Annotated in this window: 45 protein-coding genes (1 of these 45 running past the window's edge); 16 read left to right on the top strand and 29 right to left on the bottom strand. The window is 62.4% G+C overall.

Annotated features, from left to right (window positions below):
• Positions 1 to 794 carry the final stretch of a TonB-dependent receptor gene (locus PspCFBP13509_RS26590; RefSeq protein WP_137212905.1) on the top strand. It extends 1,333 nt beyond the left edge of the window, so 794 of the gene's 2,127 nt are visible here — the last part of the coding sequence; its start codon lies beyond the left edge, outside the window; it ends in the stop codon at positions 792 to 794.
• Between the two features lie 83 nt (positions 795 to 877).
• Here the strand turns inward: PspCFBP13509_RS26590 and PspCFBP13509_RS26585 are convergent, their stop codons facing one another.
• Complete coding sequence (locus PspCFBP13509_RS26585; protein ID WP_065927978.1) at positions 878 to 1,894, bottom strand: ABC transporter substrate-binding protein; 1,017 nt, start codon at positions 1,892 to 1,894, stop codon at positions 878 to 880.
• Between the two features lie 133 nt (positions 1,895 to 2,027).
• Entirely contained in the window at positions 2,028 to 2,477 is a 450-nt protein-coding gene (locus PspCFBP13509_RS26580) for a hypothetical protein (protein ID WP_051429370.1), read from the bottom strand.
• Between the two features lie 414 nt (positions 2,478 to 2,891).
• Between PspCFBP13509_RS26580 and PspCFBP13509_RS26575 the strand changes: the two genes are divergently transcribed.
• From PspCFBP13509_RS26575 to PspCFBP13509_RS26565, 3 genes are all read left to right on the top strand, one after another.
• The gene (locus tag PspCFBP13509_RS26575; RefSeq protein ID WP_074846368.1) at positions 2,892 to 3,158 is read left to right on the top strand and encodes a hypothetical protein; all 267 of its coding nucleotides are present in this window, start codon (positions 2,892 to 2,894) and stop codon (positions 3,156 to 3,158) included.
• A 115-nt stretch (positions 3,159 to 3,273) separates the two neighbouring features.
• On the top strand, positions 3,274 to 3,504 hold the full coding sequence (locus PspCFBP13509_RS26570) for a hypothetical protein (RefSeq protein ID WP_065927941.1): 231 nt from the start codon (positions 3,274 to 3,276) through the stop codon (positions 3,502 to 3,504).
• A gap of 72 nt (positions 3,505 to 3,576) precedes the next feature.
• Positions 3,577 to 3,813 (top strand): DUF2789 domain-containing protein, encoded by a 237-nt coding sequence (locus PspCFBP13509_RS26565; RefSeq protein ID WP_065927942.1) that lies wholly within the window; start codon positions 3,577 to 3,579, stop codon positions 3,811 to 3,813.
• Positions 3,814 to 3,894: 81 nt separating this feature from the next.
• Here PspCFBP13509_RS26565 and PspCFBP13509_RS26560 read toward each other — a convergent pair whose 3' ends face one another.
• The 13 genes from PspCFBP13509_RS26560 to PspCFBP13509_RS26505 all read right to left on the bottom strand — a co-directional run bounded on the left by PspCFBP13509_RS26560 (position 3,895) and on the right by PspCFBP13509_RS26505 (position 19,191).
• Positions 3,895 to 5,127, bottom strand: coding sequence for a methyl-accepting chemotaxis protein (locus PspCFBP13509_RS26560; RefSeq protein ID WP_413038076.1), 1,233 nt, complete (start codon positions 5,125 to 5,127; stop codon positions 3,895 to 3,897).
• A gap of 546 nt (positions 5,128 to 5,673) precedes the next feature.
• Entirely contained in the window at positions 5,674 to 6,078 is a 405-nt protein-coding gene (locus PspCFBP13509_RS26555; RefSeq protein WP_003191666.1) for a TraR/DksA family transcriptional regulator, read from the bottom strand.
• Between the two features lie 325 nt (positions 6,079 to 6,403).
• Positions 6,404 to 7,426, bottom strand: a complete 1,023-nt coding sequence (locus PspCFBP13509_RS26550; RefSeq protein ID WP_024076018.1) for an ABC transporter permease — start codon at positions 7,424 to 7,426, stop codon at positions 6,404 to 6,406.
• Between the two features lie 58 nt (positions 7,427 to 7,484).
• Positions 7,485 to 9,038: a sugar ABC transporter ATP-binding protein gene (locus PspCFBP13509_RS26545; RefSeq protein ID WP_065927944.1), complete on the bottom strand. Its 1,554-nt coding sequence runs from the start codon at positions 9,036 to 9,038 to the stop codon at positions 7,485 to 7,487.
• A 65-nt stretch (positions 9,039 to 9,103) separates the two neighbouring features.
• On the bottom strand, positions 9,104 to 10,039 hold the full coding sequence (locus tag PspCFBP13509_RS26540) for a sugar ABC transporter substrate-binding protein (RefSeq protein ID WP_065927945.1): 936 nt from the start codon (positions 10,037 to 10,039) through the stop codon (positions 9,104 to 9,106).
• Positions 10,040 to 10,087: 48 nt separating this feature from the next.
• Positions 10,088 to 10,264, bottom strand: coding sequence for a hypothetical protein (locus PspCFBP13509_RS31545; protein WP_162844258.1), 177 nt, complete (start codon positions 10,262 to 10,264; stop codon positions 10,088 to 10,090).
• Between the two features lie 127 nt (positions 10,265 to 10,391).
• On the bottom strand, positions 10,392 to 11,420 hold the full coding sequence (locus PspCFBP13509_RS26535) for a Gfo/Idh/MocA family protein (protein ID WP_074846360.1): 1,029 nt from the start codon (positions 11,418 to 11,420) through the stop codon (positions 10,392 to 10,394).
• 239 nt (positions 11,421 to 11,659) lie between these two features.
• A complete protein-coding gene (locus PspCFBP13509_RS26530) occupies positions 11,660 to 12,670 on the bottom strand; it encodes a Gfo/Idh/MocA family protein (RefSeq protein ID WP_065947723.1) in 1,011 nt (336 codons plus the stop codon).
• 19 nt (positions 12,671 to 12,689) lie between these two features.
• On the bottom strand, positions 12,690 to 14,621 hold the full coding sequence (iolD, locus tag PspCFBP13509_RS26525) for a 3D-(3,5/4)-trihydroxycyclohexane-1,2-dione acylhydrolase (decyclizing) (RefSeq protein WP_065927948.1): 1,932 nt from the start codon (positions 14,619 to 14,621) through the stop codon (positions 12,690 to 12,692).
• Positions 14,622 to 14,631: 10 nt separating this feature from the next.
• Positions 14,632 to 15,447 carry a TIM barrel protein gene (locus PspCFBP13509_RS26520; protein ID WP_065927949.1) on the bottom strand — a complete coding sequence of 272 codons (816 nt, stop codon included), beginning with the start codon at positions 15,445 to 15,447 and terminating at the stop codon, positions 14,632 to 14,634.
• Between the two features lie 26 nt (positions 15,448 to 15,473).
• Positions 15,474 to 16,262, bottom strand: a complete 789-nt coding sequence (iolB, locus tag PspCFBP13509_RS26515; protein WP_065927950.1) for a 5-deoxy-glucuronate isomerase — start codon at positions 16,260 to 16,262, stop codon at positions 15,474 to 15,476.
• Positions 16,259 to 17,152 carry a myo-inosose-2 dehydratase gene (gene iolE, locus PspCFBP13509_RS26510; protein ID WP_065927951.1) on the bottom strand — a complete coding sequence of 298 codons (894 nt, stop codon included), beginning with the start codon at positions 17,150 to 17,152 and terminating at the stop codon, positions 16,259 to 16,261. The genes iolB and iolE overlap by 4 nt, the downstream gene beginning before the upstream one ends.
• Positions 17,153 to 17,253: 101 nt before the next feature.
• On the bottom strand, positions 17,254 to 19,191 hold the full coding sequence (locus PspCFBP13509_RS26505; RefSeq protein ID WP_065947721.1) for a bifunctional 5-dehydro-2-deoxygluconokinase/5-dehydro-2-deoxyphosphogluconate aldolase: 1,938 nt from the start codon (positions 19,189 to 19,191) through the stop codon (positions 17,254 to 17,256).
• Between the two features lie 284 nt (positions 19,192 to 19,475).
• On the opposite strand from PspCFBP13509_RS26505, the gene PspCFBP13509_RS26500 reads away from it, so the two are divergent.
• On the top strand, positions 19,476 to 20,384 hold the full coding sequence (locus tag PspCFBP13509_RS26500) for a MurR/RpiR family transcriptional regulator (RefSeq protein WP_010211026.1): 909 nt from the start codon (positions 19,476 to 19,478) through the stop codon (positions 20,382 to 20,384).
• Between the two features lie 224 nt (positions 20,385 to 20,608).
• Here the strand turns inward: PspCFBP13509_RS26500 and PspCFBP13509_RS26495 are convergent, their stop codons facing one another.
• Positions 20,609 to 21,514 carry a hypothetical protein gene (locus PspCFBP13509_RS26495; protein WP_115486280.1) on the bottom strand — a complete coding sequence of 302 codons (906 nt, stop codon included), beginning with the start codon at positions 21,512 to 21,514 and terminating at the stop codon, positions 20,609 to 20,611.
• A 324-nt stretch (positions 21,515 to 21,838) separates the two neighbouring features.
• Between PspCFBP13509_RS26495 and PspCFBP13509_RS26490 the strand changes: the two genes are divergently transcribed.
• Both PspCFBP13509_RS26490 and PspCFBP13509_RS26485 read left to right on the top strand, forming a co-directional pair.
• Positions 21,839 to 22,522: a response regulator transcription factor gene (locus PspCFBP13509_RS26490; protein ID WP_027606536.1), complete on the top strand. Its 684-nt coding sequence runs from the start codon at positions 21,839 to 21,841 to the stop codon at positions 22,520 to 22,522.
• Positions 22,500 to 23,894 carry a sensor histidine kinase gene (locus PspCFBP13509_RS26485; protein WP_065927954.1) on the top strand — a complete coding sequence of 465 codons (1,395 nt, stop codon included), beginning with the start codon at positions 22,500 to 22,502 and terminating at the stop codon, positions 23,892 to 23,894. The genes PspCFBP13509_RS26490 and PspCFBP13509_RS26485 overlap by 23 nt, the downstream gene beginning before the upstream one ends.
• 307 nt (positions 23,895 to 24,201) lie before the next feature.
• Here PspCFBP13509_RS26485 and PspCFBP13509_RS26480 read toward each other — a convergent pair whose 3' ends face one another.
• The 4 genes from PspCFBP13509_RS26480 to PspCFBP13509_RS26465 are packed head-to-tail and all read right to left on the bottom strand — an operon-like array spanning position 24,202 to position 28,437.
• On the bottom strand, positions 24,202 to 24,618 hold the full coding sequence (locus PspCFBP13509_RS26480; protein WP_137212904.1) for an SRPBCC family protein: 417 nt from the start codon (positions 24,616 to 24,618) through the stop codon (positions 24,202 to 24,204).
• A 57-nt stretch (positions 24,619 to 24,675) separates the two neighbouring features.
• Positions 24,676 to 25,971 (bottom strand): NAD(P)/FAD-dependent oxidoreductase, encoded by a 1,296-nt coding sequence (locus PspCFBP13509_RS26475; protein ID WP_137212903.1) that lies wholly within the window; start codon positions 25,969 to 25,971, stop codon positions 24,676 to 24,678.
• Positions 25,968 to 27,056 (bottom strand): polyamine ABC transporter substrate-binding protein, encoded by a 1,089-nt coding sequence (locus PspCFBP13509_RS26470; protein ID WP_065927957.1) that lies wholly within the window; start codon positions 27,054 to 27,056, stop codon positions 25,968 to 25,970. The genes PspCFBP13509_RS26475 and PspCFBP13509_RS26470 overlap by 4 nt, the downstream gene beginning before the upstream one ends.
• A gap of 22 nt (positions 27,057 to 27,078) precedes the next feature.
• Positions 27,079 to 28,437: a glutamine synthetase family protein gene (locus PspCFBP13509_RS26465; RefSeq protein WP_065927979.1), complete on the bottom strand. Its 1,359-nt coding sequence runs from the start codon at positions 28,435 to 28,437 to the stop codon at positions 27,079 to 27,081.
• A 138-nt stretch (positions 28,438 to 28,575) separates the two neighbouring features.
• Here PspCFBP13509_RS26465 and PspCFBP13509_RS26460 point away from each other — a divergent pair, with 138 nt between their 5' ends.
• Positions 28,576 to 29,463: a helix-turn-helix domain-containing protein gene (locus PspCFBP13509_RS26460; RefSeq protein ID WP_137212902.1), complete on the top strand. Its 888-nt coding sequence runs from the start codon at positions 28,576 to 28,578 to the stop codon at positions 29,461 to 29,463.
• Between the two features lie 115 nt (positions 29,464 to 29,578).
• Here the strand turns inward: PspCFBP13509_RS26460 and PspCFBP13509_RS26455 are convergent, their stop codons facing one another.
• From PspCFBP13509_RS26455 to PspCFBP13509_RS26445, 3 genes are read right to left on the bottom strand one after another with little or no spacing between them, the layout of a single operon-like run.
• Entirely contained in the window at positions 29,579 to 30,682 is a 1,104-nt protein-coding gene (locus PspCFBP13509_RS26455) for an acetoin dehydrogenase dihydrolipoyllysine-residue acetyltransferase subunit (RefSeq protein WP_137212901.1), read from the bottom strand.
• Entirely contained in the window at positions 30,679 to 31,698 is a 1,020-nt protein-coding gene (locus PspCFBP13509_RS26450; protein WP_027606544.1) for an alpha-ketoacid dehydrogenase subunit beta, read from the bottom strand. The genes PspCFBP13509_RS26455 and PspCFBP13509_RS26450 overlap by 4 nt, the downstream gene beginning before the upstream one ends.
• Before the next feature lie 26 nt (positions 31,699 to 31,724).
• The gene (locus tag PspCFBP13509_RS26445) at positions 31,725 to 32,702 is read right to left on the bottom strand and encodes a thiamine pyrophosphate-dependent dehydrogenase E1 component subunit alpha (protein ID WP_065927960.1); all 978 of its coding nucleotides are present in this window, start codon (positions 32,700 to 32,702) and stop codon (positions 31,725 to 31,727) included.
• Positions 32,703 to 33,011: 309 nt separating this feature from the next.
• On the opposite strand from PspCFBP13509_RS26445, the gene PspCFBP13509_RS26440 reads away from it, so the two are divergent.
• Entirely contained in the window at positions 33,012 to 34,871 is a 1,860-nt protein-coding gene (locus PspCFBP13509_RS26440; protein ID WP_137212900.1) for a sigma-54-dependent Fis family transcriptional regulator, read from the top strand.
• A 69-nt stretch (positions 34,872 to 34,940) separates the two neighbouring features.
• On the opposite strand, the gene PspCFBP13509_RS26435 is transcribed toward PspCFBP13509_RS26440, so the two are convergent.
• Positions 34,941 to 35,720: an acetoin reductase gene (locus PspCFBP13509_RS26435; protein ID WP_065927962.1), complete on the bottom strand. Its 780-nt coding sequence runs from the start codon at positions 35,718 to 35,720 to the stop codon at positions 34,941 to 34,943.
• Positions 35,721 to 35,890: 170 nt separating this feature from the next.
• On the opposite strand from PspCFBP13509_RS26435, the gene PspCFBP13509_RS26430 reads away from it, so the two are divergent.
• Complete coding sequence (locus tag PspCFBP13509_RS26430) at positions 35,891 to 38,038, top strand: TonB-dependent siderophore receptor (RefSeq protein WP_065927963.1); 2,148 nt, start codon at positions 35,891 to 35,893, stop codon at positions 38,036 to 38,038.
• A gap of 181 nt (positions 38,039 to 38,219) precedes the next feature.
• Here PspCFBP13509_RS26430 and PspCFBP13509_RS26425 read toward each other — a convergent pair whose 3' ends face one another.
• Both PspCFBP13509_RS26425 and PspCFBP13509_RS26420 read right to left on the bottom strand, forming a co-directional pair.
• Positions 38,220 to 38,657: a carboxymuconolactone decarboxylase family protein gene (locus tag PspCFBP13509_RS26425; protein WP_137212899.1), complete on the bottom strand. Its 438-nt coding sequence runs from the start codon at positions 38,655 to 38,657 to the stop codon at positions 38,220 to 38,222.
• A 107-nt stretch (positions 38,658 to 38,764) separates the two neighbouring features.
• A complete protein-coding gene (locus PspCFBP13509_RS26420) occupies positions 38,765 to 39,235 on the bottom strand; it encodes an Lrp/AsnC family transcriptional regulator (RefSeq protein ID WP_065947715.1) in 471 nt (156 codons plus the stop codon).
• Between the two features lie 123 nt (positions 39,236 to 39,358).
• On the opposite strand from PspCFBP13509_RS26420, the gene PspCFBP13509_RS26415 reads away from it, so the two are divergent.
• Complete coding sequence (locus tag PspCFBP13509_RS26415; RefSeq protein WP_242001106.1) at positions 39,359 to 40,642, top strand: methionine gamma-lyase; 1,284 nt, start codon at positions 39,359 to 39,361, stop codon at positions 40,640 to 40,642.
• On the opposite strand, the gene pvdP is transcribed toward PspCFBP13509_RS26415, so the two are convergent.
• A complete protein-coding gene (pvdP, locus tag PspCFBP13509_RS26410; protein ID WP_137212898.1) occupies positions 40,578 to 42,209 on the bottom strand; it encodes a pyoverdine maturation tyrosinase PvdP in 1,632 nt (543 codons plus the stop codon). The two genes, PspCFBP13509_RS26415 and pvdP, sit on opposite strands and share 65 nt — an antisense overlap.
• 142 nt (positions 42,210 to 42,351) lie before the next feature.
• Here pvdP and pvdM point away from each other — a divergent pair, with 142 nt between their 5' ends.
• The 3 genes from pvdM to pvdO are packed head-to-tail and all read left to right on the top strand — an operon-like array spanning position 42,352 to position 45,896.
• A complete protein-coding gene (pvdM, locus tag PspCFBP13509_RS26405; protein WP_137212897.1) occupies positions 42,352 to 43,701 on the top strand; it encodes a pyoverdine-tailoring dipeptidase-like protein PvdM in 1,350 nt (449 codons plus the stop codon).
• Between the two features lie 18 nt (positions 43,702 to 43,719).
• Positions 43,720 to 44,991, top strand: a complete 1,272-nt coding sequence (pvdN, locus tag PspCFBP13509_RS26400; RefSeq protein WP_137212896.1) for a pyoverdine-tailoring periplasmic protein PvdN — start codon at positions 43,720 to 43,722, stop codon at positions 44,989 to 44,991.
• 32 nt (positions 44,992 to 45,023) lie between these two features.
• On the top strand, positions 45,024 to 45,896 hold the full coding sequence (pvdO, locus tag PspCFBP13509_RS26395; RefSeq protein ID WP_137212895.1) for a dihydropyoverdine dehydrogenase: 873 nt from the start codon (positions 45,024 to 45,026) through the stop codon (positions 45,894 to 45,896).
• A gap of 122 nt (positions 45,897 to 46,018) precedes the next feature.
• Here pvdO and PspCFBP13509_RS26390 read toward each other — a convergent pair whose 3' ends face one another.
• Positions 46,019 to 46,849 carry a N(5)-hydroxyornithine transformylase PvdF gene (locus PspCFBP13509_RS26390; RefSeq protein ID WP_065927969.1) on the bottom strand — a complete coding sequence of 277 codons (831 nt, stop codon included), beginning with the start codon at positions 46,847 to 46,849 and terminating at the stop codon, positions 46,019 to 46,021.
• Positions 46,850 to 47,049: 200 nt separating this feature from the next.
• Between PspCFBP13509_RS26390 and PspCFBP13509_RS26385 the strand changes: the two genes are divergently transcribed.
• Entirely contained in the window at positions 47,050 to 48,702 is a 1,653-nt protein-coding gene (locus PspCFBP13509_RS26385; RefSeq protein ID WP_137212894.1) for a cyclic peptide export ABC transporter, read from the top strand.
• 101 nt (positions 48,703 to 48,803) lie between these two features.
• Positions 48,804 to 51,239 (top strand): TonB-dependent siderophore receptor, encoded by a 2,436-nt coding sequence (locus tag PspCFBP13509_RS26380; RefSeq protein ID WP_137212893.1) that lies wholly within the window; start codon positions 48,804 to 48,806, stop codon positions 51,237 to 51,239.
• Between the two features lie 505 nt (positions 51,240 to 51,744).
• On the opposite strand, the gene PspCFBP13509_RS26370 is transcribed toward PspCFBP13509_RS26380, so the two are convergent.
• A partial coding sequence (locus tag PspCFBP13509_RS26370) for a non-ribosomal peptide synthetase (protein WP_137212891.1) occupies positions 51,745 to 57,671 on the bottom strand: 5,927 nt, incomplete at its 5' end.

The following is a 57,671-nucleotide window of genomic DNA, read 5'->3' as shown; positions in this document are numbered from 1 at the left end:
ACGCCATCGACCTGGATGTGACCAACCACCGCGGGGTCACGGCCACCAACCCACGGCACTTCAAGCGCCGTTGGGAACCGGTGACCGGTCGCGTCGGCCTGACTTACCAGTTCATCCCATCGGCCAATGTCTACGTGCAATACAGCACCGCCGCCGAGCAACCGAGTACGACCACCCAGGTGTTCGATGTGTCGACCGGCAAACAATGGGAGGTGGGCAGCAAGTTCGACTACCTGGACGGCCGTGGCTCGGCCACCGTTGCTGTCTATAAGATCGAACGCAAGGACTTTGCCGTAACCGACCCGCAGGACCCGACCACGAGCATCCCGGTCGGCGCGCAGTCATCGAAGGGCATCGAGCTGGCCAGTTCATTGCGCATCACGCCCAGGCTGCTGGCGGAAGGCAACATCGCCTGGGTGGATGCCGAATACGATGAGTTCAACGAGAAAATCGCCAGTGGCGCGGTGGTCTCGCGCAAGGGCAATACACCGACCAACGTGCCCAGGCGCATCGGCAACCTGTGGTTGACCTATGACTTTACCGAGGACTGGCAAGGCGGTGTGGATGCACGCTATGTCGCCGAGGTGTATGCGGACAATGCCAACACCCAGACAGTGCCGGCCTACACGCTGTTCGGGACGTTCCTGCGCTACCAGGTGGATTCACACACCTCGGTGACCGGCCGGGTGCGCAACCTGACCAATGAGGTGTATGCCGAGTTTGCCCATGTGTCGCCAGCGTATTACCTGGGAGCGCCACGGACATTCGAGCTGGCGGTGCAAACCAGATTCTGAAGCGACAGTGCAAACAACATGTGGGAGGGGTGTAGCCCCCTCCCACATTATTTTTGATCTCCGCTCGGCAATAAGCGCCGTGTTTACTTCAAGCTGGCTTCGACCTTCTGCGCCACATCCTCGGTCAACCACGCCTTCCACACCTCAGGATGCTCCTTGAGGAACGCCTGGGCCACCTCCCGGGGCGCGGTGTGGTTCTCGCTCATGGTCGCCAGGGCTTTATTCAGCGGCTCGATCGGAAACTCGACCTTCTGGAAAAACCCGGCAATCTGCGGATGTTCCTTCTGGAACGGCGTGGACACGCCAATACTCAGCTTGGACGCCAGCGACCGCGTAGGCTTCGGATCGGGGTTATCCGCATCCGTCAGGGTCTTCCAGGCCTCGGCATCGAACGGTGGCTCCTCCAGCTGGATCAGCTTGTAGCGCCCCATCAACGGCGTCGGTGACCAGTAGTAGAACAACACCGGTTTGCCGCGACGGATGGACGAGGCAATTTCGGCATCCAGTGCAGCTCCCGAACCGCTGCGGAAGTTCACGTAGCTGTCATCCAGGCCATAGGCCTTGAGCTTCTGTTTATTGACCACTTCCGAGGTCCAGCCGATGGGGCTGTTGAGGAAGCGCCCCTTGCCGGGAGACTCCGGGTCCTTGAACACGTCCTTGTAGCGCGCAAGGTCCTTCACGCTCTTGAGGTCCGGCGCCAGGGGCTTGATACCTTTGGCCGGGTCGCCCTTGACCACATACTCCGGCACCCACCACCCCTCGGTGGCCCCCTTGACCGTATCGCCCAGGCCCACCACCTTGCCTTCGGCCTCGGCCTTGACCCACACCGGGCTGCGGCCGGCCCACTCTTCACCGATGACCTGGATGTCGTTCTTGGCCAGGGCGGTTTCCAGGGTGATGGTGGTACCGGGCAAGGTGTCGGTGGGCAAGTCGTAGCCCTTCTCGACGATGACCCGCAGTATTTCGGTGATCAGGCTGCCGCTTTCCCAGTTCAGGTCGGCAAAGTGCACCGGCGCTGGCGCGGCCGAAACTGGCAGTGAAGCCACCGATAGACCCAGGGTCGTCAGCGATGCAGCCAACAGCGTTCTCAATCCTTTCATGCCCATGCACCTCGCGATGTCGCAGCAAACAACGAACGGCTTTGCTGTCTATGCGCGAAGCCTCTGAATAGTTAAGTCAACTCAACTGTAGTAGAGGTTCCGGGAGATCGGAGATGTTCGCAGTATTTACCGATTATTCACTGGCCTTGAACGTCACCAGCTCACCCTTGCGCCATTTGGCGGCCTTGCCGGTCACGGCCTTGAGGGTCTTGGTCAGGCCTTCCTGCAGTTGTTCATGGGCCGCAAACACCAGCATCACACTGTGGCCTTCCTTGAAGACGATGCCCTGGCCCTCGGGCGAGGACACAAAGGCATAGTCGCCCAAGCCATACACCGTCAACTTGATGTCGCGGAACTTGAGTTCGAACTTTCCACCTTCGCGACTGGGCAATACCGCAGCACGGAAATGGTCGCCCACCTTGAGCTCCAGACGGGGTTTGTCATCCACAACCATTGCCGCTTCGGTATCGATTTCGGCGATGTAGATGCCTTCCGGCGTCTGCTCAGTGATGTAAACAAAACGGGATTGAAACTGCTTGACCAACTTTGCGCGCAAATCGCCCAGCACGAACAACGCGTGCATATCCAGATTACTGACTGCCAAGGAAACGCCCCCACATCGAAAAGAGCACTGTCCGCCGGAGCGGGCAGCACAAAGAAACGGCCATCTCGGCACGATCACACAACACATTCATGGAAAACTGAAGAAGACCCCGTTGCTGCGCCCAAAGCCCCGGACAGGCATGCACGATGGGCCTTGCGCAGGGACATCAGGCATCGCAGGAGATCACAGGTTCAATAACCAGAGAATACCGGTCGACCCGCTTCAGAGAATAACACTATTAAAAACGCAGTTTCCGACAGCTCATACAAACAAAAACACCTCGGCGTGGAACCAGACGCCGACTGCCGACGACAATACTAAAACAGCAACACGGGTCAAAACCACCTGTAACGCCGCTGGTGGGTCAACAAGATCGATCGACAGGAGCTGACCATGCAACGACGTCAATACGACGCTATGTCTTCCCGCACTCGTTCATCATGTCAGGACGAACAGCAATACTACTGCTTACGCAGTCCCAACGGGTACCCCGATTCCGTTCTTTACCAAGTTGTACCCGCCGGAAGAAACTTCTTCCATATCCGCGAAGTCACCAGTGGCAGGATCAAAGGCTTTCGCAGCGACCACATCGAGGCCTGTGAACTGGCCAAGCGGCTGGAGGCCTCACTGCACGGCGGAATCGTTTCGTCACCCGGATGACTTTACTGCGCCGCCGCCCTTCAACAACTGCCATACTGGCCTGTCCATTGGAATTTGCTCCCTCACGGGCCAGGTTTCATCAGTGCTGTTGGTTACCTCGAAGGGAAGGCGATACGTGACGGAATTTGATATTGGCGAATTTTTCATCCATGGCGACGCAAGGGAAGTAGACGGTGAGTTTCAAGCAGTGATCGTGATGCGCGCCAAGCCGCCGTTGACCACCGTCACCACGCACCAGGTCGAAAAAGACCGTTGGTTCAAGACCCTCGACACTGCCGCCAGCGCCGGAAAAGAATCCGCCCAGGCACTCAAGGCTGCAGTGGATTCAGGGGCACTGACCTCCTGACAATCCGATCGAACTCTACCGCGCCACAAGCCTCCCATGCATAACGATCCCGAAACCCGCACGGAGACTGACATGGACGCGCCAATACCGACACTCGAAACCTTATTTGAACAACTGGGCCTGGACTCAACCCCCGAAGCTATCGACGCCTTTATTGTCGCGCACCCGTTGAGTGACGACGTCAAGTTGATCGACGCGCCGTTCTGGACGCCGCAACAGGCACAGTTCCTCAAGGAAGAACTGCGTGAAGACGCCGATTGGGCCATGGCGGTGGATGAGCTGAACCAGCGCCTGCATCAATCGCAGTAACCCACTCAATGCCGGCTGCCTGAGCGCAATAGCGCTTGCCAGGCAGCTGGTATTTCCCCGCCTCACAGACAACAACAATCCCTAGCGCGCAGCCTTCGCCCCCTCCGGCTTATACCCCAGGCGCAAGCCACCCCAATGCCGCCCCCGGACCATGATCGGCACCGACAAGTCGTGCATCAACTCACCGGTATCGCGGGTGTAGGTCTGCAATAACACCGCTTGCTGGTGGCTGCCGCAGCGGATGCCGGTGCGGTCTTCGAACTTGCGCTTGGTGCGGTTCTGCACCGCGTCGATCTGGGCATCGCCGGTCAGCGCCTGGGAAAATGCCTTGTTGTGCGTTGGCACATAGCCCTGGGGCGTGCAGGCAATGGCAAACACCAAGCCTTCATGGCGTGGCAGCAGTGCTTCCTGGATGGCCGGCAGCACCTGGTCGGTGTAGCCATCGAACCGGCTGTGGTACTTGCTCGGGCTGGTGTTGGGGATCAAGGTGTAGCTGCGGTCGAACAAGTCATCCAGGCTGATGCGGTTCTGCTGTACATCGGCTTCGAATTGCGCGGCAATCCGGCTCGCGCCTTCGCGCGCCAGGTCGTAGATGCGTTGGTGATAGTCATCCAGCCCGACTTCCGCCAGGCGCTCACTGATCGTTTCGGCCTGCCCTTCCATCTGCACAGCGGCATCGGCCAACTGGCGGGTCTGCTGGTCGCTCACGATAAGATCGCTGCGCATTTGCTCCACGGCATGGAACAGGCTGTCGAGTTGGGCGCGGTTGGTGTCGGTGCCCTGGGCGATTTCATTGACCTGGCCTTCCACACCCGCCGCCAGGCCGGCAATGTTCTCCAGGTGCTCGCCGGCGTGCTCCACCTGCTCGACACCGGTGTGCAAGTCTGCCGAGAGCTGGCGAATCTGCTCAACCACCTGGGCAGTGCGTTGCTGGATATCCGCCACCATCACCCCGACTTCATCGGTGGCCGTGGCCGTGCGGCCCGCCAGCCCACGCACTTCATCCGCCACCACGGCGAACCCGCGACCGTGCTCACCGGCCCGCGCCGCCTCAATCGCGGCGTTGAGCGCCAACAGGTTGGTCTGGCTGGCGATGGACTGAATCACCAGGGTCACCCGCTGGATTTCTTCACTGCGTTGGCTCAGGGCTTCAATCAACTCCCGACTGGCATTGGCGCGCTGGCTGAGCTGGTGCATACGAATGATCGACTGGGCCAGCACTTCACGGCCTTCAGTGCTGCGCTGATGGGCCTGGCTGGCCGCCTGAAGGGCCTCGCGACTGAGTTGAGAGGTGACCTTTTCAGTGCTGATCATCACTTCGGCACTGCTGACGATCTGCTTGGCCGCGCCCAATTGCGATTGCACTCGAGCCGCCAGTTGCTTGACTGAATAGGCGACGCCGGCAGCGGACAGTGCGTTGTGGCTGGTGGTATAGGACAGATCGCGGGTCAGCTCGCCAATGGCATCGGCAGTGACGGGCGGTGCCGTGCGGGAGGTGCGGTTCATAAGGCCTGGCAGCCAGATCACCAGCAAGGCAATGGGCAGGCAGAGGTATATCGGCAGGCTGGCAAACGCCAGGCCCAGCAGTACCAGCACCAGGGCGGCGCTCTGCAGGAGCGGCATCAACCAGCCGGGCAACCCGCGCACCACCGGTTGCGGTGGCACTGCTGCGCCCATCAGAGATCCGTCTCCAGCCATCGTCGTTACCCCACTGTTTGTCATTTTTGTCCCTGCATTAAACGCCACTATCCAGCCATTATCCATGGGCCTTTAGTGGGGTAGCCTGCAGCAGATCAATAGACGGGGCGTAACGGGTCTTTCTCCGGGGAACCGCCCAGGCGATTCCCCAGCTTCAGCGCATCAGGCTTGGCGCTGGTGCTTGTCGATCTGCTCGTGGCGCTCTTGCGCTTCGATGCAGTACTTGGTGGTCGGGCTGATCAGCAGGCGCTTGAGGCCGATAGGCTCGCCGCTGTCATCGCACCAGCCGAAGGAGTCTTCCTTGATGCGTTCCAGTGCACGCTCAAGCTGCGGCAGCATGCGCTGGTCGCGGTCGATGGCATTGACCAGCCAGGTGCGCTCTTCTTCAACGGAAGCGGCGTCGGCAGGGTCGGCCGGGGTGTCCAGGCTTTCAATGGCGATGCGGTTCTGCTCAATGCGCTCGTGGTGTTCCACCTTCATGTCCTGCAGCAACTTCTCGAAAAAAGCGTGCTGTTCGGCATTCATGTAGTCATCCGCCGGCATGGCCAGCAACTTTTCCTTTGTCATTGATTTCTCTATAAAAAATACGTGCATTAAGGCGAATAAGGGAGCGTTCCGGTCGACCTCTGCAGGTCTCGGAAAGGCGCCATCCATTCCAAGCGCCACCCGGCACTCAATTTACGAGGGGCGGCAGTCTAAGGCCGACTTGAGGGCACAGCAACTGAAATGACAGGCATTTTTACCGATATAACCCCCAAAGGCACCAGGACGGGCTTGGCGAATGGTCATCGGAGTGCGTTTATAGCAGGAAAGTTCGTAGAGCAGCTATAAGCCGCAGGCTGCAAGCGACAAGCTGTAGAGCTCATCGGACTTGCAGCTTGCAGCTTGAAGCTCAGCGCTTGAGCTTGCGCTTGTTGCGGTACTGGTCGATCACCACCGCCACCACGATGATCAGGCCCTTGATGATGTCCTGGATATACGCATCCACCCCGACAAAGGTAAACCCGCTGGCCATCACTCCGAGGATCAGCGCGCCGATCACGGTGCCGGTGATACGCCCTACCCCGCCAGCCAGGCTGGTGCCGCCGATTACCGCGGCGGCAATCGCATCCAGCTCATAGGACATGCCCATGCCGGCCTGGCCGGTGGCGGCGCGTGCCGAAGCCACCACGCCGGCCAGACCGGCGAGCAACCCGGCAATGCTGTAGACGATGATCAAGTGGCGCTTGACGTTGATCCCCGACGTCCGCGCCGCCTGCATATTGCCGCCGATGGCGTAGGTGTACTTGCCGTACTTGGTGTAGCGCAGGGCGATATGGAAGATCACCGCCACCACCAGGAAAATGATCACCGGCATCGCGCCATGACCGATGGCCGTGTAGGAGTCCGAGAGCATGCTCACCGGCTGGCCTTCGGTGTAGTAACGCGCCAGGCCACGGGCCGAGACCATCATGCCCAGGGTCGCGATAAACGGCGGAATACCCGTGACGGCGATGATGCTGCCGTTGATCGCCCCCGCCAGCAGCCCCACACCCAACCCCATCGCCACCGGAATCCACACCGGCAAGTCCGTCAGCGAAGGGAACACCGCCCGGGAAAAGTCGGAAGTTTGCGCCAAACTGGCGGCAATCATCGCCGACAGCGCCAGCACCGACCCCGAAGACAGGTCGATACCCGTGGTGATGATCACCTGGGTCACCCCGATCGCCAGCAAGCCGATGATGGACACTTGCAGGATCATCAGCACCAGGCGCTGGGAGTTCATCAGGAAGCTCTGGTCCCGCACGATCCAGCCAAACAGCTCAAACACCAGGCCGATGCCGATCAGCACCAGGAAGATGCTCAGCTCGGTGGGCAAGCGCCGACGGTGCTTGACCGGGGCCGTGGCAGGCTTGTTGTCTGTTATTGCGTTCATAGCCAATCACCTTCTTATTCTATGGCGCGGGCCAACCGCAGGCCCGCGCGGCTGTTCGTCAGTGGACTGCGGTCATACCGGAAGCCAGCTGCATGACTTTTTCCTGGGTCGCATCCGCACGGTCCAGGGTGCCCATCAGTTCGCCTTCGTGCATCACCATCACCCGGTCGCTCATGCCCAGCACTTCAGGCAGCTCGGAGGAAATCATGATCACCGCCATGCCTTCGCTGGCGAGGAAGGAGATCAAGCGATAGATCTCGGCCTTGGCGCCTACGTCGATGCCCCGGGTCGGTTCATCGAGGATCAGCAAGCGTGGGTTGGTCATCAACCAGCGCGCCAGCAGGGCTTTCTGCTGGTTGCCGCCGGACAAGGTGTCGATGCACTGCTCCAGGGATGGCGTCTTCACCCGCAGTTTCTTGCACATGTCCTCGCACAGGGCGCGCAGGGCTTTCTGCTGGATAAAACCGTTGCCCGAATAGTGCGGCAGCACGGCCATTTCCATGTTTTCCAGCACCGACAGGCAGGGGAACAGGCCACTGAGCTTGCGGTCCTCGGTCAACAGCGCAAAGCCTTTTTCGATGGCCATGTGCGGGTCACTGATGCGCACCGCCTCGCCATCCAGGGTGATCTGCCCACCGCTGCTGGGGGTGATGCCGAAAATGGTTTCCGCCACATTGGTGCGCCCCGAGCCCATCAGCCCGGCGATGCCGAGGATCTCACCGGCATGCAGGTCGAACGACACGCCCTGGAACACCCCGTCCAGGCGCAGGTCGCGCACCGACAGCAGCAGTTCGCCGATGGGCGTCTCGCGCACCGGGAACAACTGGCTCAGCTCGCGACCCACCATCATCGAGATCAGGCTGTCGCTGTTCATGCTGTCGGCGCGTTGCAGGCCGATGTACTGGCCGTCGCGGAACACCGCCACTTCATCGGCAATGGCGAACACTTCGTTCATTTTGTGCGTGATGTAGACAATGCCTTTGCCCTGGGCCTTGAGGTCGGCAATGATCGAAAACAGGTGGGCCACTTCCTTCTCGGTAATGGCCGATGTCGGTTCATCCATGATCAGGATGTCGGAGTCGTAGGACACAGCCTTGGCAATTTCGACCATCTGCCGCTCGGCGATGCTCAGGTTACCCACGTGTTCCTCGGGGTCCAGGTTGATGCGCAGGCGCGCCAGCAACTCGGCGGTGCAGCGGTGCATTTCGCGGTGGTTGACCATGTGCAGGCTGTTGAGCTGCTCGCGGCCGATCCAGATATTCTCGGCGATGCTCATGTGCGGCATCAGGTTGAGCTCCTGGTGGATCATCGCAATCCCGGCCTTCTGCGCCGCCAGCGGCGTGTCAAACACGATGGGCTTGCCGCGCAGGCGGATTTCACCGGCGTCGGGCTGGTAGATGCCGGCGATGATTTTCATCAAGGTCGACTTGCCCGCACCGTTCTCGCCCATCAGCGCCAGCACCGTACCGGGGCGTACACGCAGTTGTACGTCGGCCAGGGCCACGACGCCGGGAAAGCCTTTGCTGATGTTGACGATTTCCAACAGGTAGGGTTCGTCCAGCGGCAACGGCTGGATACCGGGAGGCTGCGAGACAGCGGCTTGAGCGAGCATAAGACGGTACTCCATCAGCAGGGCGGGCACGACCGCCCTGCCGGTTCATTGTTGTTATGTCAGGGCTACTTGAACGTGGCGACGTTTTCCGGGGTGATAAGCTGGAACGGGATGATCACGTTCTGCTCGACCGGTTCCTTCTTGGCCATCTTGCGCGCCGCTTCCACCGAGCCCACTGCCTGGCCCTTGGCGTCCTGGAACGCGGAGGCGGCCATGTCACCCTTGGTGATCGCATTCAAGCCATCCGGCGTACCGTCGACCCCCGCGATCAGCACACTGCCCTTTTCCTTGCCGGCCGATTTCAGCGCCATGGACGCGCCGATGGCCATCTCATCGTTGTTGGCCAGTACCGCATTGAACTCGCGGCCCTGGGTCAGCCAATCGTTGACCAGGGTCATGCCCTTGTCCCGCAGCCAGATACCGGTCTGTTCCTGTTCGATCTTGATGTCCGGGTACTTGGCCAACACTTCCTTCACACCCTTGGTGCGGTTGGTGGTGGAGTTGTTCGCCAGGTCGCCCAGCAGGATCACGATCTTGCCCTTGCCGCCGAGCTTCTCAGCGATGTATTGCATTTGCAGCTTGCCGGCCTCGACGTCATCGGAGGTCACGGCCACCACGTCCTTGGGCAAGTCCTTCTGGTCGGGACGGCGGTTGACGAACACCAGCGGGATGCCGGCCTTGGTCGCGGCATTGATGATGTTCTTGGTAGAGGCTGTGTCGACCGGGTTGACGATAATGGCGTCAACTTTCTGGCTGATGAAGTTCTCCACCTGGCTCAGTTGCTTGACCACATCGGCGCGGGCATCTTCGAACTGCAGCTGCACGCCGTCACCCTTGGGATAGGACTTGGCCTGCTTGTCCATATCTTCGCGCAGGTAAGTGAGGAAGGTGTCATCGAAGGCGGACATGCTCACGCCGACCTTGATGTCGGCGGCACTGGCAACACCGCTGGCCAGCAGCATGGATAAAGCCAGCGCGGTAAAACGGATCGGGGTCTTCATGAACGGTCTGTCTCCACTTTCTTGTTGGTTTTTTGGACGTTGCGTTTATCAGAGCTCGGCAGGCACGCGTACGACCGGTGCGCCTGGAATGCAGCAGACCAGCGCGCCCTGGTTTTCGACGCACAGCACATTAAGGAAGGAGAAGTAGAACGGCCGGGCGCGGGGCAGGCCGCGGGGCGTGTGGGCAGGGCGTAAAACTCGCAGTACAGCGTTGAAGATTTTCATCTGACGGTACCTGGTTGTTTTTGATCTTGTTTTTGTTGAGTCGTGCGAATCGAGTCCGAACGTACTTTATGCAACCTGGAAAAGACTTTATTGGAAAATAATTTCCATATCAACCTGTTTTAGAATTTTATTCTATTTTTGTTGAAACCACCTGCTGGCGCTCGGCGCTGAGGCGTGCGGCGTCCAATATACGCGTGGTTTCCAGCGCGTCATAAGCGTCCACGGGCAACGGGCCCTGCCCGTTTACCGCCGCTTGCAACTGGCGATAGAACTGGGTCCAGCAGCCCTTCTCCGACGGCACTCGCTCACGTTCCGGCCCCTGTTCGAACCAGCCCCAGCGGCGATGTTCTTCTGCGCCCCAGTGTTCGCCTTCGGTTTTCGGTGACTTGCCGGCCATCAGCGCTTCTTCCTGGCCGTCCAGTCCGTCCACGGTATAGCAACCCAAGGTGCCACTGACGCGAAAACGCGGAGCCTGGCTGTTCTGCAGGGCGTTGCCCCACAAATGGGAAACCACCCCGTTGGCGTGGGTCAGGGAGACGAAGAAGCCGTGGTCGACAGTGGGGTATTCAGGGGTGAACTGTAACTGCGCAAAGACCCGCTCCACCGGACCGAACAGTTGCAGCGCCTGGTCCACCAGGTGGCTGCCCAGGTCGCGCAACCAGCCGCCGCCGCTGGCATTGCCCACGGCCTGCGGGCTGTAGCGCTCGACGCGGGATTCAAAGCGGGTGATCTCGCCCAGGGCACCGGCGTCGATCAATTTGCGCAGGGTCAGGTAGTCCGAGTCCCAGCGCCGGTTCTGGTAGACGCTGAGCAACACCTCATGGCGCTCGGCGGCCGTGATCAGCGCCTGGGCCTGTTCAGCGTTGGCGGCAAAGGGTTTGTCGCTGACCACCGCCACGCCGTGCTCGATGGCTTCCAGCACCAGCGCCGGACGGCCCTTGAGGGTGGTGGAAATCACCAGGGCATCGACGCCGGCTTCGACGATCTGGCCGATGCTGTCAAAGGCCTTCACACCTGGAAGATCGGTACTTAATTGCTGGCGGCGCTCGGGTGAGCGCGTCACCACGCCGACAAACGTCGCCCCCGGCAAAGTTGCAATCAGCGGCGCATGAAAAAAGCGCCCTCCGTGGCCGTAGCCGACTAGTCCGATTCTCATGATCAACTCCTGAATTGAATTGGAAACCAATCAACTGTGGGAGGGGGCTTGCCCTAATGCCAGTCAGTTAAGCGTACATCGCCTCCTGTAGGAGCGAGCTTGCTCGCGAAAAACGTCAACGATAACGAGTGCTTCCTGAATGAACGCGGCGCCTGTGAGTTTTTCGCGAGCAAGCTCGCTCCTACAAAAAGCCTTAACTGAGTGGCATTAGGGCTTGACCCTCCCACATTGACCGAGTGTTAGCCGTAGAAGTGTGGGCGATCCGGCAGGCGGACCTTCACAATCTGCTCACTGCCCTGGGCCTCGATACACGCATCCGCCGCTACCGCCGCCGCAAAGCCATCCCACGCCGACGGCCCACCGACCTGACCAGCACGCACGCTATCGATGAAGGCCTGCAACTCCACGTCATAGGCCCCGATAAAACGGTCCTTCCAATCCATCAGGATCGCATTCGACAGCTTGGCATCGCTGCGCAGCTGTACCTGGGACGGCTCCGGCAATTTGGCGATGCCGGTCTCCCCCACCACTTCGCACTGGATGTCGTAGCCGTACTGGCAGTTCACAAACACTTCCACGTCGATACGAGTGCCCTTGGCGGTTTCCAGCAGCACGATCTGCGGGTCGCGCAGATGGGCCAGGGCCTTGCTGGTCTTGCGCGGGAACACCACCTGCACCGACACGTAGTCGTCGTTGAGCAGCCAGCGCAGGACATCCAGCTCGTGGATCAGGGTGTCGGTGATCGCCATGTCGGTCTTGTAGTTCTCGCCCACCGTCGGGTTACGGTGCGCGCAGTGCAGCATCAACGGCTCGCCGATCTGGCCGCTGTCGATCACCGCCTTGAGGGCGCGATAACCTTCGTCATAGGGGCGCATAAAGCCCACTTGCACCAGGCGCTTGCCGTAGGCCACTTCGGCGTCGACGATCTTGCGGCAGCCTTCGGCCGTCACCGCCAGGGGCTTCTCGCAGAACACCGGTTTGCCGGCGGCGATGGCGGCGAGCACGAACTCCTCGTGGCTCGGGCCCCAGGACGTGACCAGGATCGCCTCGACCTGCGGCGAGTTGATCAGCCCATGGCCGTCCGCGTACACCTCGGCGTCCAGCTTCAACTCCGCGACCACCTTGGCGGCCTGCTCAAGGTTGATGTCGGTCACCGCCACCACCTGGCTGTTGAGCAGGGTCTGGCTGCACCGACGAATATGATCGCGGCCAATGGCGCCGGTACCGATTACACCAAGCTTCAAAGACATACAAACGCTCCTCTAGTTATTAGTACTGCCGGGCCTTGGCCAGGTGTTCATTGAGTTTTTTCGCCGCCGCGTTGGTGCGCTCGCTGGTGGACACCTGCGCCACCCCCACCCGCCACCACGACAGGTAGCCGTGGACCATGGTCTTGGGCAGGACCTTAATGTCGATCAGGGTCGAGACGCTTTGCGTGCGCGCATCGGCCAGGGCCGCCTCCAGCTGCTCCACCGTGCTGACCTTGTAGGTCTTGCAGCCATAGGCCGCCGCACTCATGGCGAAGTCCACCGGCACCAGGCCGCCGTCGAGCTTGCCGCTCTCGGGGTTGCGGTAGCGGAACTCGGTGCCGAAGCTGTCCATGCCGTTGCCGATCTGCAGGTTGTTGATGCAACCGAAGGCCATGTTGTCGAGCAGCACCACGTTGATCTTGCGGCGTTCCTGGATCGAGGTGGCCAGCTCCGAGTGCAGCATCATGTAGGAGCCATCGCCGACCAGCGCATAGACCTCCTTGGAGGGCTCGGCGAGCTTCACGCCGAGGGCGGCATTGATCTCATAGCCCATGCATGAATAACCGTACTCGACGTGGTAGGTGTTGACGCCCTTGCTGCGCCAGGCGCGCTGCAGGTCGCCGGGCAGGCTGCCGGCCGCGGCGACGATGATCGCGTCGTCGGCCAGGGTCTGGTTGAGGACGCCGAGCACCCGGCTCTGGGTCAGGCATGAGCCGGTCAGTTCGATAAATTCACGCAGCACGGCGCGGTCGAGGTGGTCGTCGACTTCCGGCACAAAATCATCGCCGTGGTACTCGACCTGATGCACACGGTCCACTTCGGCGTCCAGTTGCGCCTTGGCGTCGGCGATCTGCTCGCCCCAGCCGGAACGGTAATCACCGAGAGCATCGGCCAGCGCTTCGAGGGCGACCTTCGCGTCGGCCAGCACCTGCACGCCGTCGAGTTTCAAGGCGTCGCAGGGGCTGATATTGAGGTTGAGAAACTTCACCTCGGCATGCTTGAACAGCGATTTCGACGAGGTGGTGAAGTCGGTGTAACGGGTGCCGATGCCGATGATCAGGTCGGCCTCGGGCGCCAGCAGGTTGGCGGCCAGGCAGCCGGTTTCACCGATACCGCCCACATTCAGCGGATGGCTCGAGACCACCGCGCTCTTGCCCGCCTGGGTTTCGGCGAAAGGAATATCAAAGCGCTCGGCAAAGGCTTGCAAGGCAGCATTCGCTCCGGAGTACTTCACGCCGCCACCGCAGATGATCAGCGGTTTGCGCTTGCCCCGGAAGGCGGCCAACCCATCGCCGATCATCGCGGCGGTGGCCGGGCGGCGGTCGATACGGTGCACCCGTTTTTGCAGGAAGTAGTCGGGGTAATCCCAGGCTTCGGCCTGCACGTCCTGGGGCAGCGCCAGGGTCACCGCGCCGGTTTCGGCGGGATCGGTGAGCACGCGCATGGCATGAATCGCCGCCGTCATCAGTTGCTCGGGGCGGTTGATGCGGTCCCAGTATTTGCTCACGGAACGGAAGGCATCGTTGGTGCTGATGCTGAGGTCGTGGAACTGCTCGATCTGTTGCAGCACCGGGTCGGGCTGGCGGCTGGCGTAGACATCGCCGGGCAGCAACAGCAACGGGATACGGTTGGCAGTGGCGGTCGCCGCAGCGGTGAGCATATTCGCCGCTCCTGGGCCGACAGAGGCGGTGCAGGCGTAGATCTTGCGGCGCAAGTGCTGCTTGGCAAAACCGATGGCGGCATGGGCCATGCCCTGCTCGTTACGGCCCTGATGCACCACCAGGTCGCCGCTGTCCTGTTCCAGGGCCTGACCCAGGCCCAGCACGTTGCCGTGGCCGAAAATAGTGAACACGCCGGCGACGAACTTGCTCTGCACGCCATCGACTTCGATGTACTGGTTATCCAAAAACTTCACCAGGGCCTGGGCCATGGTCAGTCGGGTGGTGGTCATGTCGCGCCCCTTATCGTTTCTGCAGGTGGGCGATGCTTGCCCCCAAGGCCTGCTGGATATCCGCCAGCTCGTGCACGCTTGTCGCAAACGGTTCGAACGACAGGTAGCCGCTGTAACCGCTGCTGAGCAAGGTGTCGATCTGCGCGGTATTGCCGAGGATATCGCCCTCGCCCACCAGCACGCGGTGGCCGTCGCGGATCGAATTGAGCGGCGCCTCGGCATCTTCCACGCCGGAGATATGCACCAGCCCGGTCAGTTCCGGGAAGAACTCATGCTCGCTGGCCAGGTGGTGGTGGAAGGTGTCGTGCACCAGGCGGAATACATCCAGGCCGCCGATGGACTGGATCGCATCCACCGCCACGCGCTTGCGGCGCATGGCACATTCTTCAAAGCCCAGGGGCTCGATAAACCCGAGAATCCCGTACTCGCGCAGGATCGGCGCCAGTTGGCTCAACGCGGTGCGCAAACCGGCGGCGCGCTGGGCTTCGTTGCGGGTGTCGCCGGGTTCATTGAACGGGCACATCACCAAGCCTTGCGCACCACATTCGCGGGCATAGGTGGCGAGCGCTATCGCCTGGGCGCGGCGCTCGTCATTCCACACATCAAAGGGGTACAGCGCGTTGATCGACAGCACCGTGATGCCCTGGGCCGCGCACAATTCGCGCACGCGGCCGGCCGGGGTGCCGTATTCGATCTGGCGATCCTTGAGGTCGTTGCGAATCTCGATGGCATCGCATTTCAAGGCCACGGCCAGCTGGATGAAATCCGGCAGGGACAGGTTGGGCGCGACCATACGGTTGAGGGCAAAGCGTAGAGGCGACTTCATTGTTATTGTTCTCCGTCCAAACCGTTTTAGAGGTCCAGCAGCCAGCTGTGCTGCGGGTCGTTGTGGAAATGCCAGGCGCGCTTGGGGCCCGCCATCACGTTCAGGTAGTAAGACTCGTAGCCATACGGCACGCTGACCGGGTGATAGCCCTTGGGCACCACCACCAGATCACTGTTTTCCACGGCCATGGCCTGGTCGATGCTGCGGTCGTCGGTGTACACCCGTTGGAACACGAAGCCCTGGGGCGGGTTGATCTGGTGGTAGTAGGTCTCTTCAAGAAAGCTCTGGTGCGGCAGGTCGTCGGTGTCGTGCTTGTGCGGCGGGTAGCTCGACGAATGCCCGGACGGCGTGCGCACTTCCACCACCAGCAGCGAATGGGCCGGGTCGGTATCCGGCAGGATGTCGCACACGTAGCGGGTATTGGCGCCTTTGCCGCGTACGCTGCGCTTGCACTGTTCAGGACGGATCAGGCGTGGCTCGAAACCCGGAGCACCCGGTGCGGCGCACACGGCAATCTGCACGTCGCTCAACGCCGTGACCTGGGCATCGGTACCCGGCGGCAGATAGGCGGCGAACGGCGATTTGTCCTCGAACACCGACTGGCGATCACCGAGGTTCTGCCAGTTGAAGCCCTCGCCTTCGATATTGACCCGACCGCTGAGCAGCACCAGGCACAGCTCCTGATCGCCGGCAGTCACCGGCAATGTTTCGCCAAGGCTCAGGCGGTAGGCGGCAAAGCCTACGTATTCCAGGCGGCCCTCTTCCAGGGCGACCATGGTTTGTCCGCGTTTACTGCTCTTTACCAGCAAGCTCATGGTTGGGTCCTCTCATCGAGAAGCGCACGCAATGTGTCATAGCCCTTTTTCGCATAGACGTAGCTGGGCGCCACGGCCGGATCCTGCTCGGCTTCTACCACCAGCCAGCCCGCGTATTTCGCGGCCATCAGCACATCGAGCAACTCGGCAAAATCGATATCGCCATCCCCGGGCACGGTGAAGGTGCCGTTGACGATGCAATCGGGGAAGCTCCACATCTGGTTGCGCGCCAGTTGCACCACGGCTTTGCGCACGTCCTTGAAATGCACGTGGCAGACGCGGTCGATATGCTTGCGCAACACCTCGATGGGTTCGCCGCCGCCCATATAGCAGTGGCCCGAATCGAACAGCAGGCCGACTTCCGGCCCGGTACGGCCCATCAACTGATCGATGTCTTCAGGCGATTCGACATACGCGCCCATATGATGGTGGTACGCCAGGCGCACGCCCTGGGACAGGGTGAAACGCGCCAGCTCCGTGAGTTTGTCGGCGTAGTCCTGCCAGGCCTGTTCACTCTGAAACCGAGGACGCTCGATCAGGCGAATGCGCGAGCCCTGGATCGAATCGGCCACCTCGCCGTACACCAGCACCTTGGCGCCGTTTTGTTTCAGCAGTTCGACGTGGCCGGCGATGGCTTCGATTTCTTCGGCCACCGAGCGACGGGCCAGGCGACTGGAGTACCAGCCGGAGACCAGCGCCAGGTCATAGGGGCGCAGGACGTCGCCGACGCCCTTGGCGTCCTTGGGGAATTTGCCGTTGAGCTCGAAACCTTCGTAGCCGATTTCCTTGCCTTCGCTCAGGGCGGTGCTCAGCGGGGTTTCACCGCCGAGGGCCGGAAGGTCGTCGTTGCTCCAGGAGATCGGGTTGATGCCAATTCGGATTGCGGGCATGGCTGCACCTTTATTATTTTCTGGTATCACTGAGATCTGCTTTCTGTGGGAGGGGGCAAGCCCCTCCCACATTGGATTGCATTTCAAATTAAGAACTTGGTTCAGCCTCGGGCACTGCGCCAGGCGTTGATCAACTGCTCAAAGGTCGCCTGGACCTGCTGGATCAACGTCTCATCATCGATCTCCCCCGCCATCCACAAACGGCTCGGCTCCTGGAAAATCGTGCGGCCCACGGCAAACCCACGGCAGGTGCTGCTCTGGCTGGCTTGCTGGAAGCCGGCGGACAGGCATTCGGCCGAGGCGTTCAGGCCCAGCAACACCACGCCACGGCAGTACGGGTCGCGTTCCTGGATCAGTTCGTCGAGCTTTGTCCAGTCCTCGGCCGACTGTGCCTCGATTTTCCACCACGCCGGGTAGATACCCAGGTTGTACAGGCGCTTGAGGCTGCGATAGAGCACGTCCGGGTAAGTGGACGGATGATCCTTGGGCGGGATGACTTCCAGCAGCAGCTCATGGCCGCTGGTCACCGAAGCCTCGTACACCGCCTTGAGCTGCGCTTCCTGTTCCAGGCGCAACATGGGCTCGTCGTCGGGGTGGTATTGCACCAGGCACTTGATGATCTGTTCCTGGGGCCAGGCAATCAGGTTGCTGCCGATCGAGCGGCCATGTTCGAACGCCAGGGGCCGCGAGTTCTGCACCTCCACCGGACGCGCGATCCACCAGCCGCGACCGCTGGCGGCATTGAGCGCGTCCTGGCCGAAGCGCTGGTCGGCCAACAGGCCCACATCGGCCTCGACGCCCTGCTCGGCGAGCTTTTTCTCCACGCGTTCGATGGCCTGGATAAACAGCTGCTTGATCTCGCTGATCCGGGTCAGGTCCTGGCCGCCGCGTTGCGCCAGTTCCACCAGTTGCCAGCGGTGATCGAAGGCAAAGATGAACAGCTGCTTCCAGGCCTTGCGCGGCACGGTGACGCGGTGCAGGCGTTGCAGGGTCGCGTCCTGGTCAGGCCGGGTGATCGGCACCGGGCTGTTGAACAGGTAATCCAGTTCGGCCGGGGTCGGCATGGCCGGCGCACAGGCGTGGCGCGAGACCACGAGACCACCGCAGGCATTGGCCAACTGGCTGCAACGCTCATCGCTGGCGTCATTGATCCAGCCGCTGAGGAAGCCCGACATAAAGGCATCGCCGGCGCCCAGCACGTTAAGCACTTCAACCCGCACGCCAGGGTAGATGGCGCCCTCTTCCAGGCGCGCCGGGATTGCACCGTGGATCACCGTGCAGCCTTGCGGGCCGAGCTTGACCACCAGGGTCGCCGGGGTCAGTTCACGCACGGTGCGCAAGGCGGTGAGCAGATCTTCGCTGCCGCCGGCAATCAAAAACTCTTCTTCGGTGCCGACGATCAGGTCGAAACGCGGCAGGATTTTCTGCACATGCTGGCTGACGTTCTGGTCGGCGACAAACCGGGTTTCGCCGTCGGCCTTGCCCGCCAGGCCCCACAACACGGGGCGGTAGTCGATATCCAGCACGCGCTTGACGTTGTGCTTGGCCGCATAGTCCAGGGCCTGGATGCTGGCCTTGTACACGCCGTCGGTGGAGAAATGCGTGCCGGTGATCAACAAGGCTTTGCTCGAGGCAATAAAGGCTTCGTTGACGTCTTCGGCGCGCAGGGCCATGTCGGCGCAGTTTTCGCGGTAGAACACCAGCGGGAAGGTTTCGCGGTCCTTGAGGCCCAGCAGCACCATGGCGGTGAGGCGTTCCGGGTCGACCTTGATGCCGCTGACATCGCAGCCTTCGCGGGCCAGGGATTCCATCAGGAAACGGCCCATATGGTCGTCCCCCACCCGGCTCAACATTGCCGACTTGAGCCCCAGCCTGGCAGTGCCGAACGCGATATTGGCGGAGGAACCGCCGAGGTATTTGGCGAAGCTGGACACGTCCTCAAGCCGCGCACCTACTTGCTGTGCGTAGAGGTCGACGCCCAGGCGCCCGAGGCAAATCAGATCCAATTGACGCCCACTGGCAAAACGAGTCTGGCCCATGCTGGCTCCTGTTATTTTTATCAGCCTGCGTTGTGCCGTCGTGGCGACGGCAAACGCTCTTGGTGGGAGCAGACTAGAACGTCCGGCGGCGGCAATCAATATTTATTCCAGAATTATTTTTAGTGGAATATTTTTTCCAATACGTCAGCATAGGGGCATGCCAGCTGCCGTGCATCGTTTCAGCAGGCCACGCGGGCCGTGATGCCGGGGTATTTTTTTACGCCTACCCTGTAGACTTGCGCCACCCACCAGCGCATCAGAAGAACACGCCAGAAGGATTGCCCATGTCCCGCACCGATCCCGAGACCACCCTGGAAGACACCATCGCCAGCCCTCCGATCAATGCCGAACGCCTGTTGCAGCTGATCACCGACGAGTACGAAAGCCTGCCGCGCCAGCTCAAGCGCATCGCCAGCTACATGAGCCAGCAGAGCGACCGGATCATGGTCGACCGCATCAGCGACATCGCCCGCGAATGCGAAGTGCACCCCTCGGCGATCGTGCGGTTTTCCCAGCGTTTCGGCTTCAGTGGGTTCAGTGAGATGCAGGCGCTGTTTCGCGAGGCCTACACCCACAAGACCACACCGGTGCAGAACTACCAGCAGCGCATCCGCAGCATGATCGCCAACAAGTCGCAGAAAGCCAGCGGCGGCGACCTGGCCCGCGAGTGCGTCAACGCGACCCTCTCGGGTATCGAGCGCCTGGGGCTGGAACTGGATGATGTGGCCTTCGACAAGGCCGTCGACCTGGTGGTCAACGCCGACAATATCTACGTGGTTGGGGTGCGCCGGTCGTTCGCGGTGGCCGATTATCTGGTCTACAACCTGCAGCACACCAACAAGCGCATCCACCTGATTTCCGGTTTGGGCGGCAGCTATCGCGAGCAGATGCGCAGCGTGCGCGCCAATGACCTGGTGATCGCCATCAGCTTCACGCCCTACGGCAAAGAGACCCAGCACTGCCTGCGGATCGCCCAGCACCATCAGGCCAAGACCCTGATCATCACCGACAGCAACCTGTCGCCCCTGGCCAAGCGGGCCAACGCGGTGCTGCTGGTGAATGAAGGCTCGTCGTTTGCCTTCCGCTCATTGAGCGCCACCTTGTGCCTGTGCCAGGCGTTGTTTATTGCCGTGGCGTATCGGTTGGAGTTGAAGGTGGATGAGATTCACGAGCAGGTCGGGTTTGATGACTGACTATCAAACACCGCAAATCAAATGTGGGAGGGGGCTTGCCCCCGATAGCGGAGTGTCAGTCGACAGCAACATCAACTGATACACCGCTATCGGGAGCAAGCCCCCTCCCACAATGGACCGAGATAGGCCGGGGATCAGTGCATGAAAATTGCGATCAGGATGATCACCGGGATCGGCACGCCGAGGAACCACAGAAGTAATGAGCGCATGGTGTTCTCCTTGAATTAACGAACGTAGGTTTCGGTTTCGACGTACACCACGGCATCGCGGCGACGGCCACCAAAGGTTGCAGCGAAGCTGGCAAAGAAGGCGCCGATCAACAGGGCGACAAAGGTCCACAGCGAGGTATAAGCGGCGACTTTGGCGGCCGTTTCAGCGGCTTGCTTGGCCTTGAGCTTGGCGTCTTCGACGGCTTTACGCGCGTCGCCGTAGACTTTGTCGATACGCGCTTCGGCATCGGCCTGGCTGAGGTTGGTGCGCTGGCTGATCAACTGGGCCAGGTAGGCACGGTCTTCAGGGGCGAGTTGGCCGTCGTTGCTCAGGGTGCGGGTAAAAATGCGCGCAACCACGCCATGGGCAGCGTCATCACTGACGGCAACCGGGCGATCGTCACGAAACAGGCTGTCGACGTAGTAGTCAAAATCGCCGCCGTTGACGCCTTTGGCTGCGCTGCCTGCGGCCTGGGTGATACCGCTGGCCGCACCGGCTGCCACGCTGGCACCGGCTTTCACGCCGCCGGTGACCACACTGCTGACCGAACCGACCACCAGCACTGCAGTGATCAGCGTGGCGACGGCCCAGGCCAGGAAACCATGGGCGGTGTCGCGAAAGTACACTTCATCGCCATGCATATTGGCCCACTTCACCCGCAACCGGCCGGCGATGTAACCCCCCAGGCCCGAGGCGACGATCTGGGTAAAGGCCAGCCAGACAATCGTGGAAATGCCAAGCCCCTTGGCGCTGATGCCGCTGTCGGCCCACGGCGACACCGCCGAGAAACCCAGGCCGAAGCCCAGCAATACCAGAATCAGGGATAACGCAGCCGCCGCAGCGGCCCCGGCAAAGATAGCCCCCCAGGAAACCCCGGAGCGCGCGCTCGACTCTTGCAGCGTGGATGACGATGTGATCATTGTTATGGTGCTCCCGGCAGGAAAAATAGTGTTACAACTCTCAAAAGGGACAGTGCAGGCAGCATGCCAGTCGCGCTTAAAATTAAATCCGTTGTATTTCAACAGGTTAAGTAAATTGAACTTGCCTGAACCATGCAACTTGCAAGAAATGATTGTTGCAGGCGGGCGTAATGCATTCCCTGTGGGAGGAGATTGCTCCCCGGCCGGTACCCGTCATGAAAGTTGTGTCAGTTTTGCCAACATGAAGTTTTATTTAGGAAGCGTTCAGCCGTTTCTTGGCAAAATGCCCCCACTTCTAGTGTGAATCGCTCACCAGGTAATCCTATGACCCGCATTTTGACCATCGAGGATGACGCCGTAACGGCCCGCGAGATCGTCGCCGAGCTGAGTAGCCATGGACTGGACGTAGATTGGGTGGACAACGGCCGCGAAGGCCTGGTCCGCGCCGTGAGTGGTGATTACGATCTGATCACCCTCGACCGCATGCTGCCGGAACTCGATGGCCTGGCCATCGTCACCACCCTGCGCACCATCGGCGTATCGACGCCGATCCTGATGATCAGCGCCCTCTCCGACGTCGACGAGCGCGTGCGTGGCCTGCGCGCCGGCGGTGATGACTACCTGACCAAGCCTTTCGCCTCCGACGAAATGGCCGCCCGCGTCGAAGTGCTGCTGCGCCGCAAAAGCACGGTCAAGGAATTCGAAACCGCCCTGCGCGTGGCCGACCTGGAACTGAACCTGATCAGCCGCGAAGCCAGCCGTGCCGACCAGCCCCTGAGCCTGCTGCCCACCGAATACAAACTGCTGGAATTCCTGATGCGCAACACCGGGCAGATCCTGTCGCGGATGATGATCTTCGAGGAAGTCTGGGGCTATCACTTCGACCCGGGCACCAACCTGATCGACGTGCACATCGGCCGCCTGCGCAAGAAAATCGATCCACCGGGCCTCCCGCCGCTGATCCGCACGGTACGAGGTTCCGGTTATGTCATTGCTGAACCCCTCTAAGGGCTGGCGCTCATCCAGCAGCCGCTTGCTGGCGCTGTACAGTTCGTTGTTCGTGGCCTGGAGCTGCATCCTCATGGGGGTGCTGTATTACGAGGTCTCGGGTTACCTGAGTGACCTGTCGCGCCATTCGCTGATGCAACGCCAGCACCTGTTCCAGCGCTTCGACGGCGAAGAACTGGTGGAAGCGTTGACCACCAGCATGACCTTCGACATGAAGGGCGTGGACGCCTACGGCCTGTTCGATGAGCAGTTCCGCCCCTTGAGTGGGCCGATCCGCGCGATTCCCCCCGACCTGCCGCTGGACGGCAAGATCCACGCCCTGGCCAATTGCGTCGACTCCGACGACCCCAAACTGCCCAAGGACAGCTGCGACGCCGTCGCCAGCCATACCGACGACGGCCGCTGGCTGGTACTGGTGCGCGCCAATGGCTCGCTGTTCGGGGTGACGCGGATCATCTGGCATGCCCTGCTATGGGCGCTGTCCCTGACCATTATCCCCGGCGCCGCCGGCTGGCATCTGTTGCGTCGCCGCCCGCTGCGCCGGATCCGCGGGATCCAGGCCAGCGCCGAAGCCATCGTCGCCGGCGACCTCACCCACCGCTTGCCGCTGTCCAACCGGCGTGACGAACTGGACATGCTCGCGGCCATCGTCAACGCCATGCTCGATCGCATCGAGAAGCTGATGAACGAGGTCAAGGGCGTGTGCGACAACATCGCCCACGACCTGCGCACCCCATTGACCCGCCTGCGCGCGCAGCTCTACCGCATCCGCCAGGAGGCCGAGCAGGACTCCGGCTACGCGGTGAAACTGGACGACGCCATCGCCGAGACCGACACCCTGATGGCGCGCTTTCGCGGGCTGCTGCGTATCTCCGAGCTGGAAGACCACCAGCGCCGTTCCGGTTTCCTGGTCATGGACCCGCTGCCGCTGCTGCGCGAGTTGCATGACTTCTACCTGCCCCTGGCCGAGGAAGGCGAATTGCAGTTGCGACTCGAAGTCCCCGAGTCCCTGCCATGGATCACCGGCGACCGCGCCCTGTTGTTCGAAGCCCTGGCCAACCTGCTGAGCAACTCCATCAAGTTCTCTCCAGCGGGCGGCGCAGTGATCCTGCGGGGACTCAACGATGCCGGCAGCACGCGCATCGAAGTGCACGACTCCGGGCCCGGCATACCGGCGGCGGAACGCGATGCGGTGTTCCAGCGCTTTTATCGGGTGGATGAAGGCGACCAGCAAGGCGGGTTTGGGTTGGGTTTGTCGATCGTGGCGGCGATCATCAACCTGCATGGGTTCAAGCTGGAAGTCGGCACCAGCGAGCAAGGCGGCGCGCGCCTGGTGCTGGAGTGTCGCCAGCAGCTGATGCCCGAAGCCTGATCCATAAGCCAGTGAGGTCAAACTGTGGGAGGGGGGCTTGCCCCAATGCCAGTCAGTTAAGGAGGAACACTGTAACTGTGGTGAGCGGGCTTGCCCCGCGCTGGGCTGCGAAGCAGCCCCAATCAGGCTCCCTGTGTTCTGTCAGGTAAACCGCAGCGCCTGGTTTTGGGTCTGCTGCGCAGCCCAACGCGGGCGGTGCGACGATTCGACAAGCCCGCTCACCACAGGGCAACTCGCCAGTCTCTGAAAGTTGTGAAGATAGCTATCGCCCCTCCCACATTAGTCTTGCATTGCCGGGTAGAACGAATCAGGCCGGGAAGTTGGCGCGCAACGCCTCGACCCCGCCTTTGTACATCCCGGCAAACAGCTCTTCCACCGCCGCCTCCGTAGTACCCGCCGCGGGGGTAAACACACCGGACCAGGTCACTTTCGCCGACGAATCACTCAACGCCTCAACCTGCACGGTCGCAAGATAGGCACTCACCGGAAACGGCGACTCTTCAATGGTGTAGCTGTAAGTACGCCCGACGTTATCGAAGGTCTGCAAACGCTCGACGATCACCCCCCCATTGGCGGTCGTCAGATGGCGCACGCGGCCACCTTCACCGGGCTCGCTCTTGGCGATAAACGGAAGCCAGTCCGGCAGGCTGTTGAAGCCACCCACCAAGTGCCAGACCGTCTCGGCCGATACCGGGATTTCAATCACTGCAGATGCTGTTGGCACGCTAAATCTCCAAAAGTCGTAGGAAAACCTCGTGCACAGCCTGCCACGCCCCGGACTTCAATGCATCAATTCCCGCAAGCGATGCCACGCCATTCCCAACGCCAGCAGCGGCGAGCGCAACGCCTTGCCGCCGGGAAAGGTCATGTGCGGCACCTGGCTGAAAATATCCAGGCCCTGGCTGTGGCCCGCGTGTATGCCTTCGGCCAGCAGCCGCGCGCACCAGTGGGTCACGTTGAGCCCATGCCCGGAATAGCCCTGGGCGTAGAACACGTTCGGGTATTGCTTGAGCCGCCCGACCTGGGGGAAACGGTTGGCGGTGATGCCGATCCTGCCGCCCCACTGGAACGCGATGGCGGTGTCGGCCAATTGCGGGAACACCTTGAGCATCTTGGGCTGCATATAGGCCGCGATGTCTTTGGGATCGCGCCCCGAGTAATGGCAGGCGCCGCCGAACAACAGGCGACGGTCGGCGGACAACCGGTAGTAATCCAGGCCGACTTTCTGGTCGCACAGCGCCAGGTTCTGCGGGATCAACTGATTGGCCTGTGCAACCGACAGCGGTTCGGTGGCGATGATGTAGCTGCCCGCCGGCAGCACCTTGCCGCTCAGGCGCGGTTCCAGTTCCTCCAGGTGCGCATTGCAGGCCAATACCAGGCTGGCGGCCCGCACCGTGCCGCCAGCGCAACGCACCTGCACCGTGTCGCCGTGGATCAGTTCCAGCACTTCGGTGTGTTCAAAGATCCGCACCCCAAGGGACTCGGCCACCTGCGCCTCGCCGAGCACCAGGTTCAGCGGGTGCAGGTGCCCGGAGCCCATGTCCACCAAGGCGCCGGCATACTGCGTCGAATCCACTACGTCGCGGATGTCCTGCGGGCCCACCAGGCGGGTTTCATGCACATAACCCAGGCGCGCCAGGCTGTCCTGCTCGCCCTTGAACGCAGCGAACTGCGCCGGGGTGTTGGCCAGCTCGGCAAATCCCCAGCGCAAGTCGCAGTCGATCCCGTGCTCGCGAATGCGCTCGCCCACCAGGGCCACCGATTCGATCCCGGCCCGTTCCAGGTAACGCACGCCCTCCTCGCCCACGTACTTGGCGAACCCCGACACATCGTGGCCGATCCCGCGAATCAACTGCCCGCCATTGCGCCCGCTGGCGCCCCAGCCGATACGCCGGGCCTCCAGCAGGATCACCGAGAGCCCGCGCTGGGCCAGTTCGATAGCGGTGTTGACCCCGGTAAAACCAGCGCCGATCACACACACATCGGCGCTCAGGTCGGCGCCCAGTGCCGGGCGCTCCGGCATGGCATTCGCCGACGCAAGGTAGCAGGAACGGGCGTGGTCGCTGGATGGGATCATTTGTTGGTCTTCACTTTGCTCCAGGCGCGGGTCATCAGGCGCATGGTCGCCGGAGTCGGCGTGGTGGAAATATAGAGTTTATCGAGCACTTCCTGCGGCGGGTACACCTCGGGGTTATTCACCAGTTCAGGGTCCATAAAGGCCTTGGCGGCCGGGTTGGCATTGGCGTAACCGACCGAGGCGCTGACCTTGGCGATCACTTCAGGGTCGAGCAGGTAGTTGATGAAGGCATGGGCCTCTTTCGGGTGACTCGCATCGGCCGGGATCGCCAGCAGGTCGAACCACAGGTTGGAGCCTTCCTTGGGAATCGAGTAGGCGATATTCACGCCGTTCCTGGCTTCCTTGGCGCGGTTGGCGGCCTGGAATACATCACCGGAATAACCGAACGCCACGCAGATATCGCCGTTGGCCAGGTCCGAAATGTACTTGGAGGAATGGAAGTAGGTGATGTACGGCCGCAGCGTCAACAGCTTGGCCTCGGCCTGCTGGTAGTCCTCGGGGTTCTCACTGCGCGGGTCCTTGCCCATGTAGTTGAGGATCGCCGGGAACAGCTCATCCGCCGAGTCGAGGAAGGCCACGCCGCACTGGTTGAGCTTCTTGAGATTCTCCGGTTCGAACAGCACCGCCCAGGAATCGATATGATCGATACCCAACACCTGTTTGACCTTGTCGACGTTGTAGCCGATGCCGTTGGTACCCCACAGGTACGGCACCGAGTGCGCATTGCCCGGGTCGTTTTTCTCCAGCAGCTTGAGCAGCTTGGGGTCGAGGTTCTTGAAGTTGGGCAACTGCGAACGGTCGAGCTTGAGGAACGCGCCGGCCTTTACCTGGCGCGCCAGGAAGTGGTTGGAGGGCACCACCACGTCATAGCCGGTGCGACCGGCGAGCAACTTGCCCTCCAGGGTTTCGTTGGAATCGAACACGTCGTAGATCACCTTGATCCCGGTCTTGGCCTGGAAATCCGCCAGGGTGGTCTCGCCGATATAGTCGGTCCAGTTGTAGACGCTCACCGTCGGCGCGGCTTGGCCGGCACCGCTGAACGCGGCCACCAGGGCCAGCGGAAGAAGCTTGTTCACAAGACGCATATCGATACCCCTTTTGTGTTTTTTAGACGCTCAACAGCAGGAACTCACGCTCCCAGGAACTGATCACCCGCTTGAAATTCTCGTGCTCGGCGCGCTTGACCGCGACGTAGCCGCGCACGAACTTGTCGCCCAGGTACTGCTTGACCGTGTCGCAGTCCTCCATCCGCGCCAGGGCGTCTTCGAGGGTGAACGGCAGGCGCAGGTTGCGGCGCTCATAGGCGCGGCCTTCTACCGGGGCGCTGGGTTCGATCTGTTCGATCATCCCCAGGTAGCCACACAGCAGGCTGGCGGCAATGGCCAGGTAGGGATTGGCATCGGCGCCCGGCAGGCGGTTTTCCACGCGCATCGCATCCGGGCTCGAGGTGGGCACGCGCAGGCCGACGGTACGGTTTTCTTCGCCCCACTCCACATTGACCGGCGCCGAGGTGTCCGGCAGGAAGCGGCGGAACGAATTCACGTTGGGCGCGAACATCGGCAACAGCTTGGGGATGTACTTCTGCAGGCCGCCGATATGGTGCAGGAACAGCGGGCTCATGTTGCCGTCGGCGTCGACAAACACCGGCTTGCCTGTGGCGATCTCCACCACGCTCTGGTGCAGGTGCATGGCGCTGCCGGGCTCGTCGGCCACCGGCTTGGCCATGAAGGTGGCGGCCACATTGTGCTTGAGCGCGGCTTCGCGCAGGGTGCGTTTGAACACGGTGATCTGGTCGGCCAGGTCGAGGGCATCGCCGTGGCGGAAGTTGATTTCCATCTGCGCCGGGCCGTCTTCATGGATCAGCGTATCGAGGTCCAGGCCCTGGGCTTCGCACCAGTCGTAGACGTCTTCGAACAGCGGGTCGAACTCGTTGGCGGCATCGATGGAAAACGACTGGCGCCCGGTTTCGGCACGCCCGGAGCGGCCAATCGGGGTTTTCAGCGGCAGGTCCGGGTCTTCGCAGCGCTGGGTCAGGTAGAACTCCATTTCCGGCGCGACAATCGGCTGCCAGCCCCGGTCGGTGTAAAGCTGCAGGACTTTCTTCAGCACGTTGCGCGGCGACAGTTCGATGGGGTTACCATGCTTGTCGAAGGTGTCGTGGATCACAATCGCGGTGGGCTCGATGGCCCACGGCACCACGTAGGTCGCGTTGGCCACCGGGCGGCAGACCATATCGATGTCGGCCGGGTCCAGCAGGTCGTAGTAGATCTCGTCGTCGACAAAGTCCCCGGTTACCGTTTGCAGCAACACACTCTCCGGCAGGCGCATGCCTCGCTCATGCAGGAACTTGTTGGTGGGCGCAATCTTGCCGCGTGCGATGCCAGTCAAGTCACTGATCACGCATTCGACTTCGGTAATCTTGTGTTCTTTCAGCCAGGCGGACAGCTGATCGAAGGGGGCGTTCATAAGGACCTCATCATGGGGTGGGTGCTGCGCCGGCTTGTACTCGCGGCGCATTGAGGTCTATCTTGGGCCAGCCTTCACAGGCCATCTATCCACTTTGCACGCAGCACAACGCACCAATAGAGTGCGCACGGATCACCCATGACCCAGGCAACCGCTTTGCGCGTACAGGCCTTCACCACCGCTGATGTGGCCGCCCAATGCCGTGCGACACCCGGTTGGGTGCAGCAGTACCAGCAGATGTCCCCGGGGCATTTTGCCGGGCGCGTCCGCTACCTCGACCTGCACGGTGTGCAGGTGTACGAAGAGAGCATGAACACCCGTGTGGAGCAGCACTTCAACGCACCGCCGGGCGCGCTGGCGTTCTGTTTCGATGGCAGCGACAACGCGCTGTATCTGCTCAATGGCGAAAGCCGCAACACCTGGATCACCCCGGAAAACTACCGCGAAGTGGCGGTGGTGTTCGGGCCGCAATTCGTGCAGCGCCACGGCCTGGATGTGGAGACGCTGGAAGGCCTGTTCATGGCGCCGCTGACCTGCCAGCAGAACGCGCTGTTCAGCCGCTGGCTGAGTGGCACCCTGACGCGCTTGTCCACGGTCATCGACCCCGTTTCCCTCACTCAGCAACTGCTCGACGACTGCCTGTTCATCCTCGACAACGCCTGCGTGTGCCTGGATCGCAGCTCATTGCAAAAGCGCAGTGAAGAACGCCGGTTGATGGCGCGCATAGGCGAGTGGGCGGCGGATGCGCCGGACGAAAACGTCAACCTGTTGGAACTGGCGCGGATTGCCGGCGTACCGCTGCGCCAGTTGCAACAAGGGTTCAAGACCTACACCGGGATGAGCCCGGCGCAGTGGTTGCGCCTGCGCCGGTTGAACGGGGCACGGCGGGAATTGTTGAGCGGTGCCGGAACGACCGTGGCCGAGGTGGCGATGAATTGGTCGTTCTGGCATTTGGGGCGGTTCTCTAACAGCTATCGAGCGTTGTTCAAAGAGCTGCCGAGCGAAACCCTCAAGCACTTACTTTGAAATGCATCTGAAAATGTGGGAGGGGGCTACACCCCGATGGCGATGGGTCAGTCAACATCTCTGTATCTGAACTACCGCAATCGGGGGTAAGCCCCCTCCCACATTGAATTGCATTTCAAGGTTGGGATTTTAGGAAGGTTGAGATTAGTTGGTTAACCCGCTCCGCCGCCTCCAACTGCACCATATGCCCCTGCCCCGGCAGAATCTCCACCTGGGCCTCCAGCCCCTGGGCATGGCCGGCCGGGATGATTGCATCGTCACTGCCCCAGATCACCAGGCTCGGTTGCTCCCCCACTACGTTGCGCAAATCCAGGCGCTGGCGCCCATCCTCAAACAACTGGGCATTGAGCTGACGAAGCGCCTGGTCCACCCCTTCCAACCGCTTGAACTTGAGCATGTCCTCCAGCATCTGCCGCGTCACCAGCGCCGGGTCGCTGAACAGTTGCATCAGTTGCGGCTTGAGCGCGTTACGGTTATTGGCTTCGGTGAAACCTTGCAAGTAATCGCCATTGATGTCCGCACCCAGCCCGGCGCTGGCGATCAGGGTCAGTGAGGCAACGCGCGCCGGCGCCTGGCCGGCAAGCGTCAGGCTGACCAAGCCGCCCATGGAGTGCCCGGCCAGGTGCACGCGCTCGAGCTTGAGGTGATCGAGCAAGGCCAGCACGGCCTGGCTCAGCTCTTCGGCGTCACCGGTTTGCAGATGCTTGCCCGACTCGCCATGCCCCGGCAAATCCACGGCGATCACCCGGCGCTCGGCGGCCAGGGCCGGTTGGTTGAACAGCCAGTTGTTCAAGTCGCCGCCAAAGCCATGCACCAGCACCAGCGGCGTACCGCCGTCGCCCAGGTCGAGATAGCGCAGCAAGCGCCCGCCCACCTCGACCTTCTGCGCACTCGGCCCGGTGGCTTCGGCTTCGGCGCTGCTTGAGACGAACCCGGCGTTGAAGCTTTCGATCACCGCATCGATCTCCGCCTCGCTGGCCTCACCTTCCACCACGATCCCCAGCAGCGCACCCACCGGCAAGGTCTCGTCGCTCAGCGCCAGCACGCGGCGCAGCACACCACTGAACGGCGCCTCGACACTGCTGGAGATCTTGTCGGTCTCGACGTCCAGCACTTCCTCGCCCTTCTCCACCCGGTCGCCGGGCTGCTTGAGCCAGACGTCGATGCGGCCTTCGGTCATCGACAGCCCCCACTTGGGCATGGTCAAGGTATGGATCATGCGGCGTTCCTCTTGTCGGCGATCTTCAGCACGGCGGCCTCGATCTTCGCGGCGTTGGGGATGTACAGGTCTTCCAGCGCATCGGAAAACGGCACCGGCGTGTGCGGCGCGGTGACCATCTCGATCGGCGCACGCAGGAACGAGAAGCCCTGCTGGGCCACCAACGCACTGATGTCGGTGGCGATGGAACAGCGCGGGTTGGACTCGTCGATCACCACCAGGCGCCCGGTTTTCTCCACGCTCTCGAGGATGCTGTCTTCGTCCAGCGGGCTGGTGGTGCGCAGGTCCAGCACTTCGCAGTCGATGCCCTGGCGTGCCAGGTTGGCGGCGGCTTCCAGGGCGATATGCACCATGCGGCCGTAGGTCACCAGGGTCACGTCGCGGCCTTCGCGCACAAAGTTGGCTTCGCCGAACGGCACGGTGTACAGCTCTTCCGGCACCTCACCTTGGAGGCTGTAGAGCATCTTGTGTTCGAGGAAGATCACCGGGTCGTTGTCGCGGATCGCCTGGATCAGCATGCCCTTGGCGTCATACGGCGTGGCCGGGCACACCACCTTGAGGCCGGGAATGTGCGTCCACATCGAGGTGAGCATCTGCGAATGCTGGGCGGCGGCGCGCAGGCCGGCACCGTACATGGCGCGCACCACCAGCGGCGTGGTGGTCTTGCCGCCGAACATGTAGCGAAACTTGGCGGCCTGGTTGAGCAACTGGTCGAGGCAGCAGCCGATAAAGTCGACGAACATCAATTCGCACACCGGGCGCATGCCACGGGTGGCGGCGCCGACGGCCATGCCGACGTAGCCGACTTCGGACAACGGCGCATCGAGTACGCGGTCCGGAAACTCCGGGTACAGGCCCTTGGTCACGCCGAGCACACCGCCCCAGGCGTCCTGCTCGCCGGGGGAACCGGTGCCGCCGGAGACGTCCTGGCCGATAATGAACACGCTCTGGTCGCGGCGCATTTCCTGGGCCAGGGCTTCGTTGATTGCCTGCTGATAGCTGATTTTGCGAGCCATGAAATTCTCTCCGAGTCTTGTAGTTATTAGCGGTAGGCGACGTAGACATCACTGAGCAGGTCGGCGGCCTGGGGCTTGGGATCGGACTTGGCCAGGCGCACGGCGTCGTCGATCAACTGCGCGACCTCGCCGTCGATACGTTCGAATTGGGCCGCGTCAAGCCAGCCTTCGGCATTGCAGCGCTGGCGGAACAGTGCGAGGCAGTCGTGGGATTCGCGCAGGTTCTTCACCTCGTCCGGGCCACGATAGGTTTGTGCATCGCCTTCGAAGTGGCCGTAGAAGCGACTCAGCTTGACTTCCACCAAGGTCGGCCCGTCGCCTTTGCGTGCACGCTCCACGGCCACGCCCAACGCCGCGTGTACGGCAAAGAAGTCATTGCCATCGACAATCACCCCCGGCATGCCGAAGCCCACCGCCCGCTCGGCAATGTCCTTGCACGCCACCGACCAGCCGGAACCGGTGGCCTCGGCATAGCCGTTGTTCTCGGCAACGAACAGGCACGGCAGTTTCATGATCGACGCCAGGTTCATCGCCTCGAACACCGCGCCCTCGTTGGAGCCGCCGTCGCCGAAAAATGCGACCGCCACGCCCTGGCTGCCCTTGAGCTTGGAGGCCAGCGCGGCGCCCGCCGCCAACGGCGCACCCGCCCCGACAATGCCGTTGGCGCCGAGCATGCCCTTCTCCTGGTCGGCGATGTGCATGGAGCCGCCCTTGCCTCCGCACACGCCGGTTTTCTTGCCGTAGATCTCGGCCATCATGCCGAACACATCCACGCCCTTGGCGATGCAATGGCCATGGCCACGGTGGTTTGAGGCGATGCAATCTTCATCGTTGAGGTGGGCCATGACCCCCGCTGCGCTGGCTTCCTGGCCGGCATACAGGTGCACGAAACCGGGGATCTCGCCGGTGGCGAATTCCACATGCAGGCGTTCTTCGAAATCACGGATGGTGCGCATCACGGTGTAGGCATGCAGCAATTGATCGGTGGACAGGTGGGTGGACATCTTGTTGTTCTCCAGGTTGTCTCGACACACAAAAGGCTGGCTGCGGCCAGCTGCAAGCGGTTCAGCACAGCCTGTGCCAAGGTGCGATGAAACCTGGCAAAGCCTTGATCCAGAGCAGTGCCGTGCGGTTGTGCCGGGACGGTATGCCTGTGCAGAATGAGACGGTGCATTGCACTGTGCAGGCGGCGTCTCGGCCGGAATGAGACGCCGCGTCTCACGCGGGGCTGTTGGTCAGGTCGCCCTTGTCCCCTCGCGCCCACGGGCGCTTAATGGCGGGCATAACAACAAAGATCGAGAACCGGAGGCCTTATGCTCGCCGCGAACTCCAGGGAGCACGTCGACTGCGTCAGTCGCGTGGTCCGCAATGCCGATCGCCTGCCCCAGGCGCCGGTGCCGTCGCTGATTTTCGATTCATGGCGGCGTTCCATTGAACAACACCACCTCGACCCCGGCTCGCTGCAGGGGCCACGCATCCTTACCGAACCCTTGCTCAAGGAATGCCGCGAACGCGCCGAGCTGTTCATGCGCATCGCCGGCGAGGAAGTCGGGCAACTGCACCACCGGGTGCGCCACGCCGACTACTGCGTGATGCTCACCGACGCCCAGGGCCAGACCATCGACCACCGCGTCGACACCACCATTCGCAGCGACTGCCGCAAAGCCGGCCTGTACCTCGGCACCTGCTGGTCGGAAGCCGAGGAAGGCACCTGCGGCGTGGCCACGGTGCTGACCAGCAAGGCCGCAGTGACCGTGCACAAGCGCGACCACTTCCGCGCCGCCTTCATCAGTTTGACCTGCTCCGCCGCGCCGATCTTCGACTCCCAGGGCAACCTGCTGGGGGTGATGGATGCCTCGGCGCTCAAATCCCCGGATGACCGGCGCAGCCAGCACCTGGTGCGGCAGATGGTGGCCCAGAGTGCCCTGGCCATCGAAAACGCCTTCTTTATGCACAGCGCCCGCGAGCACTGGGTGCTCCAGGCCCACAGCACACCGGGCTACGTGGACAGCCAGCCCGACCTGCTGCTGGCCTGGGACCAGGACGGGCGCCTGCACGCGCTGAATAGCAAGGCGCGCCAGGCACTGCGCCGGCGTTTCGGCCAGGTGCCGGAGCATATCGGCGAAGTGTTCGACCTGGATGCGTTGCGCTCGGCCACCGATCAATCAACCCAACACCTGCAATGGCTGGGCGAGCCTGGCATGCTGCACGTGCGGGTCAACGCGCCGCGCCGCAAACCGTCACGGCCCGTTGCGCACACCCAGGTCGACCCACGGGTGGAAGAACACCTGCGCCTGGCCGTACGCGTCAAGGACCGCAACCTGCCGGTGCTGGTGCAGGGGGAAACCGGCGCCGGCAAGGAAGTGTTCGCCCGCCAGCTGCACGAACGCAGCGCCCGGCGAACAGGGCCCTTTGTGGCGGTGAACTGCGCGGCGATCCCCGAGAACCTGATTGAAAGCGAGCTGTTCGGCTACGTGGCCGGGGCCTTTACCGGTGCGTCCAGCAAAGGCATGCCGGGGCTGTTGGTGCAGGCCGATGGCGGCACCCTGTTCCTCGATGAAATCGGCGATATGCCGCTGGCGTTGCAGACGCGCCTGCTGCGGGTGATGGCCGAGGGTGAAGTCGCGCCCCTGGGCGGGGCCAAGACCCGCACGGTAGACATTCAGGTGATCTGCGCCAGCCACCGCGACCTGGCCGTGCTGGTCGGCGACGGGCGCTTTCGCGAAGACCTGTACTTCCGCCTCGGCTGCGCACGCTTCTACCTGCCGCCGCTGCGCGAGCGCAGTGACAAACTGGCATTGATCAACCGGCTGGTGGAGCAGCAAGCACGCGGCAGCGGCGTCTCGGTCGGCATCGGCCAAGCCGCGCTGGAACGCCTGCTGGGCTATGCCTGGCCGGGCAATGTGCGCCAGCTGCACCACGCGCTGGCGTATGCCTGTGCGGTATGTGAAGGCGGCACCATCCAATTGGCGGACTTGCCGGTGGAAGTGCGTGGGGAGCAGGTTTCGTCAGCCGCGGAACCTAGCGTGAGCCCGGAACGCCAGGTGGTACTGGACGCGTTGATCCGGCATCGCTGGAAGCCGTTGCCGACGGCGCAGGCGTTGGGCATTTCCCGAGCCACCCTCTACCGCCGAGTCAACCAACTGGGCATCGACATGCCCGGCAAGCACTGACACAACGGGGGTCAACAATGTGGGAGGTGCTTGCCCCCTCCCACATTTAATACCGTCGGCCTTGGGAGATCAGCGGTAAACCAGCCCGCCATCGATCAACGGCGCCTGCCCGGTCATGTAATCCGCGTCCGGTCCCGCCAGGTAGGCCACCAACCCCGCCACATCCTCCGGCGTTTGCGCACGGCCCAAGGCAATCCCATCCACGTACTTCTTATACGTCGCACCCACTTCAGCCCCGGTAATCTCGGCCATGCGCTTGTCGATCTCCACCCACATATCGGTGCCCACTACGCCCGGGCAGTAGGCGTTGACCGTGATCCCGGCGCTCGCCAGTTCCTTGGCCGCCGCCTGGGTCAAGGCGCGCACGGCGAACTTGGTGGCCGAGTACACGCCCAGCAGCGCGAAGCCTTCGTGGCCGGCGATGGAGCAGGCATTGATGATCTTGCCCTTCTGTTTGAGCGCCTTGAATTTCCTGCCGGCAGCCTGGATGCCCCACAACACGCCCTGCACGTTGATGCCCAGGGTGCGCTCGACCTGTTCCGGGCTGACGTCCAGCAGCGCGTCGATCTGCGCGACCCCGGCGTTGTTGACGATAATGTCGAAGCCGCCAAGGGTCTGGTGCGCATGCTCGACCGCTGCCACCACCTGGTCGCGCTTGGACACGTCGGCGATAAACACCGAGGCCTTGCGCCCCAGGGCCACGACTTCGGCGGCCACGGCTTCGAGCTTGGCGCCATTGATGTCGACCAGGGCGATGTCGGCACCGTCCTGTGCCAGGCGCAGGGCGATGGCCCGACCAATGCCCTGCCCGGCGCCAGTCACCAGCGCAACTTTTCCAGCGATACTCATGATGATCTCCTGCAAGGGTTAGAGAAGCCCTGTCTATCGCAGGTGGGCACGCAGGCTGTCGAGAGGCACGTCATTCAGTGGGCGGACTGAGACGGGACGTCTCACTTGTAAAACCGGGCCGTTATGCCTAGCTTATGCGCCCCCCGCCCTGCGCTTTAAGGCCCTCCCCCATGGTTTTGCGTTTTCGTCCTGTCGTCAGTACACGTTTCGCCCTCGGCCTGCTGCTCAGCGGCGGGATCGGCAACAGTTGGGCGGCACAACTCGAGCTGCCGGCGGTGCAGGTCCAGGGCGAGGACGCGTCAGGCTATCGCGCAGACACCGCCTCGGTCGGCGGCTTCAACGAGGCGCCGCTGCTGGACACCCCGGCCTCGATCACAGTGATCAATGCCGCGTTGATCAAGGACCAGCAAGCGCGCCTGCTCAGTGAGGTGCTGCGCAACGACGCCTCGGTGGGCGACAGCTACGCCCCCATCGGCTACTACGAGAATTTCGTGGTGCGCGGTTTCTCGCTGAATGCGGCGAGCAGCTACAAGATCAACGGGCGCACCATCACCGGCGAGCAGAACGTCGCCCTGGAAAACAAGCAGCAGGTGGAAGTGCTCAAGGGCCTGGCCGGTTTGCAGAGCGGGATTTCCGAACCCAGCGGCGTGATCAACTACGTGACCAAGCGCCCGGAAGATGTGCGCTCGGTGACGGTGTCCACCGATGACCGCGGCAGTGGCTATATCGCCACCGATGTGGGTGGCTGGTTTGGCAGCGAGCAGCAATTCGGCCTGCGCGCCAACGTCGCCCATGAAGACCTTAATTCCTATGTGGAGCACGCCAACGGCCAGCGCGACTTCGTGTCCCTGGCCTTCGACTGGAACATCAGCCCCGACGCGGTGCTGCAACTGGACGCGGAATACCAGAACAAGCAACAGCGCTCGGTACCGGGCTACCAGTTGCTGGGCGGCACCGAGGTGCCCCACGACGCCTCGCCGAAAAAACTGCTGGGCCACCAGAGCGGCTCCAGGCAGGTCGGCATCGATTCGCTGAACCTCAACGGCACCTTCGAATACCGCTTCAGCGACCAGTGGAAAGGCAGCGTCAGCGCCGCGCGCAGCAAGGTGGTGATCGATGACTACAGTTCGTTTGCCTGGGGCGGCGACACCAACGGTGTCGGCAACCACTTTACGCCCGCAGGCAACTACGACGTCTACGACTACCGCAGCCCCGACGATACCCGCCGTGACGATGAAGTCCAGGCGGCGATGACCGGCCTGTTCGACACCGCCGGCATCGGCCATGAACTGACCTTCGGCACCAGCGCGTTTCGCCGGGTGATCGACAAGCGCAAGTCCGTCAACGAGTACATCGGCACGGCCAATATCGACGCTGACGCGCCGACGTTCACGCCCACCGACAAGCCGTTGAACGACAGCCATCGCACCCTCGACAGCCGCCAGTACGGCCTGTTCGTCACCGACCGCATCCGCTTCAACGAGCAATGGCAAACCATCCTCGGTGGCCGCGAAGTGCGCCTGGATGAAAAAGCCTTCGACGGTGTCACTGGCAACCAGGCCCGCCATACCCAGCAATACGTGTTTCTGCCCCAGGCGGCATTGATCTACAAACCCGTAGAAAATATCTCGTTGTACACCAGTTACAGCAAAGGCCTGTCCCTGGGCGGCACTGCGCCGTGGTTTGCCAGCAACGCCGATGAAACCCTGGCCCCTACCACCTCGCGGCAAATCGAGGCCGGGGTGAAATACGACTGGCGCCGCATCAGCTTCGCCGCCGCTGTGTTCCAGACACGCCAGGCCTACCAGTACGCCAGGCCGGATGGCGCCGCTACCTTTACCTATGTGCAACAGGGCGAGCAGAAGAACACCGGCGTGGAGTTGTCGGCCAACGGCTGGGCCACCGACCGCCTGCAGATTTCCACCAGCGTGGCGGCGATTCGTGCACGGGTAAGCGGCAGCGGCACACCGGAATACGAAGACCACCAGGCGATCAACGTGCCCAAGCTGCGCGCCAGTGTGTACGCCGATTATGCGTTGCCGTGGGTCAATGGCCTGGCGGTGCTCGGCGGCGTGCAATACAGCGCCAAGAAGTACGCCAACCGCAGCGGCAATGTGGAGGTGGGGGATTATGCGGTGGTCAACGTCGGCAGCCGCTACACCACCAAGGTCGACGGCTACGAGACGGTGCTGCGCCTGAGCGTCGACAACCTGTTCGACAAGCGCTACTGGCGCGACGCGGGCGAGTACATGGGCGATGACTATCTGTTCATGGGCGCGCCACTGACGGCGCGCCTGAGTGCTTCGGTGAACTTCTGACACTTACTGCTGTGGCGAGCGGGCTTGGCGAATCGTCGCACCGCCCGCGTTGGGGTGCGAAGCGCCCCTGATGAAGACGAATGGGGTATATCAGGCACTCCTCTGCGCCTGGTTTTGGGGCTGCTGCGCAGCCCAGCGCGGGACAAGCCCGCTCACCACAAAAGAGCCGTCTTCAACCGCCTTATTCAGGCATCTTGCGAAACCCCACCGCGAGGCGGTTCCAGCTGTTGATGGTGGCGATGGCCACGCTCAGGTCCACTTGCTCCTGGGGGCTGAACTCGGCGGCGAGCGCCGTGAAGTCTGCGTCCGGGGCGTGGGTCTGGCTCAACAGCGTCAGGCTCTCGGCCCAGGCCAATGCCGCACGTTCACGCGGGGTGAAGAACGGCGTTTCACGCCAGGCCGACAGGGTGTACAAACGGCGCTCGGTCTCGCCGCCCTTGCGCGCATCGGCGGTGTGCATGTCCAGGCAAAAGGCACAGCCGTTGATCTGAGAGACCCGCAGGCGGATCAGTTCCAGCAATGGCAGCTCGATGGAGAGTTTGCCGACGGCGGCTTCCAGGGCGAGCATGGCTTTCATGGCGTCTGGGGAAGCAGTGTAGAAATCGGTACGGGCTTGCATGCGGAACTCCGGAACGGTGGGAAGTGGTGGCTAGGTTAGCCACCGGGCCGTAGGGGAGAAATAGCCAATTGCGGGGAAGAACAGGTGACCAATGGAGCGGTGTGCGATCAACCCGGCAATGGAATCACCCGCAACGGTCGCACCGACTTATAGGAAAAACTCGAATAAATCTCCTTGACGCACGGCAGCGTCTGCAACACCTCCCGCGCAAACTCGCCGAACGACTCCAGATCCCTGGCCACCACTTCGAGCAAAAAGTCATAGCGTCCCGACACGTTATGACAGGCCACGATTTCCGGAATATCCAACAGGCGTTGCTCGAACGCCCGGGCGATTTCCTGGGTGTGGCTCTCCATCATGATGCTGACAAACGCCGTCACCCCGTACCCCAGCGCCTTGGGCGAGAGGATCGCCTGGTAGCCGCTGATCACCCCGCTTTCCTCCAGGTTCCTGACCCGTCGCCAGCACGGTGAAGTGGTCAGGGACACGCGCTCGGCCAGCTCGGCCACGGTTAAACGGGCATTGCCTTGCAGGGCGTTTAATAACGCCTTGTCGGTGCGATCCAGCGTGATGGGCATGACGTGCCTCTGTTTATTGTTTTTAGCGAGTTTTCATCCCAGGACAAGGGATTTCTCGGCAAAGTTTGGAAAATCCAGCCGTGATTATAAGCATAGCATTGTAGGAAATAAGGAGCGCCCGACATGAACACTAAACACAATGCATTCGGCTTTTCCACCCGTGCCATCCACCACGGCTACGACCCCAAGGACCACCACGGCGCGCTCGTGCCGCCGATCTACCTGTCGGCCACGTTTGCCTTTCCCACTGCCGAATACGGCGCCGCCTGTTTTGCCGGTGAGGCCGGCGGCCATTTCTATACGCGCATTTCCAACCCGACCCTGGCGCTGCTGGAGTCCCGCATGGCCAGCCTGGAAAACGGCGAAGCGGCGGTGGCGTTCAGTTCGGGCATGGGCGCGATTGCCGCGACGTTCTGGACCCTGCTGCGCCCAGGCGATGAGGTGATCGTCAGCCAGACGCTCTACGGCTGCACCTTCGCCCTGCTGCATCACGGTATCGGCGAATTCGGCATCAAGGTGCGTCACGTGGACCTCACCGACCTGGCGGCCCTGCAAGCGGCACTCAGCCCCGCCACCCGCATGGTCTACTGCGAAACCCCGGCCAACCCCACCCTGCAACTGGTGGACATCGCCGCCGTGGCCGCCCTCGCCCATCAACAACCGAACGTTACCGTGGTGGTCGATAACACCTACTGCACGCCGTACCTGCAACGGCCCCTGGAACTGGGCGCCGATGTGGTGGTGCACTCGGCCACCAAGTACCTCAGCGGCCATGGCGACATCACCGCCGGCATTGCCGTGAGCAACCAGGCCCTGGCCCAGCGCATTCGCCTGAAAGGCCTCAAGGACTTGACCGGTGCGGTGATGTCGCCCCAGGACGCCTCCCTGTTGATGCGCGGCCTCAAGACCCTGGCCCTGCGCATGGACCGCCATTGCAGCAACGCCCAGGCCGTGGCCGAAGCCCTGCAGGCGCATCCGGCCGTGGAGTGGGTGACGTATCCGGGGCTGCGCAGCTTCGCGCAATACGAATTGGCGGCGCGGCAGATGAGCCAGGCCGGTGGCATGATCGCCTTCGAACTCAAGGGCGGTATCGACACCGGTCGACGCTTCATGAATGCCCTCAAGCTGTTCACCCGCGCGGTCAGCCTGGGCGACGCCGAGTCACTGGCCCAGCACCCGGCGAGCATGACCCATAGCACCTACACCCCTGAAGAACGCGCGCATCACGGTATCAGCGAAGGCCTGGTGCGTTTATCGGTGGGGCTTGAGGACGTCGCCGACCTGTTGGCGGACGTGCAGCAGGCGCTGGCCAAGTGCACCCGCACCGTGCCACGCCAAACGCTCAAGCCTCTCGCGCCTTCACCTTCAAATGCCGCGCATACCAAGGCCGCTTCGGCACGCGCTTGAACAGGCCCTGCAACAGGTGCTCGTCCTCGCCAAAGGTAATGCGCAAGGCGAGCTTCATGGTCTCCGGGTCCATCTCCATCGACCGGCCCATCTGCAACCCCGGGGTGGTGCTGCAACCGTGGGTGTCCGGGCCCAGCCACGGGTCGCCGACTTCGACCCAGCGTCCCGCTGCGAACCAGGCCACGCCGTTGACGTCCAGGCGCCTGACTTCGCCGGGGTTGAAGCGTTCGTGGGCGCGGTACCAGTCTTCGATACGGTCGTCGATCCAGCCGTGGAAGTGCCAGAACACCGGGTTCACATGGGATGAAAACGGGTCGCCGAGAAAGTCGTTTTCCGCCGCATACCAACGCGCAGCAAAGTCTGCCGGGTCGCGGGCCAGGGGTACCGGCGCGCCGTTGGACGGGTCGCGGGGCACCGAGGCCCAGCGCATGTGCAGCCAGTCGTGCAGGCCCAGTTCCATTTCGGAGCCGAGTTGGCCCAAGGTCAGTTTGGCCAGGTAGCGCGGGTCGCGGTACTGCGATTCCCAGACCTGGAAGTTGCTGTGGTAGGTCTCGGCGGCCTTGATGTCGCTGACCCACTGGGTGTATTCGCTGTCGTCCGGGGCTGACCAGGTGGGCGGCAGCGCGAAGCCGTCGTGGTTGTCGAAGTAACGCAGGAAACCCAAGCGGTCGCGCTCCAGCGCCGGTTGCGGTTCGGGGAATACAGGCCACGAGGGCAGATCCTGCATGGAACGCGCGGTGCCGAGCATATGCCGGTGCATGAAGAAGAAATCGATGCCCGAGCCGTTGCGGTCTTTGTGTTTGCCACGGGCGTCACGCTCCTTGCCGCGCGGGCCGGGTTGCCAGCCGATGCCGCGCAGGGCGTCGCGTTTTTCTTCGGAGAGTTTGTGCCATTGGTCACGGGTGGCGTGCCACAGCTGGTGAAACAGGCGGTGCTCCGGAGCAATCAGCCAGGCCAGCAGGGTCGGGTTAAGGCCGATGCGTTGGCGGGCTTCGGGAAACAGCTGTTTGTGGGCGATAAAGCGGTTGTCACGTTCGGTCAAGGCCAGGGGCCGATCCAGGTCGAGGATGTGCCCGCTGAGGGTGCCGCTGCCGGCGTTGGCGAAGTCGGCCCAGACTTCATCGAGGGTCATCTTGAACTCATAGGCGGGCCTGCCGTCGAGGGCATCGCGGTCGATCAGGCGCCAGTAGAGCAAGGCGCCCTCGCCCGTCAGCAGGTCACCGAGCACGCGGTAGCGCGGTTCGCCTTCGCCGCGCAGGTTGGCAGCGGTGTCCAGGTAGCCGCGCAGGCCACGGCCACGGGGGGCGATGTCGAGCAGCAGTTCCAGGCCTTGCAGCGGCAGGCCCTTGAGGCCGGCGTCGCGGCCTTCCAGGCGCAGGCTCCACACCCCGCGCAAGGTGTTGGCCAGGTGCTGCCCGGCGGTGTCGGCCAGGTCCACGGTGGCTTCGCCGGGAGTGATGGGCAATTCTTCTTCGCGCGTCAACTCGCGATGGGCATAGAAGGCGGCAGGCACAGCCGCGCCGGTCAGCGCCAGGCCTGCGATGAACCCACGTCGAGAGATGGTCATTGTCTACCTTAGGAAACGGCTTTATCAGAGCTAGAACGTTTGCAGGCCGGGGAAATTTACCGCCCTGCCCGTGCCGCCTAAATTTCCCCGCGCACCACTCGTTCTTCCCTGATAGCGAAGGCCTCAACTGACTGAGATGGCAATGACAAAACCACGTTCGAAAAAGGCGCTGTACATCGGCTTGCCGCTGGCACTGGCCATCGGTGCCGGCGCAGGCTTCCTGGCCTGGGATCATTGGTTCAAGGGCAATGCCGGCTACCCATTGGCCGTGATCAAGCAGGCCAATGAACTGCAGGACCGCTTGCTGTCGTTCGACAGCCATATCACCGTTCCCATGGATTTTGGCACCGCCGGCAACGAGGCGGACAAGGACGGCAGCGGCCAGTTCGACCTGGCCAAGGCGGCACGCGGTCGCTTGTCCGGCGCAGCCCTGACGATCTTCGGCTGGCCGGAAATCTGGAATGGCCCCAACGCCCCGCACAAGCCTACTGACGGCTTTGTCGAGGAAGCCCGCCACGAGCAGGAGGTGCGCTACAAGATCATCTCCGGCATGGTGCGTGACTTTCCCAATCAAGTCGGCATCGCCTATACCCCGGATGACTTTCGACGCCTCCATGGCGAAGGCAAGTTCGCGATCTTTATCAGCATGCTCAACGCCTACCCGCTGGGCAATGACCTGAATCAGCTGGACCTGTGGGCCGCCCGGGGCATGCGCATGTTCGGTTTCAGTTATATCGGCAATAACGCCTGGTCCGACTCATCGCGCCCACTGCCGTTTTTCAATGATTCCGTCGATGCGCTCGAAGGCCTGTCGGACATCGGCAAGCAAGCGGTGCAGCGCCTCAATGACCTGGGGGTGATCATTGACGTGTCGCAGATGTCGACCAAGGCCCTGGAGCAAGTCGCGCAGCTGAGTCGCACGCCGATGGTGGCGTCCCACTCGGCACCGCGCGCGTCGGTGGACATCCCGCGCAACCTCAGCGACAAGGAACTGCAACTGATCAAGAACAGTGGCGGCGTGGTGCAGGTGGTGGGCTTCCCGGCCTACATACGCCCCCTGAGCCAGCCGACCCAGGACAAACTCAACACCCTGCGCGCGCGTTTCGACCTGCCGCCGCTGCCCAACCTGGCCATGGCCCTGATGCCGGGGGACGCGATCATCGCGGCATGGCCGGAGCAGAAGTTCGGCCAGTACGCCCAAGGGCTGTACGGGATTCTTGAGGAGGAACCCAAGGCCACGCTCAAGGACTGGGGCGACGCCGTCGACTACACCGTGCGCAAGATCGGGATCGATCACGTCGGCATCGCTTCGGACTTCAACGACGGCGGCGGCATCGACGGCTGGAACAACGTCGGCGAAATCCGCAACGTCACCGCCGAACTGATCCAGCGCGGCTACTCCGAAGCCGACATCGCCAAGCTGTGGGGAGGTAACTTCCTGCGGGCCTGGGACCAGGTACAAAAAGCCGCCAAACCCTTGGCCAACCGCTAATCACCTAGAAGCAAGTCCATGACTGACCGCCGTACGTTTCTCAAGCAGGCCGGGATATTCGCCGCCAGCCTGCCATTGGGCGCTGCACTCATCCCGCAGGCACTGGCTGCCACCACCACGGATGCCCCATGGACGGTGTTCAAGCAGCTGTTCAACCAGGACCCGGATTACCTGCACTTCTCCAACTTCCTGGTGGCCTCGCACCCCAGGCCGGTACGCGAGGCCATCGAGCGTTACCGCGCCCAGATCGACCGCAACCCAGGGCTCGCCATGGACTGGGACCTGGAGGAAACCTGGAAGCGCGAAGGCCAGGTACGCGAATGGGCCGGCCGCTACCTCAAGGCCACCCCGGCGCAGATCGCCCTGACCGGCAGCACCTCCGAAGGCCTGGCGATGATCTATGGCGGCATCAAGGTGCGCCCGGACCAGGAAATCCTCACCACCGTGCATGAGCATTACGCGACCCAGAACGTGCTGGATTTTCGCGTGCTCAAGGAAGGCACCCAGGTTCGCCGGATCAAGCTGTTCGAGCGGGCCAGCCAGGTTTCTGCCGACGAGGTGCTGGCCAATATCCAGCGTAATATCCGCCCCAACACCCGCGTGCTGGGCATGACCTGGGTACAGTCCGGCAGCGGCGTAAAACTGCCCATCGGCGAGATCGGCAAGCTGGTGGCGGCGCACAACCGCAACCGCGATGACAAGGACCGCCTCCTCTATGTGGTGGATGGCGTGCATGGTTTCGGCGTGGAAAACCTCGACTTCCCAGACATGCATTGCGACTTCTTTATCGCCGGCACCCATAAATGGATGTTCGGTCCGCGCGGTACCGGGCTGGTGTGTGCGCGCAACCCTGAAAACACCTACGTCACGCCCATGATGCCGACCTTCTCCGAAGACAAGGACTTCGCCACCATCATGACCCCCGGCGGCTATCACGCTTTCGAGCATCGCTGGGCGGCGGATGAGGCCTTCAAGCTGCACCTGCAACTGGGCAAGGCGCCGGTCCAGGCGCGCATCCATGGACTTAACGCCGAACTCAAGGAGCAATTGCTGGCGCACCCGCAGATCGAACTGGTCACGCCGCGCAGCCCAGAACTGTCTGCCGGCTTTACCTTCTTCCGGGTCAAGGGCCAGGACAGTGATCGGGTGGCAGCCTACATGCAGAAGAACCGCGTGGTGATCGACGCGGTGGACCGCGACGTCGGCCCGGTGATCCGCACGGCGCCCGGCCTGCTCAACAACTCCGACGAAATCCAGCGTTTCATGACCCTGCTCAGCCAGCGGTTGTGACGCGCCTTTTTCCCTTTGCACGAGAGGCCCCTATGACGCCACTGCGACTCAACCCCCTGACGACCCTGGCAATGACCGCCCTGTGCGGCGCGCTGCTGCCGGGCCTGGCCCAGGCTGCCGCGCCGCAACCGGGCAAAGTGTTCAAGGACTGCAAGGACTGTCCGGAAATGGTGGTACTGCCCGCCGGCACCTTCACCATGGGGACGCCGGAAGACGAAGTCGGCCGTGAGCCGGACGAAGGCCCGATGCATGACGTGACCTTCGCCAAGCCGTTCGCCATGAGCCGCTTCCACATCACCGCCGGCGAATGGGACAGCTATATCCGCCAGACCGGAGTGAAGATCGCCGACGGCGACACCCGCCCCGGCCGCGAATGCATCGCCAGCAAGCCACGCTATCCCCAGGGCCCGCGCCAGCCGGCGGTGTGCATGGACATGGACGACATCAAGCACTATGTGGCCTGGCTGTCGAAAAAAACCGGCCAGCAGTACCACATGGTCAGCGAGGCCCAGCGCGAATACGCCGCGCGCGCCGGCTCCGCCGGACCATTCCCATTCCCGTTCGACGAGGGCAAGGGCTACAGCATCGCCAAGCATGCCAACACCTACGGGCCGGCGGACGGGTACAGCTATTCTTCGCCGGTAGGCAGCTACCCGCCGAATGCGTTTGGCATGTACGACATGCATGGCAATGTCTATGAGCGGGTGGCCGACTGCGAGCACCCCAACTATGTCGGCGCACCGACGGATGGCAGCGCGTGGATGGAGCCGAACTGCGAGGGCTACCAGATTCGTGGCAATGACTGGGGCGAAGCGCCGGTGTTTTCACGCTCGGGCAACCGCAACAACATCTACCCACAAACGCGGGGGGATTGGATTGGCTTCAGGGTAGTGCGCGATCTCTAAAGCTGACGGGATTTAATGTGGGAGGGGGCTTGCTCCCGATGGGGTGCGGCAGTCGACATCGCCATTGACTGATACTCCGTCATCGGGAGCAAGCCCCCTCCCACAGTCAAATCGTGCGCGGCTTAGACCCCCTTCTGCGCCAACAACTCCAAACCTTCATGCAGCGCCGGGAACAGGCTGTTGTTGAAGTTGTTCCAGCGCAGTTCGAGGATGGTGTCGTCCGGCGAGATCTCGGTCTTGAGTACGTCGTGGAACACCTCGCCGGAGTCGATGCCGTTGTCCACGTAGTGGAAGGAGGCGCCGGTCAGGTACAGCGGCTCGGATGGCGTGGTGGCCTTGGTCACCCAATCCGTAACCGTCAACCCACGCGCACCGTACAGCGCATTCCAGGTCGCATAGGCCCCACGGCGCTCATAGGGCGATTCGATACGGGTGATACCGGGGTGAATGTTCATGATCCTACGGGCAAACGGCGCACCGGGGCGCACCAGCTCGTCCAGGATCACCAGCAGGCCGTCCAGCACCACAATATCAGCCTTCAATTCCACCAGCGTGTCATGCAGGCGGCGTTCGAAGTCCTGCTTGCCGGCGATATGCTCGGCGCTGCCCCGTGGCAGGCGGCGATAGGTGGACGGCACGCTCAACAGCAGGTCGTTGACCAGGTGGCCCTGCACCTGCAAATCCGCCGGATAAAGCCACTGGCGCCCCGGCTTATAGGCAAATCCATAGTCGACCACCAACTGCTGGTCGCGCGGGTTCTGCTCATCGTCGTCATACACCACGCCCACCAGGTTGTAGGCGTCACCCAGGGACGTGTCGTTGAGCGATCCCACCAGAAACTCCAGCACCGATTTCATGTAGCGCTCGTGGTCCTTGTAGGCCACTGGCTGGCCGGCCTTGTCGGCAGCGGCATTGCGCAGGGACCACACGTACACCAGATTCTTTTTCGTCATTGTTTCGCTCTCGCTGGATAGATCAGGCACGCGCCAATACGCGTGCGCCTACACCACAAGAACGAACCAGATGCCGGTCAATTTATCCACCAACCGCACCGCCGGGCACACCGAGCTAAATCGTCGCGCCAACACTTCGTTTGTCATGGGTAAGGGTCTGTGTGCCCAGCCCCCTCTTTTTCACTTTCCGGGAAGTACTTATGACCGACCCCAAGCGCGGCGCCTTCAAAGGTTTGCTTGCATTGCTCAGGCCGTTTCGCACCATCGTGACGGTCTCCATCGCCCTGGGCATGGCCGGCGGCCTGGCCATCACGCTGTTGCTGGCGACCATCAACAACGCGCTGCACTCTTCCACCGGTATGACCCAGGGCGTGATCCTGAGCTTTGCGGCGCTGTGTGTGCTGGCGCTGACCAGTTCGATCGTCTCCGATATCGGCACCAACTACGTGGGCCAGCGGATCATCGCCGCCCTGCGCAAGGATCTCGGCGAAAAGGTGCTGTCGGCGCCCATCGAGCAGATCGAACAGTATCGCTCCCACCGCCTGATCCCGGTGCTGACCCACGACGTCGACACCATCAGCGACTTCTCCTTTGCCTTCACCCCGCTGGCCATCGCCACCACCGTGACCCTGGGCTGCCTGGGGTACCTGGCGTACCTGTCGGTACCGATGTTCCTGATGATGGTGGTGGCGATCATCATCGGCAGCAGCGTGCAGTTCATCGCCGGCGCCAAGGGCATTCGCGGCTTCGACGAGGCCCGCGACCAGGAAGACGAGTTGCAACGCTACTACTCGGCAATCGCTTCCGGCGCCAAGGAGTTGCGCATCCACCGGCCCCGCCGCTACCGCATGAACACCCACCGCATCCAGGAAACCGCCGACCGTATCAGCGATATCCAGGTGCGTTCGGTGAACATCTATATCGTCGCCAAGACCTTCGGCTCGATGCTGTTCTTTGTGGTCATCGGCCTGGCGCTGGCGATGCAGGCCTACAACCCGAACCCGGACCCGGCGGTGATCACCGGTTTTGTGCTGGTGTTGCTGTACATGAAGGGCCCGCTGGAACACGTGGTGGGTTACCTGCCGATCATCGGCAAGGCGCGCATTGCGTTTGCGCGCATCACCGAACTGTCCGAACGCTTCTCTTCCCCCGAACCGCACCTGCTGATGGACGGCAGCGAAGCGCCGACACCGGTGGTGCACAGCCTGGAGTTGCGCGGCGTGAGCTACAGCCCGCCGCCGGTGGATGGCAGCCAGCCGTTCCACCTGGGGCCGATCAACCTGAGCATCCAGCAGGGTGATATCGTGTTTATCGTCGGCGAGAACGGCTGCGGCAAGACCACCCTGATCAAGCTGCTGCTGGGCCTGTATCAACCCGAGGCCGGGGAAATCCGCCTCAATGGCGAAACGGTGACCGACCCGGCGCGCGATGACTATCGCCAGCTGTTCACCACGGTGTTCGCCGACTACTACCTGTTCGACGACCTGGTCCAGGGCAGCGCCACCCAGTCGCTGGACAGCGCCGCCAAGTACCTGGAGCGCCTGGAAATCGCGCACAAGGTCAGCGTCAAGGACGGCGTATTCAGCACCACCGACCTCTCCACCGGCCAGCGCAAGCGCCTGGCACTGGTCAATGCCTGGCTGGAAGAGCGCCCGGTGCTGGTGTTCGACGAATGGGCCGCCGACCAGGACCCGGCCTTCCGCCGCGTGTTCTATACCGAGCTGCTGCCGGACCTCAAGCGCCTGGGCAAGACCATCATCGTGATCAGCCACGACGACCGCTACTTCGATATCGCCGACCAGTTGGTGCGCTTGAGTGCAGGGAAAGTCGTTGCGGAGTTGGAGCCCGCATAATTTTTTCCGGTTTATGCGAGTGCGAACGTCTCATATGCAGCAATGAGAATTAACCGCATTAAGTACCCATCTGCCAACACTTAAAAAAGAGAAACAACACCATGCCAGTACGGCTTGCCCTCAGCCCATTGAGCACCGCACTTTCCATGCGGCGGGCCCTGAAATTCAACGCTCTGCCCAATAGCCTGGCCCTGGCGGCCAGCCTGTCGATGGCGAGTTATGTGCAGGCGCAAGAGTTCGAATTGAACATCCCCGCGCAGCCGTTGAGTACTGCACTGCAGGTATTTGGCCAACAGACCAACCTGCAAATCCTGTACAGCCCGGAAACCGTGCAAAACAAGCACAGCGTGGCGGTCAGCGGCAAGATGGACCCGGTACGGGCTATCGAGCAAATGCTGGGAGGGACCGGCGTCAGCTACAGCCTGCAAGGCAGCTCGATGATCATCAACGCGCCCGGCTCCGGTAGCGACGCCCTCGAGCTTGGCGCCACCCAGATCAACGCCAACCAACTGGGCACCATCACCGAAGGTTCCGGCTCCTACACACCAGGCACCATCGCCACCGCCACCAAGATGGTGCTGACACCGCGCGAGACGCCCCAGTCGATTTCCGTGGTCACCCGCCAGACCATGGATGACTTCGGCTTGAACGGCATCGACGACGTGATGCGCCACACACCGGGCATCACCGTCTCGACCTTCGACAGCGAGCGCACCAACTATTATTCCCGGGGTTTCCCGATCCAGAACTTCCAGTACGACGGCGTGCCGACCACCCGCAACGAAGGTTACTCGGCCGGCCAGACCCTGAGCGACATGGCGATCTACGACCGTGTCGAAATCCTCAAGGGCACCACCGGCCTGATGACCGGCGCCGGCGGCCCGGGCGGCACCATCAACCTGGTGCGCAAGAAGCCCACTGCCGAGTTCCAGGGGCATGTGGGCCTGGGCGCCGGCTCGTGGGACAACTACCGCTCGGAGCTGGACGTGAGCGGCCCGCTGACCGAAAGCGGCAACGTGCGCGGGCGTGCCGTGGCGGTATACCAGGACAAGCATTCATTCATCGACCACTATGAACGCAAGACCAATGTCTACTACGGCATCCTCGAATTCGACCTGTCGCCGGACACCCTGCTGACCATCGGCGCCGACTATCAGGATAGCGACCCCAAGGGTTCGAGTTGGTCCGGCAGCCGCTCGTTGTTTGATGGCGTGGGTAACGAGATCAGCTTTGACCGTGGCTACAACAATGGCCCGAAGTGGAGCAGCTGGGGGCAATACAGCCGCAGCGTTTTCGCCACCCTGGAACACGCGCTGGATAACGGCTGGATCGCCAAGGCCAACTACAGCAACCAGCTCAATGGCTATAACGCACCGCTGGGTTACGCTTCTCCAAAGCAAAATTCCACCGACAGAGCCTCGGTGTATGCCGCCAAGTACACTGGCAAGACCATCAGTAATAACGGCGACTTCTATCTCTCCGGGCCGTTCAGCCTGGGCGGTCGCGAGCACCAGTTGGTGGTGGGGGCATCAGTTTCGCGTTCGCACTGGGAAGGCAACGACTATTACAGTGCGACCTATAAGGACGGTAATGACTTCCCTCTCTATTCATGGGACGGCGACAGCCTGGAGCCGGATTGGGGCCGCGCTACCGAGAAAGACGACATCACCCGCCAGGCAGCGGTCTACTTCTCGACACGCCTGAGCCTCACTGACGACCTGTCCCTGTTGCTTGGTTCGCGCCTGACCGACTACCGGCTGACCGGCACCAACGACTCGCGCGAGACCGGCAAACTCATCCCGTATGCGGGCGTGGTGTACGACCTTAATAAAAACTTCTCGGTGTACGGCAGCTATACCTCGATCTTCATGCCGCAGCAGCTGCGACCCGACCGCAACAACAAGATGGTCGAGCCTGACGAAGGCGAAAACTATGAACTGGGTGTGAAGGGTGAGTTCTATGACGGCCGCCTGAATGCCAGCCTTGCCTACTTCGAGATTCATGAGTCCAATCGCGCCGAGGAAGACACCGAGTACAACAACAATATGCCGGCCAACTCGCCTGTCGAGTGGGCCTACATGGGCGTCCAGGCCAAGACCAAGGGCTATGAAGCCGAGATTTCCGGTGAGCTGCTGCCAGGCTGGCAGGTGCAGGCGGGCTACACCCACAAGGTGATCCGCGATGACGATGGCAAGAAGTTCTCCACCTGGGAACCTCAGGACCAGCTCAATTTCTACACCAGCTACAAGCTGAGCGGCGCCCTCGACAAGCTCACCCTCGGCGGCGGCGCGCGCTGGCAAGGTGAGGCGTGGCAGGATGTCTACAACCGCGGCAAGAGTGTCACCCAGCGGTTCTCTCAAGACCCGTACTGGCTGGTCGACGCCATGGCGCGCTACCAGATCAGCAAGAACCTCTCCGCCTCGATCAACGTCAACAACGTGTTCGACAAGCGCTACTACACCAACATCGGCTTCTACACGTCGTCCTACTCGGGCGACCCGCGCAACGTGATGCTGTCGACCCGCTGGGACTTCTGATCTAACCCCGGCAACCTCCAGACACCCTGCGCAGCCCGCCTGCCCAGGGTGTTTTTTATGGGCGATGCTTCACCGCCCTCCCCCCATAGCCCACCATCGAGTAGGAGGCGGCCTCACAGCCGCCGTCCTCTCACACCACCGTACGTACGGTTCCGTATACGGCGGTTCAGGTTATGCGGATATACGTCACAGCGATCCGTGCAAGTATTGGGCTTTGACGATTGTGGCCGTCTTACCCCGCTGCGCCGCCTCATCCGCTTCCTGTTCGTCAGGCCAGCATTTTGCCTCGGGCTTCCTTCAGATTCGCAGTCACCCGCGACAACCTTGCCTCTGGCTAGCACTTCCCCTTGCCGGGTGTGTAGAGGACTTGCACCTCCAAGTCGTTTGGCTCACCACCACAATGAGCTAAACAGCGCCAGTCACGGCGCTACGCGCCATGCCTGGCGCACCACAAAAAAGCCCCGGTTCACACCACGTGAGCCGGGGCTTTCTGCCCAAGTGACGGTTACGCCATGGCCGTCACCAGGCTGCGTACAAATTCAGCGTTGTCGATGATGCGCTCATGGTCCACCTCAATCACCACCGACCGCACCACACAGCCCTCGCCAATCACCCGCTGCATGCTGGCTTCGATCAACGCCCGGTGCTGACCGGCCCGGCTCATGGCGGCCCACCAGCAACTGACAGGCGCCTTGAGTGGCTTGAAGTCAGCCTGCTCCATGCGCTTGACCAACGTACGGTCGACGTCCCAGGACACCTGCGCTTCGTTGCCCTCCAACAGCGCTTGCCTGATGTCGAGGAAGGCGTCACCCAGGGTGGCCTCGGCCCATTCGACGAAGCGTGCCCATTGCGTGCCTGCATCGGCGTGGGTGGCCTGCACGTCCTGCCAGGTGGCATGGACAGCCTCTGCAAACGCCGGGAACATCACCCCGAGCAAGTCCACGCGCCGTTCGTTGTCGGATATCTCGCTGTCGTCGGTCACGATTGCCGCTTCCCAGTACGGGGTGAGCCAGCGCGGCGGCGACGAATCTATCCAACCGACAAACTCCACCTGTCGGCCCGCCTGTTCCAGGTGATAGGCAACCTCTACCGCCAGGTTGCCGCCCAACGACCAGCCCGCCAGGCGGAAGGCCCCTTCGGGCTGGGCTTCCAGCAATTGCGCGGAGTAATCCTCGACCATGCTGGACCAGGCCGGCACTTCGGCGCCCTCCTCGGCCAACGCACGGCAGATCACCCCGACCACCGGCCGCTGCTCACGCAACGCCAGGGCGATGGCCTTGTAGCAATGCACCGAACCGTAGCTGGGGTGGAACAGATAGAGCGGCGTGCCTTCGGTGCGGCTGTTAAGCGGCACCAGCAGCGAGCGGCGAGTGATGCCTGCGAGACAGCCGACCTGCGCGCGTACGGTCGGGTTGAGCATCAACTGGCTGACCGAAAGGCCGATGCCGCTGGCCTTGCGAATCCGCTCCTTGAGCATCAGCACCAACAGCGAATGGCCGCCCAATTCAAAGAAGTTGTCATTCAACCCGACGTGTTCCACACCGAGCACATCGGCCCAGATCGCGGCGACTTTCTGTTCAAGCTCGGTCCGTGGTGCTTCAAACCGCTGGGTCGACTGCGTGTCCGGTTTCGGCAATGCCTTGCGGTCCAGCTTGCCGTTGGGGCTCAGGGGCATCTGTTCCAGCAGCAACCATTGCGTCGGCACCATGTAATCCGGCAACTGCACAGCCAAGTGTGCACTGAGGGTTTCACGCCAGCCCTCGCCCTGCGCTTGCAAGACCAGGTAACCCACCAGGTGCTTGCCGTCCACCGCCAGCACCGCCGCCTCGCGCACCGATTCGTGCTCCAGCAGGCGTGCTTCGATTTCACCCAGCTCGATACGCAAGCCGCGCAGTTTGACCTGATGATCGATACGCCCGGCGTATTCGATCACACCGTCAGGGCGGTAGCGCGCCAGGTCTCCAGTACGGTAGAGGCGCTCACCCTTGATGAACGGATGCGCGATAAAGCGCTCGGCGGTCAAGCCCGGGCGCCGGTGATAACCGCGCGCCAGGCCCACGCCGCCCAGGAACAGCTCACCCAGCACGCCGGCCGGTACCGGCTCGAAATGGCTGTCCAGGACATAGCAGCCCAGGTTGGCAATCGGCTTGCCGATCGGCACTGCGTCGCGGCCTTCATCCACGCACGTCCAGTGGGTCACGTCGATGGCCGCTTCGGTCGGGCCGTACAGGTTGTAAAGCGCGGTGTGCGGCAGTTTGGCGAACACTTGCTGTTGCGCATCCACCGGCAACGCCTCGCCACTGCACACAATGCGCTGCAGGCTGGCGCAGGAAGACACGTTCGAATCCTGCAGGAACGCTTGCAGCATCGACGGCACAAAATGCAGTGTGGTGACCTGTTCACGCGTGATCAGGCCGACCAGTTTGTCAGGGTCGCGATGGTCCCCCGGTGCGGCGACCACCAGGCGTGCGCCGGTCATCAGCGGCCAGAAGAACTCCCACACCGAGACGTCGAAACTGAACGGGGTTTTCTGCAACACGGTATCGCGGGCATCCAGCGCGTAGGCCTCCTGCATCCAGCACAGGCGGTTGGTCAGTGCGCAATGGCGGTTGCCCGCGCCTTTGGGTTGCCCGGTGGAACCCGAGGTGTAGATCACGTAGGCGAGGTTTTCGCCGTCCAGGGCGACGCCCGGGTTCGCGTCGCTGTAGCCTTCGCACCCGGCGTCGCCCAGCACCAGGGTTTCCAGGCCTTGGGTAATCGGCAATTGCTCAAGCAAATGGGCTTGGGTCAGCAGCAGTTTCACGCCGCTGTCGTCCAGCATGTAGGCCAGGCGCTCACGCGGGTATTCCGGGTCCAGCGGCACATAGGCGCCACCGGCCTTGAGCACCGCGAGCAGGCCGACGACCATTTCGATGGAACGCTCCACCGCCAGGCCGACCAGCACGTCCGGGCCTACGCCGGCTTCGAGCAAACGATGGGCCAGGCGGTTGGCGCGGCGGTTCAACTCGGCGTAGCTCAGCCGCTGCGTGCCAAATGCCAGGGCGGGAGCCTGCGGCGTCAGGGCGACCTGATCTTCGATCAATTGGTGCACACCGCGCGGCAGCGGGTACTCGCGCGCCGTCGCATTCCAGTCCTCGACGATCACCTTGCGCTGTGTCTGCGGCAGGGATGGCAGGTCCGCCAGGCGCTCCACCTGCGCAAGAGTGAGTGCCTGCAACACCTGCTCGAAGTGCTCGGCCAGATGGACGATGTCCTGCTCGCCGAACGCAGCCGGGTCGTAGTTGAACTCCACGGCCAGGCGTTCACCCATGGCCAGCAATACGGTCAAGGGATAGTGCGTCTGCTCCAGGCTGTCCATCGCGCCGAAACGCAGGCCCGCCGGGGCGCCCTGCTCCAACGCCGCCGACACCGGGTAGTTCTCGAACACCAGGATGCTGTCGAACAGCGCTTCGCCACCGAGCCCGGCCCATCGCTGGATGTCGAACAACGGCGTGTGCTCTTGCTCGCGCAGACGCAGGTTTTGCCCCTGCACCTGCTGCAGCCAGGCGTCCACGCTCAACTGCGGGCTCGGCGTCGCCACCACTGGCAAGGTGTTGATAAACAAACCGACCTGCTGCTCGATGCCCGGCAACTCGGCCGGACGTCCCGCCACCGTCGCACCGAACGCTACGGTGTCCAGGCCGGTATGCCGTTGCAACAGCAGGAGCCAGGCACTTTGCACCAGGGTATTGAAGGTGACCTTGTGCCGCTGGGCAAAGGCCTTGAGCTGCTCGGTGGCCGACTGCTCCAGTACCAGCCGGTGAATGCCGTTGACCTGGGACACACCCTGCTCGCGCCTGGCACCGCGCGACAGCCGGGTAGGTTCCTGCAGCCCCGCCAGCTGCGCCTTCCAGAAGGTTTCGCTGGTGACCGGGTCCTGTGCCTGCAGCCAGGCGATGTAGTCACGGTAACGCCCGTTCGGCGCGCGCAACACCTCACCGGCGTACTGCTGCAGCACCTCGCCGAACAACTGCGATGAACTCCAGCCATCCATCAGGATGTGGTGGTTGGTGTAAATCAGATGATGGCTGTCGGCACCGGTACGCACCACCACCAGGCTCAACAATGGGGCCTGCTCAAGCACAAAGCCTTCGGCCCGGGCGGCTTCGGCCAGTGCGTCGAGCGCTTCCGCGCGGTCCGCGCGGTGCTGCCAGTCGTGTTCGAGCAAAGGCACCCGCACCGTCTTGTAGACCACTTGCAACGGCTGCTCCAGCTCGGTCTGCCAGAGAAACGCCGTGCGCAGGATATCGTGATGTTCCACGGCAACCTGCCAGGCCGCCTGGAACCTGCTTACATCCAGCCCTTGCACATCGACGCGCATCTGGTTGATGTAGTCGCCGGAACCCTGCCCATACAAGGATTGGAACAGCATGCCCTGTTGCATCGGTGACAACGGGTAAATGTCCTCGACCCGGTTCAACGGCAACGACAGGCCATCCAACTGTGCCTGGCTCAAGCGCGCCAATGGGAAGTCCGACGGCGTGGCACCGGTGTTTTCAGGCTGGCAGCAATGCGCGATCAGTGCCTTGAGTTCCTGGGCATAGTCATCGGCCAATTGCTGGATGCTGGCCGGGTCGAACATCTGCTGGCTGAAGCTCCAGGTCAGGTTCAATTCGCCGCCATACACCTGGCCGTTGATTTCCAACCAATTGCCCAAGGATGCCTCAGGGCTTTGATCGGCCCCTGCAGCGTCACCGGAAGGCGCAAACAGGCCCGGCTCCTCGCTGTCATCAAAACTGGCATCGAACTGGCCCAGGTAGTTGAAGGTAATGCGTGGCTGCGGCAAGCGCGCCAGGGCTTCGCGAACCTGCGGTTGTCCCAGGTAACGCAAGGCACCAAAGCCGATGCCTTTGTCGGGAATGGCGCGCAGTTGCTCCTTGATCCCCTTCAACGAGTCCGTCAGGGTCAGGGCCGGCGTCAGTTTGACCGGGTAGAGACTGGTGAACCAGCCGACGGTACGGGTCAGGTCGATATCGTCGAACAGGTCTTCGCGGCCATGGCCTTCCAAACGGATCAGGGTCGACGCATGGCCGGTCCAGCGCCCGATCACCCGGGCCAGGGCGGTCAGCAACACATCGTTGATCTGGGTGCGATAGGCCGCCGGTGCATCCTGCAACAGACGCCGGGTGTGAGTGCTGTCCAGGTGCGTGGTCGCACTGCCGGCATGCCGGTTGCTCAAGCTGGCACCCGGTCTGGCAGCTGGCAGGTCGATCTCGGCGTCGTGCAACTGCGCTTGCCACCATGCCAGTTCGCCGGTCAGCGCATCGCCCTGGGCGTACTGCTGCAGTCGGTGTGCCCAGTCGCGGGTGGAACTGGTCTTGACCGGCAATACCACGGCAACGCCACGGGCGAGCTGACGGTAAGCCGTTTGCAGGTCCTCCAGCAGGATCCGCCACGACACACCATCCACCACCAGGTGGTGGATCACCAACAGCAAGCGCTGTGCTCCACCGTCCAACTCGACCAGTACCGCCCGTATCAGCGGGCCGTGGCCCAGGTCCAGGCTGCGTTGTGCCTCTTCACCCAAGGCCGCGAGTTCGTCGATGTCCTGCAGCGTGCGGTGCCACAGCACGGCGTCGGCCTGGTGCTGTTCGGCACCGCGATAGACGCCCTGCCAGCCACCCGCACCGTCAACGAACTGCGAACGCAACGCATCGTGATGCACGATCAACGCCTGCAAGGCCTGGGTCAGCGTCGTGGCGTCGAGGTGTTCATGGGGTTGCAATACCACCGATTGGTTCCAGTGATGACGCTCGGCGATCTCATCGGCGAAGAACGCTTGCTGGATAGGCAGCAGCAAGGTTTCGCCACTGAGCGCGGCCTGGCTGATCGTCACGCCTTCGACGCCTTGGCGCGCGACACCGGCCAGGCTTTGTACGGTCTGGTGCTGGAACAGGTCCTTGGGCGTGAACCGAATACCCGCCTGGCGAGCACGGCTGACCACCTGGATCGAGATGATCGAATCACCACCCAGCTCAAAGAAGTTGTCGTTCAGGCCCACTTGCGGCAGGCGCAGCACCTCGGCCCAGATCGTCGCGAGCTGTTGTTCCAGCTCGCTCTGCGGGGCCACGTAAGCCTGTTGCAACAGGCTCGCATCCGGTTGCGGCAGGCCCTTGCGGTCGAGCTTGCCGTTGGGGGTCAGCGGCATTTGCGCCAGGAACATGAAGTACGTTGGTACCATGTAATCCGGCAGGCGGGTTTTCAGGGCACGGCGCAGGTGGTCGCGGAATTCGGCTTCGTTGACCAGGCTGGCGTCGGCCGGCACCACGTAGGCCACCAGCTGTTTGCCGGTCGGGCCTTCCTGGGCCACCACCACGGTTTCACCGACGTTGTCCTGCTCACGCAGGCGCGCTTCGATTTCCCCCAGTTCGATGCGGAAACCACGGATCTTCA

The sequence above is a fragment of the Pseudomonas sp. CFBP13509 genome, assembly GCF_005233485.1.
In the GTDB taxonomy this organism is placed as follows: Bacteria; Pseudomonadota; Gammaproteobacteria; order Pseudomonadales; family Pseudomonadaceae; genus Aquipseudomonas; species Aquipseudomonas marginalis.
Note: the sequence above shows the minus strand (reverse complement) of the source record. Positions and strands in the feature narration are given on the sequence as shown.

Coding starts and splice junctions, on each gene's coding strand:
- PspCFBP13509_RS26585 (WP_065927978.1), bottom strand. CDS start 1,894: ATGAAAGGATTGAGAACGCTGTTGGCTGCATCGCTGACGACCCTGGGT.
- PspCFBP13509_RS26580 (WP_051429370.1), bottom strand. CDS start 2,477: ATGCACGCGTTGTTCGTGCTGGGCGATTTGCGCGCAAAGTTGGTCAAG.
- PspCFBP13509_RS26575 (WP_074846368.1), top strand. CDS start 2,892: ATGCAACGACGTCAATACGACGCTATGTCTTCCCGCACTCGTTCATCA.
- PspCFBP13509_RS26565 (WP_065927942.1), top strand. CDS start 3,577: ATGGACGCGCCAATACCGACACTCGAAACCTTATTTGAACAACTGGGC.
- PspCFBP13509_RS26560 (WP_413038076.1), bottom strand. CDS start 5,127: ATGATCAGCACTGAAAAGGTCACCTCTCAACTCAGTCGCGAGGCCCTT.
- PspCFBP13509_RS26555 (WP_003191666.1), bottom strand. CDS start 6,078: ATGACAAAGGAAAAGTTGCTGGCCATGCCGGCGGATGACTACATGAAT.
- PspCFBP13509_RS26550 (WP_024076018.1), bottom strand. CDS start 7,426: ATGAACGCAATAACAGACAACAAGCCTGCCACGGCCCCGGTCAAGCAC.
- PspCFBP13509_RS26545 (WP_065927944.1), bottom strand. CDS start 9,038: ATGCTCGCTCAAGCCGCTGTCTCGCAGCCTCCCGGTATCCAGCCGTTG.
- PspCFBP13509_RS26540 (WP_065927945.1), bottom strand. CDS start 10,039: ATGAAGACCCCGATCCGTTTTACCGCGCTGGCTTTATCCATGCTGCTG.
- PspCFBP13509_RS31545 (WP_162844258.1), bottom strand. CDS start 10,264: ATGAAAATCTTCAACGCTGTACTGCGAGTTTTACGCCCTGCCCACACG.
- PspCFBP13509_RS26535 (WP_074846360.1), bottom strand. CDS start 11,420: ATGAGAATCGGACTAGTCGGCTACGGCCACGGAGGGCGCTTTTTTCAT.
- PspCFBP13509_RS26530 (WP_065947723.1), bottom strand. CDS start 12,670: ATGTCTTTGAAGCTTGGTGTAATCGGTACCGGCGCCATTGGCCGCGAT.
- iolD (WP_065927948.1), bottom strand. CDS start 14,621: ATGACCACCACCCGACTGACCATGGCCCAGGCCCTGGTGAAGTTTTTG.
- PspCFBP13509_RS26520 (WP_065927949.1), bottom strand. CDS start 15,447: ATGAAGTCGCCTCTACGCTTTGCCCTCAACCGTATGGTCGCGCCCAAC.
- iolB (WP_065927950.1), bottom strand. CDS start 16,262: ATGAGCTTGCTGGTAAAGAGCAGTAAACGCGGACAAACCATGGTCGCC.
- iolE (WP_065927951.1), bottom strand. CDS start 17,152: ATGCCCGCAATCCGAATTGGCATCAACCCGATCTCCTGGAGCAACGAC.
- PspCFBP13509_RS26505 (WP_065947721.1), bottom strand. CDS start 19,191: ATGGGCCAGACTCGTTTTGCCAGTGGGCGTCAATTGGATCTGATTTGC.
- PspCFBP13509_RS26500 (WP_010211026.1), top strand. CDS start 19,476: ATGTCCCGCACCGATCCCGAGACCACCCTGGAAGACACCATCGCCAGC.
- PspCFBP13509_RS26495 (WP_115486280.1), bottom strand. CDS start 21,514: ATGATCACATCGTCATCCACGCTGCAAGAGTCGAGCGCGCGCTCCGGG.
- PspCFBP13509_RS26490 (WP_027606536.1), top strand. CDS start 21,839: ATGACCCGCATTTTGACCATCGAGGATGACGCCGTAACGGCCCGCGAG.
- PspCFBP13509_RS26485 (WP_065927954.1), top strand. CDS start 22,500: ATGTCATTGCTGAACCCCTCTAAGGGCTGGCGCTCATCCAGCAGCCGC.
- PspCFBP13509_RS26475 (WP_137212903.1), bottom strand. CDS start 25,971: ATGATCCCATCCAGCGACCACGCCCGTTCCTGCTACCTTGCGTCGGCG.
- PspCFBP13509_RS26470 (WP_065927957.1), bottom strand. CDS start 27,056: ATGCGTCTTGTGAACAAGCTTCTTCCGCTGGCCCTGGTGGCCGCGTTC.
- PspCFBP13509_RS26465 (WP_065927979.1), bottom strand. CDS start 28,437: ATGAACGCCCCCTTCGATCAGCTGTCCGCCTGGCTGAAAGAACACAAG.
- PspCFBP13509_RS26460 (WP_137212902.1), top strand. CDS start 28,576: ATGACCCAGGCAACCGCTTTGCGCGTACAGGCCTTCACCACCGCTGAT.
- PspCFBP13509_RS26455 (WP_137212901.1), bottom strand. CDS start 30,682: ATGATCCATACCTTGACCATGCCCAAGTGGGGGCTGTCGATGACCGAA.
- PspCFBP13509_RS26450 (WP_027606544.1), bottom strand. CDS start 31,698: ATGGCTCGCAAAATCAGCTATCAGCAGGCAATCAACGAAGCCCTGGCC.
- PspCFBP13509_RS26445 (WP_065927960.1), bottom strand. CDS start 32,702: ATGTCCACCCACCTGTCCACCGATCAATTGCTGCATGCCTACACCGTG.
- PspCFBP13509_RS26440 (WP_137212900.1), top strand. CDS start 33,012: ATGCTCGCCGCGAACTCCAGGGAGCACGTCGACTGCGTCAGTCGCGTG.
- PspCFBP13509_RS26435 (WP_065927962.1), bottom strand. CDS start 35,720: ATGAGTATCGCTGGAAAAGTTGCGCTGGTGACTGGCGCCGGGCAGGGC.
- PspCFBP13509_RS26430 (WP_065927963.1), top strand. CDS start 35,891: ATGGTTTTGCGTTTTCGTCCTGTCGTCAGTACACGTTTCGCCCTCGGC.
- PspCFBP13509_RS26425 (WP_137212899.1), bottom strand. CDS start 38,657: ATGCAAGCCCGTACCGATTTCTACACTGCTTCCCCAGACGCCATGAAA.
- PspCFBP13509_RS26420 (WP_065947715.1), bottom strand. CDS start 39,235: ATGCCCATCACGCTGGATCGCACCGACAAGGCGTTATTAAACGCCCTG.
- PspCFBP13509_RS26415 (WP_242001106.1), top strand. CDS start 39,359: ATGAACACTAAACACAATGCATTCGGCTTTTCCACCCGTGCCATCCAC.
- pvdP (WP_137212898.1), bottom strand. CDS start 42,209: ATGACCATCTCTCGACGTGGGTTCATCGCAGGCCTGGCGCTGACCGGC.
- pvdM (WP_137212897.1), top strand. CDS start 42,352: ATGACAAAACCACGTTCGAAAAAGGCGCTGTACATCGGCTTGCCGCTG.
- pvdN (WP_137212896.1), top strand. CDS start 43,720: ATGACTGACCGCCGTACGTTTCTCAAGCAGGCCGGGATATTCGCCGCC.
- pvdO (WP_137212895.1), top strand. CDS start 45,024: ATGACGCCACTGCGACTCAACCCCCTGACGACCCTGGCAATGACCGCC.
- PspCFBP13509_RS26390 (WP_065927969.1), bottom strand. CDS start 46,849: ATGACGAAAAAGAATCTGGTGTACGTGTGGTCCCTGCGCAATGCCGCT.
- PspCFBP13509_RS26385 (WP_137212894.1), top strand. CDS start 47,050: ATGACCGACCCCAAGCGCGGCGCCTTCAAAGGTTTGCTTGCATTGCTC.
- PspCFBP13509_RS26380 (WP_137212893.1), top strand. CDS start 48,804: ATGCCAGTACGGCTTGCCCTCAGCCCATTGAGCACCGCACTTTCCATG.